The 55,549-nt window shown below is 70.8% G+C and carries 55 protein-coding genes and 5 tRNA genes (2 of these 60 running past the window's edge); 38 read left to right on the top strand and 22 right to left on the bottom strand.

What is annotated here, in order from left to right:
- Together ACWCQS_RS17735 and ACWCQS_RS17740 are read left to right on the top strand one after the other, a co-directional pair.
- Positions 1-172, top strand: partial view of a glycoside hydrolase family 3 protein gene (locus tag ACWCQS_RS17735; RefSeq protein WP_451005262.1) — the end only. It extends 2,846 nt beyond the left edge of the window; the window shows 172 of its 3,018 coding nt (coding positions 2,847-3,018); its start codon lies off the left edge, out of view; it ends in the stop codon at positions 170-172.
- Positions 173-219: 47 nt separating this feature from the next.
- Complete coding sequence (locus ACWCQS_RS17740; protein ID WP_451005263.1) at positions 220-1,587, top strand: hypothetical protein; 1,368 nt, start codon at positions 220-222, stop codon at positions 1,585-1,587.
- Between the two features lie 177 nt (positions 1,588-1,764).
- Here the strand turns inward: ACWCQS_RS17740 and ACWCQS_RS17745 are convergent, their stop codons facing one another.
- Complete coding sequence (locus tag ACWCQS_RS17745; protein WP_451005264.1) at positions 1,765-2,361, bottom strand: YceI family protein; 597 nt, start codon at positions 2,359-2,361, stop codon at positions 1,765-1,767.
- Positions 2,362-2,762: 401 nt separating this feature from the next.
- Here ACWCQS_RS17745 and ACWCQS_RS17750 point away from each other — a divergent pair, with 401 nt between their 5' ends.
- A complete protein-coding gene (locus tag ACWCQS_RS17750; protein WP_388628160.1) occupies positions 2,763-4,358 on the top strand; it encodes an acyl-CoA carboxylase subunit beta in 1,596 nt (531 codons plus the stop codon).
- 57 nt (positions 4,359-4,415) lie between these two features.
- Complete coding sequence (locus tag ACWCQS_RS17755) at positions 4,416-4,610, top strand: acyl-CoA carboxylase subunit epsilon (protein WP_451005265.1); 195 nt, start codon at positions 4,416-4,418, stop codon at positions 4,608-4,610.
- A gap of 123 nt (positions 4,611-4,733) precedes the next feature.
- Here ACWCQS_RS17755 and ACWCQS_RS17760 read toward each other — a convergent pair whose 3' ends face one another.
- From ACWCQS_RS17760 to ACWCQS_RS17795, 8 genes are all read right to left on the bottom strand, one after another.
- Positions 4,734-5,315 carry a GTP-binding protein gene (locus tag ACWCQS_RS17760; protein WP_031224757.1) on the bottom strand — a complete coding sequence of 194 codons (582 nt, stop codon included), beginning with the start codon at positions 5,313-5,315 and terminating at the stop codon, positions 4,734-4,736.
- Entirely contained in the window at positions 5,296-5,865 is a 570-nt protein-coding gene (locus tag ACWCQS_RS17765; protein WP_451005266.1) for a DUF742 domain-containing protein, read from the bottom strand. Before ACWCQS_RS17765 ends, ACWCQS_RS17760 begins: the two co-directional genes overlap by 20 nt.
- 94 nt (positions 5,866-5,959) lie before the next feature.
- On the bottom strand, positions 5,960-6,373 hold the full coding sequence (locus ACWCQS_RS17770; protein ID WP_004983065.1) for a roadblock/LC7 domain-containing protein: 414 nt from the start codon (positions 6,371-6,373) through the stop codon (positions 5,960-5,962).
- Positions 6,374-6,383: 10 nt separating this feature from the next.
- Positions 6,384-9,638 (bottom strand): nitrate- and nitrite sensing domain-containing protein, encoded by a 3,255-nt coding sequence (locus ACWCQS_RS17775; RefSeq protein ID WP_451005267.1) that lies wholly within the window; start codon positions 9,636-9,638, stop codon positions 6,384-6,386.
- A 391-nt stretch (positions 9,639-10,029) separates the two neighbouring features.
- A complete protein-coding gene (locus tag ACWCQS_RS17780; protein ID WP_184970470.1) occupies positions 10,030-10,605 on the bottom strand; it encodes a GTP-binding protein in 576 nt (191 codons plus the stop codon).
- On the bottom strand, positions 10,586-10,984 hold the full coding sequence (locus tag ACWCQS_RS17785) for a DUF742 domain-containing protein (RefSeq protein ID WP_030168425.1): 399 nt from the start codon (positions 10,982-10,984) through the stop codon (positions 10,586-10,588). The genes ACWCQS_RS17780 and ACWCQS_RS17785 overlap by 20 nt, the downstream gene beginning before the upstream one ends.
- Before the next feature lie 111 nt (positions 10,985-11,095).
- On the bottom strand, positions 11,096-11,509 hold the full coding sequence (locus tag ACWCQS_RS17790) for a roadblock/LC7 domain-containing protein (protein ID WP_023546525.1): 414 nt from the start codon (positions 11,507-11,509) through the stop codon (positions 11,096-11,098).
- Between the two features lie 9 nt (positions 11,510-11,518).
- A complete protein-coding gene (locus tag ACWCQS_RS17795) occupies positions 11,519-15,367 on the bottom strand; it encodes a nitrate- and nitrite sensing domain-containing protein (protein WP_451005268.1) in 3,849 nt (1,282 codons plus the stop codon).
- Positions 15,368-15,941: 574 nt separating this feature from the next.
- Here ACWCQS_RS17795 and ACWCQS_RS17800 point away from each other — a divergent pair.
- From ACWCQS_RS17800 to gltX, 3 genes are all read left to right on the top strand, one after another.
- A complete protein-coding gene (locus ACWCQS_RS17800) occupies positions 15,942-16,133 on the top strand; it encodes a hypothetical protein (protein WP_388628147.1) in 192 nt (63 codons plus the stop codon).
- Positions 16,134-16,323: 190 nt separating this feature from the next.
- Positions 16,324-17,109 carry a fumarylacetoacetate hydrolase family protein gene (locus ACWCQS_RS17805; protein ID WP_451005269.1) on the top strand — a complete coding sequence of 262 codons (786 nt, stop codon included), beginning with the start codon at positions 16,324-16,326 and terminating at the stop codon, positions 17,107-17,109.
- Positions 17,102-18,586 carry a glutamate--tRNA ligase gene (gene gltX / locus ACWCQS_RS17810; RefSeq protein ID WP_451005270.1) on the top strand — a complete coding sequence of 495 codons (1,485 nt, stop codon included), beginning with the start codon at positions 17,102-17,104 and terminating at the stop codon, positions 18,584-18,586. The genes ACWCQS_RS17805 and gltX overlap by 8 nt, the downstream gene beginning before the upstream one ends.
- Positions 18,587-18,646: 60 nt before the next feature.
- On the opposite strand, the gene ACWCQS_RS17815 is transcribed toward gltX, so the two are convergent.
- Entirely contained in the window at positions 18,647-18,931 is a 285-nt protein-coding gene (locus ACWCQS_RS17815) for a type II toxin-antitoxin system RelE family toxin (protein ID WP_451005271.1), read from the bottom strand.
- A gap of 41 nt (positions 18,932-18,972) precedes the next feature.
- On the opposite strand from ACWCQS_RS17815, the gene ACWCQS_RS17820 reads away from it, so the two are divergent.
- The 6 genes from ACWCQS_RS17820 (at position 18,973) to ACWCQS_RS17845 (ending at position 20,256) form a co-directional block, all read left to right on the top strand.
- Positions 18,973-19,704, top strand: a complete 732-nt coding sequence (locus tag ACWCQS_RS17820) for an HAD family hydrolase (RefSeq protein ID WP_451005272.1) — start codon at positions 18,973-18,975, stop codon at positions 19,702-19,704.
- 90 nt (positions 19,705-19,794) lie between these two features.
- Positions 19,795-19,866, top strand: a tRNA-Gln gene (locus tag ACWCQS_RS17825).
- 21 nt (positions 19,867-19,887) lie between these two features.
- Positions 19,888-19,960 (top strand) — tRNA-Glu (locus ACWCQS_RS17830).
- 29 nt (positions 19,961-19,989) lie between these two features.
- Positions 19,990-20,062, top strand: a tRNA-Glu gene (locus tag ACWCQS_RS17835).
- A 21-nt stretch (positions 20,063-20,083) separates the two neighbouring features.
- A tRNA-Gln gene (locus ACWCQS_RS17840) sits at positions 20,084-20,155 on the top strand.
- Positions 20,156-20,183: 28 nt separating this feature from the next.
- Positions 20,184-20,256: transfer RNA gene (locus ACWCQS_RS17845), tRNA-Glu, on the top strand.
- Positions 20,257-20,307: 51 nt separating this feature from the next.
- Here the strand turns inward: ACWCQS_RS17845 and ACWCQS_RS17850 are convergent.
- A complete protein-coding gene (locus tag ACWCQS_RS17850; RefSeq protein WP_451005273.1) occupies positions 20,308-20,952 on the bottom strand; it encodes a MerR family transcriptional regulator in 645 nt (214 codons plus the stop codon).
- A gap of 80 nt (positions 20,953-21,032) precedes the next feature.
- On the opposite strand from ACWCQS_RS17850, the gene ACWCQS_RS17855 reads away from it, so the two are divergent.
- On the top strand, positions 21,033-21,542 hold the full coding sequence (locus ACWCQS_RS17855; protein WP_451005274.1) for a DUF4188 domain-containing protein: 510 nt from the start codon (positions 21,033-21,035) through the stop codon (positions 21,540-21,542).
- Positions 21,543-21,630: 88 nt separating this feature from the next.
- On the opposite strand, the gene ndgR is transcribed toward ACWCQS_RS17855, so the two are convergent.
- Complete coding sequence (gene ndgR, locus ACWCQS_RS17860; RefSeq protein WP_009320373.1) at positions 21,631-22,347, bottom strand: IclR family transcriptional regulator NdgR; 717 nt, start codon at positions 22,345-22,347, stop codon at positions 21,631-21,633.
- Between the two features lie 208 nt (positions 22,348-22,555).
- On the opposite strand from ndgR, the gene leuC reads away from it, so the two are divergent.
- The 4 genes from leuC to ACWCQS_RS17880 all read left to right on the top strand — a co-directional run bounded on the left by leuC (position 22,556) and on the right by ACWCQS_RS17880 (position 25,858).
- Positions 22,556-23,980, top strand: coding sequence for a 3-isopropylmalate dehydratase large subunit (gene leuC / locus ACWCQS_RS17865; RefSeq protein WP_451005275.1), 1,425 nt, complete (start codon positions 22,556-22,558; stop codon positions 23,978-23,980).
- A 6-nt stretch (positions 23,981-23,986) separates the two neighbouring features.
- A complete protein-coding gene (leuD, locus tag ACWCQS_RS17870) occupies positions 23,987-24,580 on the top strand; it encodes a 3-isopropylmalate dehydratase small subunit (RefSeq protein ID WP_451005276.1) in 594 nt (197 codons plus the stop codon).
- Positions 24,581-24,843: 263 nt separating this feature from the next.
- On the top strand, positions 24,844-25,074 hold the full coding sequence (locus tag ACWCQS_RS17875; RefSeq protein ID WP_067130673.1) for an SCO5555 family protein: 231 nt from the start codon (positions 24,844-24,846) through the stop codon (positions 25,072-25,074).
- A 136-nt stretch (positions 25,075-25,210) separates the two neighbouring features.
- Entirely contained in the window at positions 25,211-25,858 is a 648-nt protein-coding gene (locus tag ACWCQS_RS17880) for an HU family DNA-binding protein (RefSeq protein WP_451005277.1), read from the top strand.
- Between the two features lie 70 nt (positions 25,859-25,928).
- On the opposite strand, the gene ACWCQS_RS17885 is transcribed toward ACWCQS_RS17880, so the two are convergent.
- Together ACWCQS_RS17885 and cofC are read right to left on the bottom strand one after the other, a co-directional pair.
- Complete coding sequence (locus ACWCQS_RS17885) at positions 25,929-26,132, bottom strand: hypothetical protein (protein WP_451005278.1); 204 nt, start codon at positions 26,130-26,132, stop codon at positions 25,929-25,931.
- Between the two features lie 84 nt (positions 26,133-26,216).
- Positions 26,217-26,855, bottom strand: coding sequence for a 2-phospho-L-lactate guanylyltransferase (gene cofC, locus ACWCQS_RS17890; RefSeq protein ID WP_451005279.1), 639 nt, complete (start codon positions 26,853-26,855; stop codon positions 26,217-26,219).
- 154 nt (positions 26,856-27,009) lie between these two features.
- Here cofC and ACWCQS_RS17895 point away from each other — a divergent pair, with 154 nt between their 5' ends.
- The 3 genes from ACWCQS_RS17895 to ACWCQS_RS17905 are packed head-to-tail and all read left to right on the top strand — an operon-like array spanning position 27,010 to position 30,013.
- Positions 27,010-27,789: a lysophospholipid acyltransferase family protein gene (locus ACWCQS_RS17895; protein WP_451005280.1), complete on the top strand. Its 780-nt coding sequence runs from the start codon at positions 27,010-27,012 to the stop codon at positions 27,787-27,789.
- A complete protein-coding gene (locus ACWCQS_RS17900; protein ID WP_451005281.1) occupies positions 27,786-28,796 on the top strand; it encodes an NAD(P)H-dependent glycerol-3-phosphate dehydrogenase in 1,011 nt (336 codons plus the stop codon). The genes ACWCQS_RS17895 and ACWCQS_RS17900 overlap by 4 nt, the downstream gene beginning before the upstream one ends.
- Positions 28,797-28,855: 59 nt before the next feature.
- Positions 28,856-30,013: a D-alanine--D-alanine ligase family protein gene (locus tag ACWCQS_RS17905; RefSeq protein ID WP_451005282.1), complete on the top strand. Its 1,158-nt coding sequence runs from the start codon at positions 28,856-28,858 to the stop codon at positions 30,011-30,013.
- A 12-nt stretch (positions 30,014-30,025) separates the two neighbouring features.
- Here ACWCQS_RS17905 and ACWCQS_RS17910 read toward each other — a convergent pair whose 3' ends face one another.
- Positions 30,026-30,547, bottom strand: a complete 522-nt coding sequence (locus ACWCQS_RS17910; RefSeq protein WP_451005283.1) for a DUF3515 domain-containing protein — start codon at positions 30,545-30,547, stop codon at positions 30,026-30,028.
- A 20-nt stretch (positions 30,548-30,567) separates the two neighbouring features.
- Positions 30,568-30,801 (bottom strand): Lrp/AsnC family transcriptional regulator, encoded by a 234-nt coding sequence (locus ACWCQS_RS17915; RefSeq protein ID WP_003997603.1) that lies wholly within the window; start codon positions 30,799-30,801, stop codon positions 30,568-30,570.
- Positions 30,802-31,046: 245 nt separating this feature from the next.
- Here ACWCQS_RS17915 and ACWCQS_RS17920 point away from each other — a divergent pair, with 245 nt between their 5' ends.
- Complete coding sequence (locus ACWCQS_RS17920) at positions 31,047-32,012, top strand: thiamine-phosphate kinase (RefSeq protein WP_330337600.1); 966 nt, start codon at positions 31,047-31,049, stop codon at positions 32,010-32,012.
- Positions 32,009-32,797 carry a bifunctional hydroxymethylpyrimidine kinase/phosphomethylpyrimidine kinase gene (thiD, locus tag ACWCQS_RS17925; protein WP_451005284.1) on the top strand — a complete coding sequence of 263 codons (789 nt, stop codon included), beginning with the start codon at positions 32,009-32,011 and terminating at the stop codon, positions 32,795-32,797. The genes ACWCQS_RS17920 and thiD overlap by 4 nt, the downstream gene beginning before the upstream one ends.
- A gap of 100 nt (positions 32,798-32,897) precedes the next feature.
- On the opposite strand, the gene rpmB is transcribed toward thiD, so the two are convergent.
- The gene (gene rpmB, locus ACWCQS_RS17930; RefSeq protein ID WP_003993230.1) at positions 32,898-33,083 is read right to left on the bottom strand and encodes a 50S ribosomal protein L28; all 186 of its coding nucleotides are present in this window, start codon (positions 33,081-33,083) and stop codon (positions 32,898-32,900) included.
- Between the two features lie 258 nt (positions 33,084-33,341).
- Between rpmB and ACWCQS_RS17935 the strand changes: the two genes are divergently transcribed.
- Positions 33,342-35,153, top strand: coding sequence for a DAK2 domain-containing protein (locus tag ACWCQS_RS17935; protein WP_451005285.1), 1,812 nt, complete (start codon positions 33,342-33,344; stop codon positions 35,151-35,153).
- A 7-nt stretch (positions 35,154-35,160) separates the two neighbouring features.
- Here the strand turns inward: ACWCQS_RS17935 and ACWCQS_RS17940 are convergent, their stop codons facing one another.
- Both ACWCQS_RS17940 and ACWCQS_RS17945 read right to left on the bottom strand, forming a co-directional pair.
- Positions 35,161-38,679: a hypothetical protein gene (locus ACWCQS_RS17940; protein ID WP_451005286.1), complete on the bottom strand. Its 3,519-nt coding sequence runs from the start codon at positions 38,677-38,679 to the stop codon at positions 35,161-35,163.
- Positions 38,676-40,514 carry an HSP90 family protein gene (locus tag ACWCQS_RS17945; RefSeq protein ID WP_451005347.1) on the bottom strand — a complete coding sequence of 613 codons (1,839 nt, stop codon included), beginning with the start codon at positions 40,512-40,514 and terminating at the stop codon, positions 38,676-38,678. Before ACWCQS_RS17945 ends, ACWCQS_RS17940 begins: the two co-directional genes overlap by 4 nt.
- 152 nt (positions 40,515-40,666) lie before the next feature.
- Between ACWCQS_RS17945 and recG the strand changes: the two genes are divergently transcribed.
- From recG to mutM, 8 genes are all read left to right on the top strand, one after another.
- The gene (recG, locus tag ACWCQS_RS17950) at positions 40,667-42,886 is read left to right on the top strand and encodes an ATP-dependent DNA helicase RecG (protein WP_451005287.1); all 2,220 of its coding nucleotides are present in this window, start codon (positions 40,667-40,669) and stop codon (positions 42,884-42,886) included.
- A gap of 109 nt (positions 42,887-42,995) precedes the next feature.
- On the top strand, positions 42,996-43,583 hold the full coding sequence (gene rsmD, locus ACWCQS_RS17955) for a 16S rRNA (guanine(966)-N(2))-methyltransferase RsmD (RefSeq protein WP_451005288.1): 588 nt from the start codon (positions 42,996-42,998) through the stop codon (positions 43,581-43,583).
- A 26-nt stretch (positions 43,584-43,609) separates the two neighbouring features.
- On the top strand, positions 43,610-44,089 hold the full coding sequence (coaD, locus tag ACWCQS_RS17960; protein ID WP_451005289.1) for a pantetheine-phosphate adenylyltransferase: 480 nt from the start codon (positions 43,610-43,612) through the stop codon (positions 44,087-44,089).
- A 66-nt stretch (positions 44,090-44,155) separates the two neighbouring features.
- Positions 44,156-45,220, top strand: a complete 1,065-nt coding sequence (locus ACWCQS_RS17965; protein ID WP_451005290.1) for an ATP synthase F0 subunit B — start codon at positions 44,156-44,158, stop codon at positions 45,218-45,220.
- Between the two features lie 158 nt (positions 45,221-45,378).
- Positions 45,379-46,023, top strand: coding sequence for a YceD family protein (locus ACWCQS_RS17970; protein ID WP_388628088.1), 645 nt, complete (start codon positions 45,379-45,381; stop codon positions 46,021-46,023).
- Positions 46,024-46,025: 2 nt separating this feature from the next.
- A complete protein-coding gene (gene rpmF, locus ACWCQS_RS17975; protein ID WP_003951102.1) occupies positions 46,026-46,199 on the top strand; it encodes a 50S ribosomal protein L32 in 174 nt (57 codons plus the stop codon).
- A 7-nt stretch (positions 46,200-46,206) separates the two neighbouring features.
- A complete protein-coding gene (rnc, locus tag ACWCQS_RS17980; protein ID WP_451005291.1) occupies positions 46,207-47,115 on the top strand; it encodes a ribonuclease III in 909 nt (302 codons plus the stop codon).
- An 83-nt stretch (positions 47,116-47,198) separates the two neighbouring features.
- Entirely contained in the window at positions 47,199-48,059 is an 861-nt protein-coding gene (gene mutM, locus ACWCQS_RS17985) for a bifunctional DNA-formamidopyrimidine glycosylase/DNA-(apurinic or apyrimidinic site) lyase (RefSeq protein ID WP_451005292.1), read from the top strand.
- On the opposite strand, the gene ACWCQS_RS17990 is transcribed toward mutM, so the two are convergent.
- Positions 48,032-48,433 (bottom strand): winged helix-turn-helix transcriptional regulator, encoded by a 402-nt coding sequence (locus ACWCQS_RS17990; RefSeq protein ID WP_451005293.1) that lies wholly within the window; start codon positions 48,431-48,433, stop codon positions 48,032-48,034. The two genes, mutM and ACWCQS_RS17990, sit on opposite strands and share 28 nt — an antisense overlap.
- A 108-nt stretch (positions 48,434-48,541) precedes the next feature.
- Between ACWCQS_RS17990 and ACWCQS_RS17995 the strand changes: the two genes are divergently transcribed.
- The gene (locus ACWCQS_RS17995; RefSeq protein WP_451005294.1) at positions 48,542-49,123 is read left to right on the top strand and encodes a flavodoxin family protein; all 582 of its coding nucleotides are present in this window, start codon (positions 48,542-48,544) and stop codon (positions 49,121-49,123) included.
- Between the two features lie 4 nt (positions 49,124-49,127).
- On the opposite strand, the gene ACWCQS_RS18000 is transcribed toward ACWCQS_RS17995, so the two are convergent.
- On the bottom strand, positions 49,128-49,511 hold the full coding sequence (locus ACWCQS_RS18000) for a hypothetical protein (protein ID WP_451005295.1): 384 nt from the start codon (positions 49,509-49,511) through the stop codon (positions 49,128-49,130).
- A gap of 181 nt (positions 49,512-49,692) precedes the next feature.
- Here ACWCQS_RS18000 and ACWCQS_RS18005 point away from each other — a divergent pair, with 181 nt between their 5' ends.
- Together ACWCQS_RS18005 and ACWCQS_RS18010 are read left to right on the top strand one after the other, a co-directional pair.
- Positions 49,693-50,100, top strand: a complete 408-nt coding sequence (locus ACWCQS_RS18005) for an SseB family protein (RefSeq protein ID WP_451005296.1) — start codon at positions 49,693-49,695, stop codon at positions 50,098-50,100.
- Positions 50,101-50,138: 38 nt separating this feature from the next.
- On the top strand, positions 50,139-50,306 hold the full coding sequence (locus tag ACWCQS_RS18010; RefSeq protein ID WP_451005297.1) for a hypothetical protein: 168 nt from the start codon (positions 50,139-50,141) through the stop codon (positions 50,304-50,306).
- A 35-nt stretch (positions 50,307-50,341) separates the two neighbouring features.
- Here ACWCQS_RS18010 and ACWCQS_RS18015 read toward each other — a convergent pair whose 3' ends face one another.
- Positions 50,342-51,424: a CAP domain-containing protein gene (locus ACWCQS_RS18015; protein ID WP_451005348.1), complete on the bottom strand. Its 1,083-nt coding sequence runs from the start codon at positions 51,422-51,424 to the stop codon at positions 50,342-50,344.
- Between the two features lie 576 nt (positions 51,425-52,000).
- Here ACWCQS_RS18015 and ACWCQS_RS18020 point away from each other — a divergent pair.
- From ACWCQS_RS18020 to ACWCQS_RS18030, 3 genes are all read left to right on the top strand, one after another.
- Entirely contained in the window at positions 52,001-52,282 is a 282-nt protein-coding gene (locus tag ACWCQS_RS18020) for an acylphosphatase (RefSeq protein WP_450980388.1), read from the top strand.
- A 381-nt stretch (positions 52,283-52,663) separates the two neighbouring features.
- Entirely contained in the window at positions 52,664-52,867 is a 204-nt protein-coding gene (locus ACWCQS_RS18025; protein ID WP_023546484.1) for a hypothetical protein, read from the top strand.
- Positions 52,868-53,110: 243 nt separating this feature from the next.
- Positions 53,111-55,549, top strand: the 5' portion of a protein-coding gene (locus tag ACWCQS_RS18030; protein ID WP_451005298.1) for an AAA family ATPase. The gene runs 1,209 nt beyond the window's last position; 2,439 of the gene's 3,648 nt are visible here — the first part of the coding sequence; it begins with the start codon at positions 53,111-53,113; the stop codon falls past the right edge of the window.

Below are 55,549 nucleotides of genomic sequence, written 5' to 3' on the forward strand. Positions count from 1 at the left end.
GGCCGGGCGCGAACTGGTGACCAAGGCACGGCTGCTCGTCCAGCAGAAGGCGGGCGAGCGGATGACACAGGCGGTGGCGGGGCCCTTCGCCGACGCCGACCACCTGCTGCTGACCGGCCGGTACGGAAAGGCGGTGGAGAAGCTGGTCGAGGCATACCGGGCCGCCGGGTAGGCATGCCCCTATGCCCGGCTACGGGAGGCTTCGGGTAGTTTCGAAGGATGAAGGCCGTCCTGCGGACCCGAAGCCTCCCAGCCCTGCTGCTGGCCGCCCTCGCCCTGGTCGTCGCGACCGTGTTCGCCCCCGGAGCTAGCGCGGACACGAGCATCTCCGCCGTCGCCCAGGCCCTCCGCAAGAGCCCCGTCTACGTCGACCCGGCCGCCTCGGCGCAGTTGCCGAGGGCCGATGCCGACGCGCTCGCGAAACGCATCAAGGACGCGAACAAACCCCTGTTCATCGCGGTGCTCCCGGCGGGCTACCCGACCGCGAACCTCTTCTCCGACCTGCGCGCGGCCACCGGCATCACCGGCCTGTACGGCATCCGCCTCGGCGACCGCTTCGACGCCCGCGCCGACTCCTCCGTGATGTCGGCGACGGCCCGGCGGAACCTGGTCACGAGCGTCCAGGGCGAGCCGGCGGGGGCCCAGCTCAGCGACTTCACCGACCGCGCCCTGGCCAACATGGGAGGCCACGCCCCGAAGACCTGGGGCGGCTCGGGCGGGGGATCCTCCGGTACGGCCCTGATCGCGGTGGCCGCGGTGCTGCTGGCGGGCGGCGCCGGCGCCTACGCACTGGTGCGCCGGAGCCGCCGGCGGCGCGCCGAGGAGCAGCGGGCCGCCCTGGACCGCCTCCGGGTGGTCGTGGACGAGGACATCACCGCCTTCGGCGAGGAACTGGACCGCCTCGACTTCCAGCCGGCCGAGCCGGGCGCCGACGACGCGATGCGCGCCGACTACGAACACGCCCTGGACGCCTACGAGACCGCCAAGCAGCGCATGGCCGCCGCGAGTCGCCCGGAGGACGTCCGCACGGTCACCGAAGCGCTGGAGGACGGCCGCTTCTCCCTGGCCCGGCTGGCCGCCCGCCGCGAGGGCCGGCCCCTGCCCGAGCGCCGCCCGCCCTGCTTCTTCGACCCGCGGCACGGTCCCTCGGTGAGCGACGCCACCTGGACTCCGCCCGGCGGCGCCCCGCGCCAGGTCCCCGTCTGCGCGGCCGACGCCACCCGGCTGGCCGACGGCCGCGACCCGGTCATCCGCGAGGTCGACACGGACTACGGCCGCCGCCCCTACTGGGACGCGGGCCCCGCCTACGGCCCCTGGGCGGGCGGCTACTTCGGCGGCGGCATCCTGCCCGGCCTGCTCGTCGGCACCCTCCTCGGCAGCATGATGGCCACCCCCTCGTACGCGGCCGACTACGGCACCGGGTACGGCGACTTCGGCCCCGGCGGTGACTTCGGGGGCGACTACCAGGGCGGCGACGTCTCCGGCACGGACTTCGACGCCGAGGACTTCGGCGGCGGGTTCGGGGACGGCGGAGACTTCGGCGGGGGAGGGGGCGACGGCGGGGGCGACTTCGGCGGGGGGTTCTGAAGACCCGGGTGAGCGACTGCGGCTGCGGGCATCACCGGCAGGGCGTCGGTGGCGGCGACGTTCCTTGTCCTCGCCGTCACCCTTCATGGCGCCATGCCCGCAGGACACGCGAGCGCCCGCCTCCCGTTTCCGGGGAGCGGGCGCGCTCGGGGTGGTGCCGGCCGGACCGCCGTAGGCTCAGGCCTGCTTGATCGCCGAGATGTCGAAGTTCAGCTTGATCTTGTCGGAGACGAGCATCCCGCCGGTCTCCAGCGCCGCGTTCCAGGTGAGGCCCCACTCGGAGCGCAGGATCTCCGCCTTGCCCTCGAAGCCCACGCGCTCGTTGCCGAACGGGTCCTTCGCGACGCCGTTGAACTCGAGGTCGATGGTGATCGGCCTGGTCACGCCGAGGAGGGAGAGGTCGCCGGTGATGCGGTAGTCGTCGCCGCCCAGCGACTCCGCCTTGGTGGAGCGGAAGGTCATGACCGGGAACTCGTCGATCTTGAAGAAGTCGGACGACTTCAGGTGACCGTCGCGGTCGGCGTTGCCGGTCTCGACGCTCTCCACCTTGACGTCGAGCGCGGCGGTGGAGTTGCTGGGGTCGGCCCCGTCCAGGTGCAGGGTGCCGGAGAAGTCCTGGAAGGAGCCCTTGACATTGGTGACCATCGCGTGGCGCGCCACGAAACCGATCGTGGTGTGCGCCGGGTCGATGGTGTAGTCGCCGGTCAGTGCGGTCAGGTCGGCGCCGGCGGCAGGGGCCTGCGGGGTGTTCTCTTTGCGGCTGAAGATGCCCATGTCGTTCTCCTGGAGGTTTCTGTTTAACGTTCAACGAACCCAACGGATTCGACCGTAGACCTATTCCGTCCGGTTTTCAACATCATCCGCAGAGTGACTTCGCGATAACCTCTGGTGATCACATGCTCCTGGAGTCGACCGGTACGGTAGGGGCGTCGAGGGCCCTTCGGCGGTCCGCCGTCCGAGGCTCCATGTCACCCCGGCGATGGCATGCGGCAGCCACGAATGTGAGGTGGCTCTCAGGTGACGTCTTTGTGACTCCCCTACAACCCCGACGCCCTGTGAGCAGTTGGAACGGCTGCACGCGGTCATGGTTCTGTTCACTGGTACCAGGAAAACGGTCCGGAGACTGTACGGAGTCAACGGCCCGCTTTCCTTGGTGTCCTTCGTAAGGTCGCTACATGACCGTTTTGGAAGAGACGACGGGTGAGCCGACCGGCGAGCCGACGGACGCACGCGGACGGGTCGCCGAGCTGCACGACATTCGTGCCCAGGCCGTGGCCGGCCCCAGCGAGAAGGCGACCGAGGCGCAGCACGCCAAGGGCAAGCTGACGGCGCGGGAGCGGATCGAGCTGCTCCTGGACCCGGGGTCCTTCCAGGAGGTCGAGCAGCTGCGCCGGCACCGGGCGACCGGTTTCGGCCTTGAGGCGAAGAAGCCGTACACCGACGGTGTCATCACCGGCTGGGGCACGGTGGAGGGCCGTACGGTCTTCGTCTACGCGCATGACTTCCGGATCTTCGGCGGCGCGCTGGGCGAGGCCCACGCCACCAAGATCCACAAGATCATGGACATGGCCATCGCGGCCGGTGCCCCGCTGGTCTCGCTGAACGACGGCGCCGGCGCCCGTATCCAGGAGGGCGTCAGCGCCCTCGCCGGGTACGGCGGCATCTTCCAGCGCAACACCAAGGCGTCGGGTGTCATCCCGCAGATCTCGGTGATGCTCGGCCCGTGCGCGGGCGGCGCGGCCTACTCACCGGCCCTGACCGACTTCGTCTTCATGGTCCGCGAGACCTCCCAGATGTTCATCACGGGCCCGGACGTGGTCAAGGCGGTCACCGGCGAGGAGATCACCCAGAACGGCCTGGGCGGCGCCGACGTCCACGCCGAGACCTCCGGCGTCTGCCACTTCGCGTACGACGACGAGGAGACCTGCATCGCCGAGGTGCGGTACCTCCTCTCGCTCCTCCCGCAGAACAACCGGGAGAACCCGCCCCGGGTGGAGTCGTCCGACCCCGTCGACCGCCGCAGCGACGTCCTGCTCGACCTGGTCCCGGCCGACGGCAACCGGCCGTACGACATGGCCAAGGTCATCGAGGAGATCGTCGACGACGGCGACTACCTGGAGGTCCACGAGCGCTGGGCGCGGAACATCATCTGCGCGCTGGGCCGCCTGGACGGCCAGGTCGTCGGCATCATCGCCAACCAGCCGCAGGTCCTCGCCGGCGTCCTGGACATCGAGGCGAGTGAAAAAGCTGCGCGCTTTGTCCAGATGTGTGACGCTTTCAATATCCCGATCGTCACCTTCCTGGACGTGCCGGGGTTCCTCCCCGGTGTCGACCAGGAGCACGGCGGAATCATCCGCCACGGCGCGAAGCTGCTGTACGCCTACTGCAACGCGACCGTGCCGAGGATTTCGCTGATCCTGCGCAAGGCGTACGGAGGTGCCTACATCGTCATGGACTCCCAGTCGATCGGCGCCGACCTCACCTACGCCTGGCCGACCAACGAGATCGCCGTCATGGGCGCGGAAGGCGCCGCGAACGTCATCTTCCGTCGCCAGATCGCCGGCGCGGAAGACCCCGAGGCCATGCGCCAGAAGATGGTCAAGGAGTACAAGGCCGAGCTGATGCACCCGTACTACGCGGCCGAACGCGGCCTCGTGGACGACGTCATCGACCCCGCCGAGACCCGTGAGGTCCTGGTCAAGTCCCTGGCCATGCTGCAGTCCAAGCACGCCGACCTGCCCTCCCGCAAGCACGGCAACCCCCCGCAGTAACCGAGCGGACCCGCCGCGGCAACCCCGCGGACCTCTCTCTCACGGAGACTGACACCCATGAGCACTCCTGACATCCGCGTCGAGAAGGGCCACGCCGAGCCCGAGGAAGTCGCCGCCATCACGGCCGTCCTCCTGGCCCGCGCCGCCGCCCAGCCGACGCCTTCGGTCCACACCCACCGACGCGCCAAGGCCGGCTGGCGCCGCCTGGAACGCGAGGGCGGCTTCCGGGCGCCGCACAGCTGGCACGGCTAGAACGCGCCGCTCCACCGGTTCTTGAAGGGCCCCTCCGCAGCGGAGGGGCCCTTCCCGCTGTCTACGCACCAACGGAAGAACCCCGCGCCCTCAAGGGGCGCGGGGTTCTTCATGAACGATCGCCTACCGCAGGCGGGCCATCAGAGCGTGCTCCACCAGAGTGATGAGCGTCGACTTGGCGTCGGCCCTGTGGCGGGCGTCGGTCGTGATGATCGGGGTGTCGGGGCCGATCTGGAGGGCCTCGCGGACCTCGTCGGGGTTGTACGGCTGGTTGCCGTCGAAGCCGTTCAGCGCGATGACGAACGGCAGGCCGCTGTTCTCGAAGTAGTCGACGGCCGGGAAGCAGTCGGCGAGGCGCCGGGTGTCCACGAGCACCACCGCGCCGATCGCACCGCGTACCAGGTCGTCCCACATGAACCAGAAGCGGTCCTGGCCCGGGGTGCCGAACAGGTACAGGATCAGGTCCTGGTCCAGGGTGATGCGGCCGAAGTCCATGGCGACGGTGGTCGTCGTCTTGTCTCCGGTGTGGGTGAGGTCGTCGATGCCGGCCGAAGCGGACGTCATGACGGCCTCTGTGCGCAGCGGGTTGATCTCCGAGACGGCGCCGACGAACGTGGTCTTGCCCACGCCGAAGCCGCCCGCCACCACGATCTTCGCGGAGGTGGTGGAGCGGGAAGGACCGCCGCTAGAGCTTGCGAAGTCCACTGAGCACCCTTTCGAGCAGTGTCACGTCTGGCTGGCCACCGGCGTTCTCGTCGCCGCCGGGCTGATGGATGGCGACCAGGCCCGCCTCCGCCAAGTCGGCGACGAGGATCCTGGCCACGCCGAGGGGGATTGTCAGGAGCGCGGAGATTTCGGCTACCGACTTGATCTCACGGCAGAGGTTGCAGATCCGCTGATGCTCGGGCAGTTGGCCCTGCATCTGGTGCGGAGCGGCGGTGGTGTGCACCAGTGCCTCGATGGCGAGCTGGTAGCGCGGGCGGGTCCGGCCGCCGGTCATGGCGTACGGACGCACCAAGGGGTTGTTCGATGCCGTCGCGGGCGCCGGCTCGGGGCGGCGCTGCGGTTGCACCGGCTGGATCCGCGGGGCCGGCGGCTGGTCGTACGGCGACGGGCCGGGGCCCTGCGGCGCGTACGGCTGCCGATGGCTCGGGGAGGAGGGGAAGTTGTACGGGTTCGCCGAACCGCCGTCCTGGCCCTGGGCAGGGCCGTACGACCAGTTTCCCGAATGCGAACCGCCTGGGGGTGTTGCCACTTTCTCCTCCTCCGACTGCGCCGGGCACCCATCCGTGTGGAGCCGCGTCCCGAAACCTTACGGCCCCGGGACGCGTATACGCACCGTTGGTCTGTTAGTTGAGAAGGCTTCCCTGGAGCTCTGCACGCAGATCCGGGGTGAGGACCGTGCCCGCACGGTCCACCAGAAGGGCCATCTCGTACCCGATGAGACCGATGTCCGCTTCCGGGTGGGCCAGTACGGCGAGCGACGAGCCGTCGGAGATGGACATGATGAAGAGGAATCCCCGCTCCATCTCCACAACCGTCTGATTCACACTGCCCCCCTCGAAGATCCGGGAGGCGCCTGCCGTCAGAGACGTCAGACCGGAGGCGACGGCCGCGAGCTGGTCGGCGCGGTCGCGGGGGAAGCCTTCGGACATCGCCAGAAGGAGTCCGTCGGCGGAGACCACCACCGTGTGGGACACCCCCGGGGTGTTGTCCACGAAGTTGGTGATCAACCAGTTCAGGTTCTGTGCCGCCTGGCTCATCGGGCTCACACTAACGCTCCTGGTTGTAGGTGCTGTCAGGACCGAAGCCCTGGCCGTTCGTTTCACTGCCTGCGTTGCGTCCGCGCTGGACGCCTCGACGCAGGTTGCTCAGCCTGCCCCGGACGTCCTCCGGGGCGCGGGAGACCTGTGGGCCCCCCTGGGGGGTGGTTTCGGCGGCACCCGAGACCAGATTGGCCTTGGGCACCCGCCGCGGCAGGCCGGAAGCGGTGACCCCGCCTGCCTTGGGCTTCCGGAGCTGCGCCGCCTGCTGCCAGCGCTCGTCGTTCTGCGAGCGCCAGCCGCTGTCGCCGTTCGACCCCGGAGCGTTGCCCGGCGCCGGAGCCGGCGCTTCCTGCTGCACGCGCGCCGTGCCCGCGCCGGCCGAGCCGTTGGAACCGCTCGCGGCGGATCCGCGGCGGGGCAGCCCGGCGTCGGTCAGCTCGTGGGCGGCGGGAGAGGCCGGTCCCGGACGGTCGAAGCCTACGCGGTTCCGCTCACTCGCGTCAGCGGCCTGCGAGGATTCCGTTTCCGGAGCGTAATGGGCGGGATAGCCGTTCTGGTAGCCGTCCTGCTGCGGTTGCTGCGGCCAGTCGTCCTGGTACGACGGGCTCGCGGCCGGCTCCGGGTACGCGGGCTCCGGGTAACCGCCGTTCGTGGAGAAGGCGTCGGGCCGCGACTGCTCGCCGTTCGGCGCGTAGTACTGCTCGTCGTACGGCTTGTCGTACGACGTCGAGTGCGACGCCGAGGGCGACTCCGCGTAGGTCTCCTGGTACGGCTCCCGGTACGCGGCCTGCTGCTCCTCGTACGCGGGCTCCTCGTACGGGGACTGCTGCTCCGGGTAGCCCGGCTGCCCGTTCAGCAGCGGGTCCTCGTACGCCGGGGTCTCGGCGGCCTCCTGCTGCGGCACGCCCGGCTGCTGGCCGTGCGACTGCGCCTCCAGGGCCGCCCGGCGCTCCTCGCGCATCAGGGAGCGGCCGACCGGGTCCAGTTCGCGGATGTCGTCGGGGACGTCCGAGTACCGGCTGTCGTCGAAGCCCAGTTCCGCGGCGGTGCGCAGGGGCTGCGCGTGGTTGAAGTTCTCACCCTGGAACTGCTGCTCCGGGATGATCTGCGAGACGGTGAACTCCTCGCGGTCCAGCGGGGCCTCGCCGCCACCGCCGTGCGTGATCGCGTCCGGCAGCATGACCAGCGAGGTCGTACCGGCCTGCTCGCCCGAGGGGCGCAGCTGGACCCGGATGCCGTGCCGGTCGGACAGCCGGCCCACCACGAACAGGCCCATGCGCTGGGAGATCGCGGCGTCCACAGTCGGCGGGTTGGCCAGCTTGTGGTTGATGTCCGCGAAGTCCTCGGCGGTCAGGCCGATGCCCTTGTCGTGGATCTCGATCATGACGCGGCCGTCGGGCAGACGGGTCGCGGTGACGCGCACCTTGGTCTGCGGGGAGGAGAACGTGGTGGCGTTCTCCAGCAGCTCGGCCAGCAGGTGCACGAGGTCGGTGACCGCGCGGCCGTGGATCTCGGCCTCGGGGACGCCGGACAGCTCGATGCGCTCGTACTGCTCCACCTCGGAGGAGGCGGCGCGCAGCACGTCGATCAGCGGGACCGGCTGGTCCCAGCGGCGGCCGGGCTCCTCGCCGGCGAGGACCAGGAGGTTCTCGCCGTTGCGGCGCATACGGGTGGCCAGGTGGTCCAGCTTGAAGAGGTTCTCCAGCTGGTCCGGGTCGGCCTCGTTGTTCTCCAGGTCGGTGATCAGGGTCAACTGGCCCTCGATCAGCGACTGGTTGCGGCGCGAGAGGTTGGTGAAGATCGCGTTGATGTTGCCCCGCAGCAGGGCCTGCTCGGAGGCCAGCCGGACGGCCTCGCGGTGGACCTGGTCGAAGGCGCGGGCGACCTCGCCGATCTCGTCCTTGGTGGTGATCGGGATCGGGGCGACCCGGGTGTCGACCCGGCCGGGGTCGGTGCGCGAGAGCTGGTCGACCAGCATCGGCAGCCGCTGCTCGGCGATGCCGAAGGCGGCGTTGCGCAGCTGGCGCATCGAGCGGCTCATCTGGCGGGCCACGGCGCCGGCCAGGATGAAGGCCAGCAGCAGGGCGACCACGACGACGGCACCGGTGATGATCGCGGAGGTCTTGGCGTTGTCGGCGATGTCCGAGGCCTCGTTCACCGCCTTGTCGGCCATGTCCGACTCGATCTGGCGGTAGGCGTCGAACTTGAGGGTGTTGACCGCCCACCAGTTCTCGTAGGTGACGCCACCGAGAGCGAGCTGCTGACGCGTGGCCGGGCTCGTGGAGTCGAGCGTGGCGAGGGCCGTGACCATCTTCTGCGGGGTGGACGGGGGCGGCACGTAGTTCGGGTCGGCGGCCTTGGCCTGCTGGGCCATCGCGGCGGCCTTGGTCTGGATGTCCCTCTTCTCGGCGTCCAGCCTGTCCGCGTCGGCCTGGGTGCCACCGCCGATGTACTCCTCGACGGCGATGCCCTCCAGGTAGGCGTAGGAGGAGAGGGCGACGCGCTGGGTGGCCAGGTTGGGGGCGTCCGGACCCGGCTTGACCAGCATGTGCATGCCGATCGAGCGCTCCAGCGACAGCGCCGCCTTGGTGAGCGACATCGCGTAGACGGTACGGCCGTAGGAGGTGATGTTGCCGGTGCCCAGGCCCAGCTCGTTGGCGAACTCCATCAACGGGTGGGCGACCCTGACGTAGCCCTCCTCGGTCTGCACGCCGTTGAACTTGGAGGTGTACGCGCCGGCGCGCAGCGTCTGCAGGAAGGGCTCGGCCTCGCGGAACAGCTTGAGCCGGCGCTCCAGGCCGGACTGGTGCGGCATGTTCTGCGCGGCCTGGTCGAAGGCGTCGGCGGCCTGGTCGGTGGCGTTGCGGGCCGCCGTGATGGTCGCCTTGTCCTTGGCGGTCGCCAGCTTGCCCTTCAGCAGCGGGGCCGCGGTGATGTCGCGCTCGTTCTCGAGCGCGTTGGCGTACGACAGCGAGGCGCGCACCAGGCGGGCGGTGTTCTCGGCATCGCGGGCCTGCTGCCAGGTGTCGATCGACGTCTTCACCTGGAAGCCGCCCATGACGAGCCCCACCGCCACGGGTATCAGCAGGATCGCGTTCAGTCTGGTCGGCACGCGCCAGTTGCGCGGGGAGAACCGGCCGCCGCTCGGCGCGGGAGCGGCAGCCGGCTCCGCACCGGTCACAGGGGTGGGCGCCGCAGCGCGCGGCGGCGGGGTGAAGTTGCCCCGCGCCGACGGCTCGGGACCGTTCTTGCTTCGCCTCACTCGACCAACAACCTCTCGGCGGTCGGCACCTACGTCGTGCCGCAGTCTCTCAGAGCCCGGTTCGTCATCGACTAGTGAGTACGTCTTTGACTATTGGGCAGTTCAGGCATTCCAGCACGTGGACCAGTGCTCTTCCAAACAGCGGAAACCCGTTCGTGATGCTCTTGTAAGGCCCAGATAAAACGGTCATAAAGAGCGAGCCCCGGCAAAAGGCGGGGCGATTGTGAGCACAGCGGTACTGCGCGAACGCGTCGCGTGGCGACGCCGGGGGATTCCTCTGCCGAACTGTTATGAACACCGGAGCCGACCGTGTCAAAGGCCACAGTCGGCTCCGGCTTTCTTTACGACAACTGCCGTATGTGACGTCGTACTTGAGTACGGACGCCGGTGCTTACTTGAGCCGTGCCATGAGAGCGTGCTCGACCAGGGTGATCAGCGCACTCTTGGCGTCCGCCCGGTGCCGGGCGTCGGTCGTGATGATCGGGGTGTCCGGACCGATCTGCAGCGCTTCCCGCACTTCCTCGGGGGCGTAGGGCTGTTGGCCGTCGAAGCCGTTGAGGGCGACGACGAACGGCAGGCCGCTGTTCTCGAAGTAGTCGACGGCCGGGAAGCAGTCGGCGAGGCGCCGGGTGTCCACGAGCACCACCGCGCCGATCGCACCGCGTACCAGGTCGTCCCACATGAACCAGAAGCGGTCCTGGCCCGGGGTGCCGAACAGGTACAGGATCAGGTCCTGGTCCAGGGTGATGCGGCCGAAGTCCATGGCGACGGTGGTCGTCGTCTTGTCTCCGGTGTGGGTGAGGTCGTCGATGCCGGCCGAAGCGGACGTCATGACGGCCTCTGTGCGCAGCGGGTTGATCTCCGAGACGGCGCCGACGAACGTGGTCTTGCCCACGCCGAAGCCGCCCGCCACCACGATCTTCGCGGAGGTGGTGGCCCGGCCCGCGTCAGAGCTTGCGAAGTCCACTGAGCACCCTTTCGAGCAGCGTCACGTCCGGTGCGCCGCCGTTGTTCTCGTCGCCACCCGGCTGGTGAATGGCGACCAGGCCGGCCTCGGCGAGATCGGCCACCAGAATCCGGGCCACCCCGAGCGGCATGGTCAGCAGCGCGGAGACCTCCGCGACCGACTTGACCTCCCGGCACAGGTGGCAGATGCGCTGGTGCTCCGGGAGCAGTCCCATGAGCGCTGCCGGGTCGGCCGTGGTGCTGATCAGCGCCTCGATCGCGAGCTGATACCGCGGCCGGGTCCGGCCACCGGTCATCGCATACGGCCGTACCAGTGGCTGGTCGCCCTCGTCACCGTACGGTTCCGCGTACGGATCGTGATGGGCGGTGGGCGGGGTCATGAATCCTCCGGGCGGGACAGCAAGTCGGTCAGTCAAGCCGTCGTACGGGGCCGGTGGGGGGATTGTGGCGGCCGGACGGTGTTTTCGTGAGGTGGATGGTGCCGGGGGCGGTCAGTGAAGCAGACTGCCTTGGAGTTCGGCGCGCAGGTCCGGGGTGAGTACCGCCCCTGCGCGGTCGACGAGCAGTGCCATCTCGTAGCCGACGAGACCGATGTCGCACTCGGGGTGGGCCAGGACCGCGAGGGACGACCCGTCCGAGACGGACATCAGGAAGAGGAACCCGCGTTCCATCTCGACGACCGTCTGCGCCACGGTGCCCCCCTCGAAGATCCGGGAGGCCCCGGCCGTGAGGGAGGTCAGCCCGGACGCGACGGCCGCCAGCTGGTCGGCGCGGTCCCGCGGGAAGCCTTCGGACATCGCCAGCAGAAGGCCGTCGGCGGAGACCACCACCGTGTGCGACACCCCGGGGGTGTTGTCCACGAAGTTGGTGATCAACCAGTTCAGGTTCTGTGCCGCCTGGCTCATCGGACTCAACTAACGCTCCTGCTGGTGAGTGGGGCTCGGGTAGCTGCCGGTCTGGCCGCTGCCGGCCTGACGGCCCTGAGCGATGCCCCGACGGAGATTGGTCAGCCGTCCGCGTACGTCATCGGGCGCACGCGAGACCTGCGGACCGGCTTGGTGCTGTTGCTGCTGAGCCGTGCCCGGGACGAGGTTCGCCCGGGGCACCCGGCGCGGCAGGCCGGAGGTGGTGATACCGCCCGCCGCTGGCTGCCGGACGCGCTCGGCCTGGCGGACGATCTCGTCGTTCGGCGAGGTGCGCCAGGAGCCGGTGGTGGAGCCGTTGCCGTTCGCGCCCGTGGGCCGCTGCGGCGCCGGGGCGGGCGCCGGCTGCTGCGGCGCGGACTCCTGCTGCTGCGAACCGCCGTGGAACCAGTTGGTCTCCAGCGTGTCGTACAGCGGGGTACGGCCGTCGACCGGGCCGCTGGCCGGCGGCAGGGCCTCCGGCTCACGGTGCACCGGACGCTGCTGCTGCGGGGCCTGCGGACGCGGGGCGCCGAAGTCGTCCCGGCCGGCCGGCTGCGGGCGCTCGAACTGACCGGTGTGGGCCGGGTCCTGGCGTCCGGGCAGGGCGTGCCGCCCGGTGGAGCTGCCGTCGTAGCCGCCGTCGAAGCCCTGCGGAGCCGCGAACTGGCCGGTGTTCCGGCCCGAGTTCAGCCCGGGGTCGGCCTGCTGCGGCGCCGGCGTGCCGAAGACGTCGGACCGGACGAACTGGCCGGTGCCCTGCTGGTCGCCGGTGCCGTCGAACCGGCCGGGCAGCTGCGCGGCGTCGGGCCGGGCGAACTGGCCGGTCTGCTGCGGGCTGTCCGGACGCGCGAACTGGCCGGTCTGGTGCGGGTTTTCGGGGCGGGCGAACTGGCCCGTCTGCTGCGGGTTCTCCGGGCGCGGGAACTGGCCGGTGTGCTGGGGCCCGCCCAGGCCGTTCAGCGCCGGGCGCGGGAACTCGCCCGTGGCGGCCGGGCCCTGTGCGTCGATCCGGGGCATCTCCGCCGTCGAGCCCGGACCCTGCCGGTCGTCGACGCGCGGCATGCGCGCGGAGTGTGCCGGGTCCTGCTCGTCGTGGCCGCGCGGGGCGTCCAGCGAGGCACGCGACGGGGCCTGGGTGTCGCCCCAGTCCGGGGTGCGCGGCTGCTGGTCACCGCCGGGCAGCTCGGCCCGCGGGCCGCCGCGCGGCGGCAGCTGGGGCTGGCGGCCCTGGTCGGAGCCGACGCCGGGCCGCTGCTGGCCACGGCCGCCGAAGGCGTCACTGCCGAAGGCGTCCTGCTGCGGGGCACCGGGCGCCTGACCGCCGAAGCCGCCCGCACCCGCACCCGCGGGCACCGACCGGCCCTGCGGGCCACCGAGACCGGGACCGCCGGGAGCGCCGAGGCCGCCCTGGGGACCGCGCGCACCGCCCGGCGCACCGGGACGGCCGCCCTGGCCGGTGCCGGGCAGCGCGGCCCGGGGACCCTGGCCGGCGCCGACCTGGCCGCGCGGAGCGGGACCCGCACCGAGCAGACCGCCACCGGACGGGGCGCCGCCGAGGGCACCGCCGCCCGCGTTGCCGGCCTGGCGCCGGGCCGCGGCCGCACCGGCCGCGGCCTGCGCGGCGGCGGGACCACCGGTCGCGCCGGGCGCGCCCGGCTTGCCCGGAGCGGGCTTCTTGCCGCCCTGGGCCACGTCCACGGGCAGCATGACCAGCGCGGTCGTACCACCGGAGTCGGACGGGCGCAGCTGGATGCGGATGCCGTGCCGCTGGGACAGCCGGCCGACCACGAAGAGGCCCATGCGGCGGGAGACGGAGACGTCCACGGTGGGCGGCGAGGCGAGCCGCTCGTTGATCGCCGCGAGGTCCTCGGGGGAGAGGCCGATACCGGTGTCGTGGATCTCGATCAGCACCCGGCCGTCGGGCAGCGCGTGACCGGTGACCTTGACCTTGGTCTGCGGCGAGGAGAACGAGGTGGCGTTCTCCAGCAGCTCGGCGAGCAGGTGCACGAGGTCGTTGACCACGCGGCCGGCGACCTCGGTGGTCGGCACGGAGGCCAACTCGATGCGCTCGTACTGCTCCACCTCGGACGCGGCGGCGCGGAGCACGTCGACCAGCGGGACCGGGCGGGTCCAGCGGCGACCGGGCTCCTCACCGGCGAGGACGAGGAGGTTCTCACCGTTACGGCGCATACGCGTCGCGAGGTGGTCGAGCTTGAACAGCGAGGACAGCTGGTCCGGGTCGGCCTCGCGGGACTCCAGTTCGGAGATCAGCGACAGCTGGCGCTGGATCAGACCCTGGGAGCGGCGCGAGAGGTTGGTGAACATCGCGTTGACGTTGCCCCGCAGCAGGGCCTGCTCGGCGGCGAGGCGGACCGCCTCGCGGTGCACGTCGTCGAAGGCCGCGGCCACCTGGCCGATCTCGTCCCGGGAGTGCACACCGACCGACTCCACGGAGGTGTCGACGTCCTGCGGGTCGGACTCCGACAGCTGCTTGACCAGCTCGGGCAGGCGGTCCTGGGCGACCTTGGTCGCGGTCTCCTGCAGCCGGCGCAGCGAGCGGATCATGGACCGGGCCACGATGAACGCGCCGACCAGCGACACACCGAGCACGAGCAGGATCAGCGCACCGGAGATGATGGCGTCCTGCTGGGTGGCGCTCTTCAGCTCGCGGGCCTTCTGCTCCATCTCCTCGAGCAGCGTGTGCTCGATCTTCTTCATCTGCTCGATCTTGGTCGAGCTGTCGTCCACCCAGTCCTTGTACGAGCGGGCGTTCACGCTCTGCAGGCCGTCGGGGGAGTCGAAGACGCGCTTGGCGTAGGTGTCCGCGGACTCGATCGTCGGGTTGCCCTCGTCGATCGGCTTGAGGAGTTCCTCGGCGTTGTTGTTCGCGTAGATCTTCCGGAAGATCGAGATCTCGGAGTTCTCGCTCTGGTACGCCGACTGGCCGTAGAGGCGGTCGTTCGGCGACAGGTCGCCCTTGGTCGACGTGGTCGCGGGCAGTGCGGCGGCGATCGTGGCGCGCTGCACGGAGGCGTACTCCTTGGCGGTGGAGAAGGCCGCCAGGGCGCGGGTGCGCGAGATCATCTCCGGGTTGCTGGACGCCTGGGCCATGTCCTGGGACAGGTCGATCAGCTGGGTGATCAGCCGGTGGTAGGACTCGATCGTCTGGGTCGAGTTGCCCTTCGACCCGTAGGCGCCCTTGCGGATCTTGGCCAGCTGGTCGAGCTGGTTGAAGATGCCGACGAGGTTGTCGCGAACGCCCTGGAGGTTGCCGTTCTTGCTGGCGGCGTCGATCTCCTGGGTGGAGTTCTCGAAGTTCGCGAGCGCTCGGTCGGTCTTGTCCCGGTAGCCCTTGACGGTGTAGTCGCCCGCGCTCAGGCCGTGCGCCAGGGGACCGGCGGACTGGTCGCGCTCGTCCTGGAGCGCCTGGGCCAGCTCGGTCGCCTGCTTGGTCATGTCCGTCAGCAGCTTCATGTTGTCGAGCTGCTGGATGTCGGTGATGTTCTGGTCGATGCGCAGCGCGCCCAGCGAGGTCGCGGCGACCACGGGCAGCGCGAGCAGCGAGACCAGGCGCGTGGAGATGCGCCAGTTGCGCAGCGCCATGCGGGAGCCGGGGCCGGTGGGGCCCTGGGCGGGCTTGATGGCCGGCGCGGGGGCCGCGCCGGAGTTGCCGGTCCCGGTGGCCGGCGACGTGGCCGACACGCCGGGGCGTCCGCCGCGCTCACCGCCGTCCGCGGACGGGGCCGGGCCCGGGTTCTGGGCGTGCTGGGGCGAGGAGCTGCCCTTCATGGGGCCAGTCCTGTCGTGCGACTCCGGCTCCGCCGAAGCGCTGCCATCCCTCTTGAAACGTCCCTGCACTAGCGTCGCAACCTCTGGACCAGGCGCCCCTCCGCGCGAACGGCGGGACACGGTGTCGGCGTTTTTGGGAAGCGCCTTGAATACGCCCCCCGGTGGTCTTGGGTGACCGGCGCTGGTTTCCCCCTGTCTCGCCCGCCACTCGGCGCTCCTTCGCGCCCCCTGTGCGCCGGCTCGATCCCCGCAGCGGTCCGTGGAATTCCAGCACAGTGCCGGATCTCCAACAAGGGCCGTGTCCCTAGCTGTGACCTCCGTGACGGGCTGTGAGTGCCGCGTCACCAGCAGTGGAAGCTTATCCGGGTCATATCGGGCGTAACTCTGCGAGTTGCCGCCGGGTGCCACGTGTCTGAGTCGCCATGATCAGGAGCGGAATGATGGCTTCAGGGAGCCAATGTCCGTTTCGCTGGGCCGTGTTGACCATGAGATTTGACCGAATTGTTCGCGAGGTCGTGAGCAAACTCACACGCGCCTGGTCGGCAGTTGGTGCCTTCGCCGGGGAATCGGATGTTTAGCCTGGCGCTTTACAAGAGGGACGACTCTGCCAACCCACCCGACCAGAGGGCACAGGATCACAACGGTGAAGACGACGATGATGTTCCACAAGATCGCCAACCCGCGACGCACCACCCTGGCGCATCTGAAGGACGCCGGCGAACTGCAGATCCCCGAGCAGCCGGAGCACTCCCTCGACCTTCCCGTCCAGACGGCCAACCCCCGGCGCACGGTGCTGGTGGACGTCCCCGTCGGCGCGACGGCGACCGCAGAGTAGCCGACAGGCGCCTTTGCGATCATCCTGAACACACCGGCGGCCGCGCTCCCGCGGCCGTCGGCGCACCGTGCGGCCCTCCCGGGACACCCGGCGACAGGGCCGTGCCGCTTTTCCGGCCGAGCTCCGGCGGTCCCACCGGTTAACCTGGGGCGTCAGTACGCCGGTTCTCAGTAAGGGGCGCAAGGATCCCGTGCGCATCGCCAGGTTCTCCATCGACGGGAACGTAGCCTTCGGCGCGGTCGAGGGCGACAAGCAGGACGAACTCGTCCTTGACATCATCAAGGGCATCCCGTTCGCGGACCACGAGCTGTCCGGTACGAAGGTGCCGCTGAGCAAGGTCAGGCTGCTCCCGCCGGTGCTCCCCAACAAGGTCGTGGCGTTCGGCCGCAACTACGCCGAGCACGCGCGCGAGCTGGGCAACGAGGTGCCGGACACCCCCTTCGCCTTCTTCAAGCCGTCCACCTCGGTGATCGGCTCCGGCGACGACATCCAGTACCCCTCCTTCTCCGAGGAACTGCACCACGAGGCCGAGCTGGCCGTCGTCATCGGCCGAATGTGCCGCGAGGTGCCGCGCGACCGCGTCAAGGACGTGATCTTCGGCTACACCTGCGCCAACGACGTCACCGCCCGCGACGTGCAGCGCCGCGAGAAGCAGTGGGCCCGGGCCAAGGGCTTCGACACCTCCTGCCCGCTCGGCCCCTGGGTGGAGACCGGCCTGGACCTCGACCGCGCGAACGACCTCACCATCCAGCTCACCGTCAACGGCGAACAGCGCCAGCTGGGCCGTACGAGCGAGATGATCCACCCCATCGAGGACCTGGTCGTCAACATCTCCGAGGCCATGACCCTGCTCCCCGGCGACGTCATCCTCACCGGCACCCCCGCGGGGGTCGGCCCCCTGAACGTCGGCGACGAGGTCGCCGTCTCCATCGAAGGCATCGGCACTCTCACCAACAAGGTTGTCAAGCGTGGCTAGCGCACCCGGCTCCCCCGTACGCGTCCGTTTCTGTCCCTCGCCCACCGGTAACCCGCACGTGGGCCTGGTCCGCACCGCCCTGTTCAACTGGGCGTTCGCCCGGCACCACCAGGGCACCCTGGTCTTCCGCATCGAGGACACCGACGCCGCCCGAGACTCCGAGGAGTCCTACAACCAGCTGCTCGACGCGATGCGCTGGCTCGGCTTCGACTGGGACGAGGGCCCCGAGGTCGGCGGCCCGCACGCGCCGTACCGGCAGTCGCAGCGCATGGACATCTACGCGGACGTGGCCCGGAAGCTGCTGGACGGCGGCTACGCCTACCACTGCTACTGCTCCCAGGAGGAGCTGGACACCCGCCGCGAGGCGGCTCGCGCCGCGGGCAAGCCGTCGGGTTACGACGGCCACTGCCGCGACCTGACCGCCGAGCAGGTCGAGGAGTACGAGGCCCAGGGCCGCACCCCCATCGTCCGCTTCCGGATGCCCGACGAGACGATCACCTTCACCGACCTGGTCCGCGGCGAGCTGACCTTCACCCCGGAGAACGTGCCGGACTACGGCATCGTCCGCGCGAACGGCGCCCCGCTGTACACGCTGGTGAACCCGGTCGACGACGCCCTGATGGACATCACGCACGTCCTGCGCGGTGAGGACCTGCTCTCCTCCACCCCCCGCCAGATCGCCCTCTACAAGGCGCTGACGGAGCTGGGCATCGCCAAGCAGACCCCGCAGTTCGGCCACCTGCCGTACGTGATGGGCGAGGGCAACAAGAAGCTCTCCAAGCGCGACCCGCAGTCGTCCCTGAACCTCTACCGCGAGCGGGGCTTCCTGCCCGAGGGCCTGCTCAACTACCTGTCCCTGCTGGGCTGGTCGCTCTCCGCGGACCAGGACATCTTCACGATCCCCGAGATGGTCGCCGCCTTCGACATCTCCGACGTGAACCCCAACCCGGCGCGCTTCGACCTGAAGAAGTGCGAGGCGATCAACGGCGACCACATCCGCATGCTGGACGTGAAGGAGTTCACCGAGCGCTGCCGCCCCTGGCTGAAGGCCCCGTTCGCCCCCTGGGCGCCCGAGGACTTCGACGAGGCCAAGTGGCAGGCGATCGCCCCGCACGCCCAGACCCGCCTGAAGGTGCTGTCGGAGATCACCGACAACGTCGACTTCCTCTTCCTGCCGGAGCCGGTCGAGGACGAGGCCTCCTGGACCAAGGCGATGAAGGAGGACAGCGACGCCCTGCTCCGCACGGCCCGGGAGAAGCTGGCGTCGGCCGACTGGACCTCCCCCGAGTCCCTGAAGGAGGCCGTCCTGGCCGCCGGCGAGGTGTACGGCCTCAAGCTCGGCAAGGCCCAGGCCCCGGTCCGCGTCGCCGTCACCGGCCGCACCGTCGGCCTGCCGCTCTTCGAGTCCCTGGAGGTCCTGGGCAGGGAGAAGACGCTGGCCCGGATCGACGCGGCGCTGGTGAAGCTGAGCGCGTAGCCGACCGAGGCGTCAGGGGCGGCACCCGGTGTGTTCCGGGTGCCGCCCCTGTTGCGTCGGTCACCGGTCGTCGGCTTCGTCGATCAGATAGGCGCTCTCGTCGAAGATCTCCAGCACGACGACGACCATGATCGCGCCGGCCACCATGTACTCCAGCATGACACCCGGGGCCACATATGCCTTGCGCAGATGCTCGTCAGGGCCCAGTTGCGCGGTCGATGTCTTCCGGAACGGGTCACGGGCCAGAATCCGTACGGCCCTGTCCAACTGCGCTCGACGCTGTGCCGGCAGGGCGTCGAACGTCGCACGGGCCTCGACGGTGAACTGGACGCGGTACTCGCTCATGCGGGCCAGTGTGCCAGCCGTTCGGCGGTACCGTCGGTGACATGACGATCAGAGCCGTGGTCTGGGACGTGGACGACACCCTGTTCGACTACACGAGCGCCGACCGGGAGGGCATGCGGGCGCATCTGGCGGCGGAAGGGCTGCTCGCCGGGTACGACGGCCCCGAGCGGGCTCTCGCCAGGTGGCGGGAGATCACCGACCGGCAGTGGGCGCGGTTCTCGGCGGGGGAGGCCACCTTCGAGGGGCAGCGGCGCGACCGCGTACGGATCTTCCTGGACGTGGACCTGACCGACGACGAGGCCGACGCCTGGTTCCAGCGGTACATCGGGCACTACGAGGCCGCCTGGAGCGTCTTCCCGGACGTCCTGCCCGCCCTGGAGGCCCTCTCCGCCAGCCACCGGCACGCGGTGCTGTCCAACTCCAGCATCACGGTCCAGGAGCACAAGCTGCGCACCCTCGGCCTGCTCGACCGCTTCGAGGTCGTGCTGTGCGCCGCCGAGCTGGGCGTCTCCAAGCCGGAGGCCGCCGCCTTCCTTGCGGCCTGCGAGGCGCTGGGGCTGCCTCCGCACGAGGTGGCGTACGTCGGCGACCACCCGGAGATCGACGGGCGGGGCGCCGCCGAGGCCGGGCTGCTGTCCGTGTGGATCGATCGCGGGACGGGTTCCGCACCGGCCGCCGGGGAGGCCGTCTGCCGTCGGATCTCGACCCTCGCCGAACTCCCCGCGCTCGTCCGCGCGGATACCCGTTTTGGAGCCCCGTCCACCTTCAGGTAATGTTCTTCCTGCGCCGAGGGGAGCGGGCCGAAAGGCCGGAGCCCCGAGGAGCAAGCTAGAACGAGGACCCCGCAGGGGCTTGAGTTCCAGTGGCCTATGGTGTAATTGGCAGCACGACTGATTCTGGTTCAGTTAGTCTTGGTTCGAGTCCAGGTAGGCCAGCTCGCAGAGCTTATCTGCAAAGCCCCCGTTGTGTAGCGGCCTAGCACGCTGCCCTCTCAAGGCAGTAGCGCCGGTTCGAATCCGGTCGGGGGTACTGATCCTGAGCCTGTCGGGATCGCTAGGGCCCCCGTTGTGTAGCGGCCTAGCACGCCGCCCTCTCAAGGCGGTAGCGCCGGTTCGAATCCGGTCGGGGGTACTGACTGGTCTAAACCATCATTGGTCTATGGTGTAATTGGCAGCACGACTGATTCTGGTTCAGTTAGTCTTGGTTCGAGTCCAGGTAGACCAGCTCGGACCTGCGGAAACGCAGAGTCCACGCCCCCGTTGTGTAGCGGCCTAGCACGCCGCCCTCTCAAGGCGGTAGCGCCGGTTCGAATCCGGTCGGGGGTACGCACAGGGAAGGCCCTTCACTTCGGTGGGGGGCCTTCGCCGTATCCGGCCCTACTCGAAGCCGTACCGCCGGCCCGATTCCTCCTCCTGGGCCAGTCGGCGCAGGGCCAGCAGCATCGGCTCGGTCAGCACCGCGCCGAGCACCGCCGTCTCCACCTTCTCCGCCTCCGACGGGTGCGTCTCCACGAAGTCCAGGTCGAGTTTGGCCACCTCGTGCATCAACTTGGCGTAGGACGCGAGCAGTTCGTGCCCCCAGTCGTAGCCGAGTCGGCGGAACGCGGCCACCGCCACCACCAGGGAGCGGTACGCGGGGGAGATCGTCGTCAGCAGCTTCGCGTTCGACCAGCCCAACTGGTCCAGCAGCTCGTCCGTCTCCCGGTGCGCGGCCCGCACAAAGTCGTCCTCCTCGTCCGGCTCCGGCACCTGCGGCAGCGCCCACAGGGCCGCGCCCAGCCGGATCGAGCGGCTCAGGGAATCGTCGTCGACGTTCCGCAGCACCTCCCGGACCGTGGCCACCGGGAGCCCGCCGACCTGGATCATCGCGCGCACCAGCCGCAGCCGGCGCAGGTGCTCCTCGCCGTACTCGGCCGTGGTCGTGTTGAGCTGGCGGCCCGGCGGCAACAGGCCTTCGCGCAGGTAGTACTTGATCGTCGCGGTGGACACACCGCTGCGTCTGCTCAGTTCGGCGAGCCGCATGTCTTGCGCCCCTTCTTGGATAACGGCACTATCCAAGCATTGCGACTTGGATAGCGCTGCTCACCAAGGAGGGGGAAGTCATGGTGTCCCGTACGACCGCCGACGCGAAGGGCGAGGTCGTCGTCCTGCTGATCGGCATGCGCATCAACCGCTTCTGGGCGGTGCACCTGTGGCTGCCGGTGATGCTGGGGATGCTCCGCATGCTGCGGGAGCTGGAGAGGGACCCCGCGCGGGGACTGCGCGCCAAGGTGCTGCTGACGGCATCTCCGCGGACGTACTACGTCGTGCAGTACTGGGAGTCCAAGGACAAGCTGTACGCCTACGCGACCGCGCCGGACGCGTTCCACCACCGGGCGTGGGCCGCACTCAACCGCAAGGAGCGCAGCGGCAAGCTGCGCGGGCAGGTCGGGATCTGGCACGAGGCGTATGTCGTGCCGGAGGGCTCGTACGAGGCGATCTACGGGGACATGCCGGCCTTCGGCCTCGCGGCCGCGCACGGCCAGATCCCGCTGGAGAAGCGGGGCCGGTACGCCAAGGACCGGTTCGCCCACCGGACGCAGCAGGCGCCGGAGGCCGAGAAGACCGGCTGACCGGCGGGATCGGGGGAGCGAGGAGGGCCTGCCGCGGCGTTGAGGCGGGCCCTCATCGGTGTTCCCGAACATTCCCGGGCCGCCGGGCTCAGCCCGAGCGGCGCAGGGCCTCCGAGAGACGGGCGGCGGCGTCGATGACCGCCTGGGCGTGCATACGGCCAGGGTGGCGCGTCAGGCGCTCGATCGGGCCGGAGACGGACACCGCGGCCACCACGCGGTTGGACGGGCCGCGCACCGGCGCGGAGACGGACGCGACGCCCGGCTCGCGCTCGCCGATGGACTGGGCCCAGCCGCGCCGCCGTACGCCCGACAGGGCCGTCGCCGTGAAGCGGGCGCCCTGCAGACCGCGGTGCAGCCGCTCGGGCTCCTCCCATGCCATCAGGATCTGGGCCGAGGAGCCGGCCTTCATCGTGAGCGTGGAACCGACCGGGACGGTGTCCCGAAGGCCGGACAGGCGTTCCGCCGCGGCCACACAGATCCGCATGTCACCCTGGCGCCGGTAGAGCTGTGCACTCTCGCCGGTGACATCACGGAGGTGGGTGAGCACGGGGCCCGCCGTCGCGAGCAGGCGGTCCTCGCCGGCCGCCGCCGCCAGCTCCGCGAGACGCGGGCCGAGAATGAAACGGCCCTGCATGTCGCGTGCCACCATGCGGTGGTGTTCCAAGGCCACGGCCAGGCGGTGAGCCGTGGGTCGTGCCAGTCCGGTCGCGCCGACCAGACCCGCGAGGGTGGCCGGACCGGACTCCAGAGCGCTCAGGACGAGGGCCGCCTTGTCCAGAACGCCGACGCCGCTACTGTTGTCCATGCAACGATACTCGCGTCTCACTCTGTGAAACGCAAGTTCAATTTTCCGTGGAACGCGCCACTCTGGAATCACACAGCGGCCCGCAGACCAACGGGCCCGGCGGTGGACGCCCGGAATCACGACTTCATGGGGCCCGCACACGGGCAGCCACCGCATCCCCAAGATCTCTAGTTGGGCCGGTGCACGCTTGCCGGCCGGAGGGAAAGCGATGGGTAGGACACTCGCGGAGAAGGTCTGGGACGACCATGTCGTCCGGCGCGCCGAGGGCGAGCCCGACCTCCTCTTCATCGATCTGCACCTGCTGCACGAGGTGACCAGCCCGCAGGCCTTCGACGGGCTGCGCAAGAACGGCCGTCAGGTGCGCCGACTCGACCTCACCATCGCCACCGAGGACCACAACACCCCGACCCTCGACATCGACAAGCCCATCGCCGACCCGGTCTCCCGCGCCCAGCTGGAGACGCTGCGCAAGAACTGCGCCGAGTTCGGGGTGCGGCTGCACCCGCTGGGCGACGTCGAGCAGGGCGTCGTACACGTCGTGGGTCCGCAGCTGGGGCTGACCCAGCCGGGCACCACCGTGGTCTGCGGTGACTCCCACACCTCCACGCACGGCGCGTTCGGCGCCCTGGCGTTCGGCATCGGCACCTCGCAGGTCGAGCACGTGCTGGCCACCCAGACGCTGCCGCTGGCACGGCCCAAGACCATGGCCATCACCGTCGAGGGCGAGCTGCCCGAGGGCGTCACCGCCAAGGACCTGATCCTGGCGATCATCGCGAAGATCGGCACGGGCGGCGGCCAGGGGTACATCCTGGAGTACCGCGGCTCCGCCATCGAGAAGCTCTCGATGGAGGCCCGGATGACCATCTGCAACATGTCGATCGAGGCCGGCGCCCGCGCGGGCATGATCGCCCCCGACGAGACCACCTTCGAGTACCTCAAGGGCCGCCCGCACGCCCCCGAGGGCGCCGACTGGGACGCCGCGGTCGAGTACTGGAAGACCCTGAGGACGGACGAGGACGCGGTCTTCGACGCCGAGGTCGTCATCAACGCCGACGAACTGTCGCCGTTCGTCACCTGGGGCACCAACCCCGGCCAGGGCGCGCCGCTTTCGGCGTCCGTCCCCGACCCGGCTTCGTACGAAGACGCTTCGGAGCGCCTCGCCGCCGAAAAGGCCCTGGAATACATGGGGTTGGAGGCCGGCCAGCCGCTGCGCTCCATCAAGGTGGACACCGTCTTCGTAGGCTCCTGCACCAACGGCCGCATCGAGGACCTGCGCGCCGCCGCGGACCTGCTGCGGGGCCGCAAAGTCGCCGACGGCGTACGGATGCTGGTCGTCCCGGGCTCCGCGCGCGTGGGTCTGCAGGCCGTCTCCGAGGGCCTGGACGTGGTCTTCAAGGAGGCCGGTGCCGAATGGCGGCACGCGGGCTGCTCGATGTGCCTCGGCATGAACCCCGACCAGCTGGCCCCGGGCGAGCGCTCCGCCTCCACCTCCAACCGCAACTTCGAGGGCCGGCAGGGCAAGGGCGGCCGTACGCACCTGGTGTCGCCGCAGGTCGCGGCCGCGACCGCCGTCCTGGGCCACCTGGCCTCGCCCGCCGACCTGTCCGACACCTCTGTGCCCGCTGGAGTCTGATCAGTCATGGAAGCCTTCACCACCCACACCGGCCGGGCCGTCCCGCTGCGCCGCAGCAACGTCGACACCGACCAGATCATCCCTGCTCACTGGCTCAAGAAGGTCACGCGGGACGGGTTCGAGGACGGGCTGTTCGAGGCCTGGCGCAAGGACCCCGAGTTCATCCTCAACCGCCCCGAGCGGCAGGGCGCGACCGTCCTGGTCGCCGGCCCCGACTTCGGCACCGGCTCCTCCCGCGAGCACGCCGTCTGGGCGCTGCAGAACTACGGCTTCAAGGCCGTGATCTCCTCCCGCTTCGCGGACATCTTCCGGGGCAACTCGCTGAAGAACGGCCTGCTCACGGTCGTCCTGGAACAGAAGATCGTGGACGCGCTGTGGGAGCTCACGGAGCAGGACCCCACTGCTGAGGTCACTGTGGACCTTGAGGCTCGTGAGGTTCGTGCGGAGGGCATCACCGCCTCCTTCGAGCTGGACGAGAACTCCCGCTGGCGGCTGCTGAACGGCCTGGACGACATCTCCATCACGCTGCGGAACGAGGCCGACATCGCCGCGTACGAGGCCAAGCGGCCGTCGTACAAGCCGCGGACGCTCGAGGCCTGAGCCAGACCCCGGCCGGGTCGCGTTTCGGCCACACCAACACCCCGTCTGTACCCCCGATCGCCCCGATTGGGGGTACAGCCGTGTCTGGACCCGAACAGCCCCGTGAGCTTCTGGCTTCGTGCTCAACTTGCCACGTTACGAAGGTCGTTGCCTGGGTACGTGAGGGCTGGGACCGCGCCCTCCGCAAGTGCCTGGATGGCCAATCGAGGCGGCAGTTGCCCCCTGCGCAGGCGACAACTCGCCCCAGATGGCACAATCTGTGCATGGAACACGACGGCCAACTCCAGCTCTATACGGCGGTCGCGAACCAACTGAAGGAAGCGCACGCAAGGGTGCGCGCACTGCAAGTCCCGGAGGGCGTACGGATGGCGCTGACCCGGAAGCTGCTGGTCATTACGGCCGCGGCCAAGCACGATCTCGCCGCTGCGGCAAGGCGGCTCGAGCGGTTCAACGCGGACCTCGACGAGGGTCGGATCCCCGACGAGGACCACTGAACAGCCCGAGATCACCGAGTCCGTTGCGGCACAAGGGTGATTAGCCCGTTTCGTGTTTGATTTGCGGTATATATCTGCCTAACGTGCGAAAAAGCTTGAACACTTTCGTTCTGGCGATGTCTCCGAAGGGGAAGACGTGAACAAGGCGCAGCTCGTAGAAGCGATTGCCGACAAGTTGGGTGGCCGCCAGCAGGCCGCCGAGGCTGTCGATCATGTCCTGGACGCCATCGTCCGCGCGGTCGTCGCGGGCGAGCGGGTCTCGGTCACCGGCTTCGGGTCCTTCGAGAAGGTGGACCGCCCCGCCCGTTACGCCCGCAACCCTCAGACGGGCGAGCGGGTTCGGGTCAAGAAGACCTCTGTGCCGCGGTTCCGCGCCGGTCAGGGCTTCAAGGACCTGGTGAGCGGCTCGAAGAAGCTGCCGCGCGGTGGCGAGGTGTCGGTCAAGAAGGCGCCCAAGGGCAGCCTGACCGGCGGCGCCGCTGCGACGGTCAAGAAGGCCGCCGCGAAGAAGACCACCAAGGCGGCCGCGAAGAAGGTCACGGCCAAGAAGGCGGCGCCCGCGAAGAAGGCGGCCGTCGCGAAGAAGACCACGGCGAAGAAGGCGCCCGCCAAGAAGACCACGGCGGCCGCCAAGACCACCGCGGCGAAGAAGGCCACCGCCAAGAAGGCGGCGGCCAAGAAGGCCCCGGCGAAGAAGGTCACCGCGAAGAAGGCCCCGGCCAAGAAGTCGACGGCCCGCAAGACCACCGCCAAGAAGGCCACCGCCCGCAAGGCCACGTCGTAAGGACGCCAGGCACTCACGCGCCGGGCCGGACTCCCCTGGGGAGCCCGGCCCGCGGCGTGTGTAAGGGCAGTTACAGGGTTTGAAGGGTTACGAGGGTGATGCGCAGCGCGTCGTCCTGCCCCTCGGTCTCGATCCGCACCCGCTGGCCGGGGCGCAGGAGCAACAGGCCGCCCGCGTCGAACGCGGCGGTGTCGAACGGCACGGGGGTGCCGTCGTCGAGGAGCACCTGTCCGCTGCGGGTTTCGGGGTCGTAGGTGTATGCGGTGGCCTGCATGACGGCCAGCCTAATGTTCGCCGTCGCGGGATGCGCCGCGGGGCTGCGCCCCGAACTTCTGCTCAGCCCCGGCGCCGGGTGCCCTCAGGACCCCGGGATCAGCAACCCCGCCGAGACCGCGGCCGTGTACGGCCCCACCCCCAGCGCCAGCGCCGCCCGCAGATCGTTCCCGGTGTCCACGTCCTGTCGTACCGAATCCACCCCCGCCAGCTGGATTTCCGTCGCTCCGGACGCGCGATGACGGGCACGGGAATCCACGCCGAACTCCGGCTGCAATTCCCGCTCCGGCCCCGCGGTCAGCAAAGTCGTGCCCAGCGCGGCCGCATCCGCGAGAAACGCCCGGGAAAACTCCGCCGCCGCGCCCAGGACAACGGACAGTTCCGCCGGGCGCAGCGCGGGCAGATCGGCGTTGAGGGCCGCGACCGGTGTGCGCGGGCGCATCTCCCGTACGACGGCCGCGCCGTGCGCCAGCGCGGCGTTCAGGCCGCCGGCCGGCGTGTCCGGCACGATCCGCGCGCCCAGCGCGGCCAGCTCGCGTGCCGCCCGCTCGTCGTCCGTGACGACCGCCACATCGGCCACGGCCGGACAGGACAGCGCCGCGGCCACCGTGTCCTGCGCGAACGCGAGCGCCAACCCCGGGCGCACCCCGTCGCCCGCGGTGTCCGAGAGCCTGCTCTTGGCCCGCGACAGGGGCTTCAGGGGGATGACCAAGGTCCACTGCACCGGCGTACCGTCCCTCTCTCGTCACGATCATTGTCCCCCGCGCCATCTGGCGCCGTCGGTGGCGGGGCGTACGGTGTTCTCGACAGACCGGCGGCACGGGGCGACAATCGTGCGGCCCCCGCCGGGGTGGCAGCCCCTAGAGGAAGGTGTCCTTGTGCCCCGCCGCAGAATCGGCTTCTGGTACCGCTTCGCCGCGGTGATCTGCAAACCGCCGCTGGTGGTTCTGATCAAGCGGGACTGGCGTGGAATGGAGCACATTCCGGCCGAGGGCGGATTTATCACCGTGGTGAACCACAATTCCCACGTGGACCCCTTCGCGTACGCGCACTATCAGTACAACACCGGACGGGTTCCGCGATTCCTCGCGAAGAGCGGACTTTTCAAGAAGGGATTCGTCGGCGCCGCCATGCGCGGCACCGGGCAGATCCCCGTCTACCGCGAGTCCACGGACGCGCTCAGCGCCTTCCGGGCCGCGATCGACGCCGTGGAGCGCGGCGAGTGCGTCGCCTTCTACCCCGAGGGCACCCTCACCCGCGACCCGAACGGCTGGCCCATGACCGGCAAGACCGGTGCCGCCCGCGTCGCCCTGCAGACGAAGTGCCCGGTCGTCCCCGTCGCCCAGTGGGGCGCCAACGAACTGCTGCCGCCGTACGCCAAGAAGCCCAACCTCTTCCCGCGCAAGACCCATCACGTGCTCGCGGGCCCGCCCGTGGACCTCTCGCGCTTCTACGACAAGGAGATGACCCCGGACCTGCTGAAGGAGGCCACCGAGGTCATCATGGCGGCCATCACCCGCCTCCTGGAGGAGATCCGCGGCGAGAAGGCGCCCGAGAGGCCCTACGACCCGCGCCGCGAGCGGATCGAACAGCGGCGCCGCACCGAGGCACAGACGGCGGAGACCAAGGGCAAGGAACCGGAGGGGCAGGGCAAGTGAGCAAGGCGGTCAAGACGGCGGTCATGGGCACCGGCTCGTGGGGCACCGCCTTCGGCATGGTCCTCGCCGACGCGGGCTGCGAAGTCACCCTGTGGGCCCGCCGTCCCGAACTGGCCGAGGCCGTCAACTCCACGCGGACCAACCCCGACTACCTGCCGGGCGTCGAACTCCCGGAGAGCCTGCGTGCCACCTCGGACCCGGCCGAGGCCCTGCGCGACGCGGACTTCACCGTCCTCGCCGTGCCCTCCCAGACCCTGCGCGCCAACCTCGCCGAGTGGACCCCGCTGCTCGCCCCGGACACCGTGCTCGTCTCCCTGATGAAGGGCGTCGAACTCGGCTCGACCATGCGGATGAGCGAGGTCATCGACGACGTCGCCAAGGTCGGCTCCGACCGCATCGCTGTTGTCACCGGGCCCAACCTGGCCCGTGAGATCGCCGCCCGCATGCCCGCCGCGGCCGTCGTCGCCTGCACCGACGTGGCCGTCGCCCAGCGCCTCCAGGCCGCCTGCCACACGCCGTACTTCCGGCCGTACACGGAAACCGACGTGGTGGGCTGTGAACTGGGCGGTGCCGTGAAGAACGTCATCGGGCTCGCCGTCGGCATCGCGGACGGCATGGGGCTCGGCGACAACGCCAAGGGCTCGCTCATCACCCGGGGCCTCGCCGAGACCGCGCGGCTCGGTGTCGTGCTCGGCGCCGACCCGCTGACCTTCTCCGGACTCGCGGGCCTCGGCGACCTGGTGGCGACCTGCTCCTCGCCGCTGTCCCGCAACCACACCTTCGGCACCAACCTGGGCAAGGGCATGACCCTGCAGGAGACCATCGCGGTCACCAAGCAGACCGCCGAGGGCGTCAAGTCCTGCGAGTCCGTGCTGGATCTGGCCCGCCGGCACGGCGTCGACATGCCCATCACCGAGACGGTCGTCGCCATCGTCCACGAGGGCAAGTCACCGGTGGTCGCCGTCAAGGAGCTGATGTCGCGCAGCGCGAAGCCGGAACGACGCTGAGCGAACCCCCTGAGTCGACGCTGTATCCGGGCTCTACCAACGGGTACTCTCAACGCGATATGAGCACCGAGAACCTCCCCCAGAGCCCTGAGCAGCAGCCCCGCAAGCCGCGCGTGGCCGTCGTGTTCGGCGGCCGCAGCTCCGAACACGGGATCTCCGTGGTCACTGCGGGCGCCGTCCTCAAGGCCATCGACCGGACGAAGTACGACGTCCTGCCGATCGGCATCACCCAGGACGGCCGCTGGGCGCTGACCGCCGACGAGCCGGAGCGCATGGCGATCACCGACCGTCGTACCCCCAACGTCGAGGAACTGGCGGAGTCGCACGAGGGCGGCGTGGTGCTCCCCGTCGACCCCGCGAGCCGCGAGGTCGTCTACAGCGAGCCCGGCTCGGTGCCCAAGGCCCTCGGCGAGGTCGACGTCGTCTTCCCGGTGCTGCACGGCCCGTACGGCGAGGACGGCACCCTGCAGGGCCTCCTGGAGCTGTCCGGGGTGCCCTACGTGGGCGCCGGGGTGCTCGCCTCGGCCGTCGGCCAGGACAAGGAGTACATGAAGCGGATCTTCACCTCCTACGGGCTCAAGGTCGGCCCGTACGTGGTGATCCGGCCGCGCGAGTGGGAGCGGGACGAGTCCGCCGCCCGCAAGAAGATCGTCGACTTCGCCGGCGAGCACGGCTGGCCGCTGTTCGTGAAGCCCGCGCGCGCGGGCTCGTCCATCGGCATCACCAAGGTCGACGACCTGTCCGGGCTGGACGAGGCGATCGCCACCGCGCAGGCCCACGACCCGAAGATCCTCGTCGAGGCCGCCGTACGCGGCCGGGAGATCGAGTGCGGCGTCCTGGAGTTCGAGGACGGCCCGCGCGCCTCCGTCCCGGCCGAGATCCCGCCGCCGGACACGCACGCGTACTACGACTTCGAGGCCAAGTACATCGACTCCACGCCCGGTATCGTCCCCGCGCCGCTCACCGAGGAGCAGACCGCCGAGGTGCGGCGGCTCGCGGTCGAGGCGTTCGAGGCGGTCTCCTGCGAGGGTCTGGTCCGCGCGGACTTCTTCCTCACCGAGGACGGCGAGTTCGTGATCAACGAGGTCAACACCCTGCCCGGCTTCACGCCGATCTCGATGTACCCGCAGATGTGGCAGGCCAGCGGCGTCAGCTACCCCGAGCTGATCGACCGCCTGGTGCAGGCGGCGCTGCGCCGCTCGACCGGACTGCGCTGAGCGGCCCGCGAGTCACCCGCGCATGGAGGCGATCCCCTTGGGGATCGCCTTCTTCACGGCCGCCGCGATGTCGGTGAGCACGGCCGTGCCCTCCTCCTGCGCGGACATCCCCTTGGGCAGGGTGATCTGCACATAGGCCACGCGGCCCGCCGTGGTGAACCGCCAGGTGCCGTCGCCCTGCTTCTCCATCAGCCAGTCGACGCCGTTCACGCCGCCCGCGATGGCGTCGGGGTCACCGCCCTCGGCCACCTTGGGGTCGATCATCTTCGGCGGCCGTACGACACCGCAGCGCAGTATGATCGCCGGGTTTCCCCAGCCCGCCGTGTAGGCGGACCGGGGTTCGGGGTCGTTGCGGCTTCGCCCGTCGAGCTTCTGCGGCAGCACCCGGTGCAGATTCCGGCACGCCGGCGCCGTTTTCGCGTCGGGGCTGGGAACCGCCACGGTCGCGCTGTCGTCTGCCGAGGAGCAGCCCGCGACCGCCAGCAGCAGCGCGGGCGCGAGCAGGCCGAGGGGCCGGTGAGCGAAGAACTTCACCGGCCAAGCGTAGACGGGGGCTACAGGTGCACGACCGGACAGGTCAGGGTGCGGGTGATGCCGTCCACTTGCTGGACCTTGGCGACCACCATACGACCGAGATCGTCGACCGTGTCGGCCTGGGCGCGCACGATGACGTCGTACGGTCCCGTCACGTCCTCGGCCTGGATCACGCCAGGGATCTTGCTGATCGTCTCGGCGACGGTCGACGCCTTGCCGACCTCCGTCTGGATCAGGATGTACGCCTGTACCACGGAACCTCCAGGGCGGCCACGAGGATCATGTGGGGAAAAGGAACGCCACGGTATCGCGTCGCCGCTCCCCGCGGGGAGACCTGCGGGAACCGGGCTTGCGCGCCAGGGTGCAGGCACTACGGAAGTTGACGGTCGCACGACCGCTGCGACGGTCATCCTGACCGTATCGACAGTCACCTCGACCGTATCGGGGACACTGATGACGCGCGACTGGGCACGGCAAGGCAGAGAAGGGGAGCAAGGCAATGAAGGGCACTGTTGGTGAGCTCGGTGAGTTCGGGCTCATCAGGGAGCTCACCTCCCGTCTCACCACCACCCCCGCGGTCCGGATCGGCCCCGGCGACGACGCCGCGGTGGTCGCCGCGCCCGACCGCCGGGTGGTGGCGAGCACCGACATCCTGCTGGAGGGGCGGCACTTCCGCCGCGACTGGTCCACGGCCTACGACGTCGGCCGCAAGGCGGCGGCGCAGAACCTCGCCGACATCGCCGCGATGGGCGCCGTACCGACCGCCCTGCTGCTCGGCCTGGTCGTCCCGGCCGAACTCCCGGTGACCTGGCCGAGCGAGCTGATGGACGGCCTGCGCGACGAGTGCCAGGTCGCGGGTGCCTCCGTGGTCGGCGGTGACGTCGTACGCGGCGACACGATCATGGTGTCGATCACCGCGCTCGGCGATCTGCGCAACCAGGAGCCCGTCACGCGGGCCGGCGCCCAGCCCGGCGACCTGGTGGCCGTCACGGGCTGGCTGGGCTGGTCCGCGGCCGGTTACGCGGTCCTCTCCCGCGGTTTCCGCTCCCCGCGCGCCTTCGTGGAGGCCCACCGGCGCCCCGAGCCGCCGTATCACGCGGGTCCGGCCGCCGCCGGGCTCGGCGCGACCGCGATGTGCGACGTGAGCGACGGGCTGATCGCCGACCTCGGGCACATCGCCGAGGCGAGCAAGGTCCGCATCGACATCCGCTCGGGCGCGATCGACATCCCGAGCCAGATGAACGACATCGGGCAGGCCGTCGGCGTCGATCCGCTGCAGTGGGTGCTGACCGGGGGAGAGGACCACGCGATCGTCGCGACCTTCCCGCCGGACACCAAGCTCCCGGCCCGCTGGAAGGTCATCGGCGAGGTCCTCAACCCCTCCGCGCTGCCGCAGGTGACCGTCGACGGAGCGCCCTGGACCAGCAAGGGCGGCTGGGACCACTTCGGGGACATCGAGTCATGAGCCTTCCGAGGGTGCTCACGGTGGCCGGCTCCGACTCCGGGGGCGGGGCCGGCATCCAGGCCGACCTGAAGACGATGCTGGCGCTCGGCGTGCACGGGATGAGCGTGATCACGGCCGTGACCGCGCAGAACTCGCTGGGCGTCCAGGGCGCCTGGGAGCTGCCCGTGGCGGCCGTGCGGGCCCAGTACCGCAGCGTCGTGGACGACATCGGCGTCCAGGCCGTGAAGACCGGCATGCTGGCCTCGGCGGAACTGGTCGAGGCGGTCGCCGAGTTGATCTCCGGTACGGACGCGCCGGCCGTGGTCGACCCGGTGGGCGTCTCCAAGCACGGCGATCCGCTGCTCGCCGCGTCCGCGCTGGATTCGGTACGGACGAAGCTGCTCCCGGTGGCGACCGTGGCCACCCCGAATCTGGACGAGGTGGCCCAACTCACGGGGGTGCGGGTCCAGTCCGAGGACGATCTGCGCCGGGCCGCGGACGCCGTGCTGGCGTACGGTCCGCGGTGGGTGCTGATCAAGGGCGGGCATCTGGCGGGCGAGGCCGTGGACCTGCTCACGGACGGTGCCGACGAGTACCGGCTGCGTGCGCCCCGCCACGACAACCGGCACACGCACGGCACGGGCTGCACACTGGCGTCCGCCGTCGCGTCGGGGCTGGCGAAGGGGCTATGCGTGCCGGAGGCGGTCACGGCGGCCAAGGAGTACGTCACGGGCGCGATCGCCGCCGGGTTCGCGCTGGGGGCGGGGATCGGGCCGGTGGATCACGGCTGGCGCTTCCGTGCCTGATGTGCTGTCGGGTCTCGGGTACGGCAAAAAGCCGGCCCACCCTCGGGTGGACCGGCTCAGTGCAGCGGACCAGGCAGTGGCCGCGCGCTCAGCTGTAGCGTCAGCGCGAGACCTTGCCGGCCTTGATGCACGAGGTGCAAGCGTTCACGCGCTTCGGCGTCCCGCCGACCACGGTACGCACACGCTGGATGTTCGGGTTCCAGCGGCGGGACGTACGGCGGTGCGAGTGCGAGATGTTGTTGCCGAAGCCCGGCCCCTTGCCGCAGACGTCGCAGTTGGCAGCCACGGGTCACTCCAAAGACTTCAGATGCACTTACGGTTAATCCCGGCAGGCCGGGATCGAGATCCTAAGACCTGAGATCTTGAGTGGCGTTGCCAGGGGAACGGCCCGATCGGATCGGGCAACCGGAGCAGCATACAACGGCTGCGCCCGTAGAACGAAACTACCATGGCAGATCAGGACCCCGCTCCCGGCCCTGTTCCGGTGGACACCGCTTCGGGGTCTACGCTGCGTCCCACGTCCAGCCAGTTCAGGGAGGCGCAGGTGGCGCAGGTGCCGCAGACATTCCTCGATGCTCTCGCGGTGCGCACCTGGTGCGGTCTGGCGCTCGGAGCGCTCGGGCGCGCGCGCGAGGAGATCGACGCGATCAACGTCTATCCGGTGGCCGACGGCGACACCGGAACCAATCTCTACCTCACTCTGGAATCGGCGGCCACCGCCGTGGAGGCGGTGTTCGCCGGGTACGAGACGGGTACTGATGAGCCCTCTCTGGCGGACGCCGTGCACGCCATGGCCCACGGGGCGCTCATCGGGGCCCGGGGCAACTCCGGGACGATCCTGGCGCAGCTGCTGCGCGGCATGGCGCAGGTGCTGGCCCAGGGCGGTGAGGCGGCACACGTCGACGGCGCGGGGCTGCGGCTGGCGTTGCGGCGGGCCGCCGACTCCGCCCGGCAGGCCGTGGCCCACCCCGTCGAGGGCACGGTGCTGACCGTCGCCTCGGCCGCAGCCGAGGCCGCTGAGGCCGCCGAGGAGGCCGACGGTGACTGCGGCACGGTCGCGCGGGCGGCCTACGAGGGTGCGCGTACGGCCCTTGCGGCCACTCCGCGCCAGCTGCCCGTGCTCGGCCGGGCCGGGGTGGTCGACGCGGGCGGACGCGGGCTCGTGGCGGTGCTGGGGGCGCTGGTGGAGGCGTTCACGGGGGAGGCGGTACGGGAGGTGCCGGCCGCGCGGGAGAGCCTCGCCGCGGTACGGGACACCGCGGAGGCACCGGACGCCGTTTCCGGCGGGCACGCGCGCGTGGACGGGGTCTGCGGTGCTGCGGGCGCCCGTGCGGATGCCGATCCGCACGCGCGCGCGGGCGCCCGTGCCGCTGCGGGAGCGCACGCCCGCGTGGCCGTGCCCGACACCGGCCTGTGCGCCGAGGGCGAGACGGGCGGGCCCGCCTACGAGGTGATCTATCTCCTGGAGGCCGGCGACACGGCCGTGGCCCGGCTGAGGGAACGCCTCGACGCGCTCGGCGACTCCCTGGTCGTGGTCGGCGGCGACGGACTGTGGAACGTCCATGTGCACGTCGACGACGCGGGCGCCGCCGTGGAGGCGGGCGTCGAGGCCGGGCGGCCGTACCGGATCAGGATCACCCACTTCGGGCTGGGGGACGTGCACACCGGCGGCGAGCGGCCGCCACGCGAGCGTGCCCAGCGTGCCGTCGTCGCCGTCGTGCCGGGCGAGGGCCTGGCCGGGCTGTACACCGAGGCGGGCGCCACGACCGTCCTCGCGCGCCCCGGGGAACCGCTCGCCAGCGGGGAGCTGGTGCAGGCGCTGCGGCGGGCCCACGCGCGCGAGGTCGTCCTGCTGCCCAACGACGCCGAGCTGCGCCACACGGCCGCCGCGGCCGCCGAGCAGGCCCGCACCGAGGGCATCCGGGTGGCCCTGATCCCGACCCGCTCGGCGGTCCAGGGCATCGCCGCGCTCGCCGTGCACGAGCCGGGGCGCCGGTTCGACGAGGACGTGGTCCAGATGACCGCGGCGGCGGGCGCCACCCGGTACGCCGAGGTCGTCGTCGCCGAACGCCAGTCCTGGACGACGGCCGGCATCTGCCAGGCCGGGGACGTGCTCGGGCTGATCGACGGCGACGTGGCGGTGATCGGCCCCGACGTCATCGCCACCGCCCGGACCGTCCTCGACCGCATGCTCCAGGCCGGCGGCGAACTGGTCACCCTCGTCGTCGGCGACGGAGCCCCCGAGACCGTCGCCGAGCAGTTGGAGGCCCGCGTACGGGAGTCCTACCTCGCCGTGGACACGGTCGTGTACCAGGGCGGCCGGCAGGGGGCCCTGCTGCTCATCGGCGTGGAGTGAGCCGGGTTCACGACTGCTGCTCCAGCATCCGGGCGGCCTCCGCCCGGCGCGCCCGGGCGGTCTCGTCCCCGTCGTCGGCGCCCTGGTAGGCCGCGAGCACGGCACGCGCGCGTGCCGCCGCCTCGGCGGGCCGGCCGAGGTCCGCCGTCAGCCGCCCGGCGGCGAGTTGGGCACCGGTACGGTCGTGCAGCGCGTCCGGGCCGAGCGTGGTGAACAGGTCGGCCGCGCGGTCCAGCTGGATCAGCGCCGCCTCGAACACGGCCTGGATCGCGCCGTCTTCGGCTTCCTCGGCCCGCTCCGCTGCCTCGGTCGCCGAGCGGGCCAGCAGTTCGCCGAACTGCCGGTGGGTATGGGCGAGTTCGTCGGTGAGCTGTTCCATGGACACCGGGTCGGCCGCGGCCCGACGCGCCCGCTCGCACGTGCGCACCGCCTCCGCCATCAGCTCCCGCGCGCCCTCCGCGCCGCCCTTCCCGCGCAGCGCCAGCCAGCCGCGGGCGCGCAGTGAGCGGACGAGGAAGGCCGGGTTGCCCAGTGCCCGCCACAGCTCGCCCGCTCGCGCGTAGGCCTGGTCGGCCTCGTCCAGCAGGCCGGCCTTGCTCAGCGACTCGGCGGCGAGGTGGGCGAGCGTGGCGTGGTCCTGCTGCTCGGGCCAGTGCCGGGCGGTCTCGGCGGCCCGCAGCCGGTGTTCCGCCGCCGCCCGGTGATCCCCCAGCTCGCCCAGGCAGTCGCCGAGCCACCACTGCGCCTGTACGACGGCCCCGTCCCCGTGCGTCTCGGCGGACAGGTCGGCCAGCGCCGACTCCAGCACCTCGGCGGCCTCGGCGCACCGTCCCCGCCGCAGCAGGAACCCGCCCAGCTGCTGCCGCGCCCAGGCGCCCAGCGTGCCGCTCTCGCCCGCCTCATCGGCCCAGTGCGCGGCCTCCAGCGCATGTTCGGTGGCCTCGACGACCTCACTCCGGGCGCCGACGACCTCGGCGAGCTGCAGATGCAGCTGGGCCCGGCCGACCGGCTCCAGGTACGGCCCGCCGTGCTCCAGGGCGGCCCGGAGCGCCCGCTCCGCCGCGCCCGGCTCACCGGCCTGATGGGCCAGCGCGGCGACCTGTACCTCGTACTCCACGGCGAACCACGGCAGCCCGGCGCTCACATACGCGTCGGCCGCCCGCCGGAACAACTCCGCGGCCCGCCCGCCGTCCCCGCGCACCCCGGCCAGCTCGGCGAGCATGCCCCGCGCCTCAGCGGCCCGGGCGGCCAGCCGCACATCATCCCCGGTCCGCCCCTCGACGAGCGCCAGCACCTCACGCACGGCCCGCTCGACCTGCGCGATCACATCCCCTGCCCGCCCAGCCACCGTCCCACCGAAGGCGGCCCCTCCGGGCTCCGATTGCCGGGGGATCACCCCGTCCGGCACCAGACCCTCGGTCTTGGGCTCGTCGGAAGCCGACGCGTCGGGGACCGGTGCCTCCGGCAACGCGTCCCAGGGCGCGGGGCCGTTGGCGTCCGAGCCGTCCGGTCCCGGGAGTCTGGTCTCCGGCTGGTCGGAGGCTGACGTGTCGGGGACGGGCACCTCGGGCATTGCGTCCCGGGGCGCGGGGCCGTTGGCGTCCGAGCCGTCCGGTCCCGGGAGTCTGGTCTCCGGCTGGTCGGAGGCTGACGTGTCGGGGACGGGCACCTCGGGCATTGCGTCCCGGGGCGCGGGGCCGTTGGCGTCCGAGCCGTCCGGTCCCGGGAGTCTGGTCCCCGGCTGGTCGGAGGCTGACGTGTCGGGGACGGGCACCTCGGGCATTGCGTCCCAGGGCGCGAGACCGTCCGTGTCCGGCCCGTCCGGTCCCGGGAATTCGGGCCCAGGCTGGTCCGAGGCCGACGTGTCGGGGACGCGTCTGTCGGTCGACGCGCCCTCGGGCGCGGGGCCGCCCGGTACCGGGGCCTCCAGGACCGGCGCACCCTCGTGTACCCGTCGCATGAGGATCCGCGCCCGGCTCATCAGGACCGACGCCGTCTGCCGTATGCCGGTGGCCTCCTCGGCGTAGAGGGCGAGGGCCTCGTCGTACAGACCGGTGACCACGTCCAGGGCCGCCTGTGCGTCGCCGGTCAGGGCGCGGACGTACGCTCCACGCGCGCGTGCCGCCAGGGCCTCGCCGGGGTCGCCCGCCTCGGCGTACAGGGCCGCCGCCTGCTCGAACAGCTCGATGCCCTCGGGGCCGCGGGCCATCGCCTCGTGCTCGGCCAGCTCCGCGCGGTCGCGCGGCTCCAGCTCCGTCCCGTGCGCGGCCCGCCGGACCGCGGCCCAGGCCTCCAGGGCGTGCGGCTGCAGGGTCTCCGACAGCCGGCGTGCCTCGGCGAGCAGGGCCGCCAGGTCGGGCTCGCCGTGCACCTGCGTGGGTGGGGGCGCGGCGACCGGCGCCGGCGCCGTGCGCACCGTGCGCACGCCCAGCGGCAGGCGCTCCACCAGCGGCCGCTGAGCCATACGCGCGCGTGCCCGGTCGCCGATGTTCGACGTGCCGTTGCGCCGGTCGAACCGCTCGGCCAGCTCCAGCGTCTCCACGCGCGCGTGGGCGGCGAGTTCCTGTGCCGTCCAGGTCCGCCCGGCCGGACCCGGCACCCGCTGTCCGCCGAGGCCCAGCTCGGTCAGCCGGTCCATCACCAGCGTCACCACGGCCAGGAAGTCCAGCCGGCTGCGCGGATGCCCCGTGTCGGTGAAGTACGCCGGCCGCTCGGCGAGCAGCTCCAGAGCGCGTGCCTCGTTGCCGGTCAGTGCGCAGAACTCCACATGGTCGGCGTACGCGGCGCGCATCGACTCCATCGGGCGCACCAGACGAAAGCCCCGCAGATGGTTCGCGCGGGCCTCGTCGACGCGCCCCAGGCGCAGCAGCGGGGCCAGCGAGGAGGCCAGCACGGTGTGCGGTTCGTGCGCGCAGGCGAACTCGCCTTCCAGCACCGGACGCCACAGCTCCAGGGCCTGAGCGTCCCTGCCGCGCTGGACCTGCCACTCGCCCTGCCCGTGCAGCTCGCACGCGTGGCAGTCGGCCATCGTGTCCCGGTCCGCGGCGAGCCACGCGGCGTACGCCCGCTCCGCGCGCGCCAGGTCCCCGATGTGCGCCGCCACACTGAACTCCGCGCCGCGCACGGCACGTTCGGAGTGCCCGGCGAGCCGGTAGCGGTGCTCCATCTCGGCGAGCCACTTCTCGATCGAGGCGAGCGGGACGTGCGGCTGGTCCAGCATGCCCGCCGACATCCACTTGAAGACCCAGTGCAGCGAGTGCGCCTCGTACGCGTCGAAGTCCTCGGGCCGTTCGTCCCACATGCGCAGCAGCCGCGCGAACGGGACGAACATCTTGTCCTTCTCGGAGCTGTAGTTGTAGACCTTCAGCTGGTGCCCGAGCGCCTCGATGACGGCCAGCGGGATGCCGAGGCCCTCCGCCTCGGCCAGCAGCCGCTCCGCGCGCGCGTTGCGGGCCGGGCCCTCCGGCTGCTCGGAGTTCTCCGCCATCGCCCGGCGCAGCGCGTCGAAGTCCGCGATCTCGCTCATCGCCCGTCGCCCTCCCCATGGGTCGCCCACTCCAGCAGGCCGATGAACGCCCGGTTCAGCAGCGCCGAGTCGGTCGGCCGGAGCGGGCGCTGCGCCATCAGCAGGGCCTGCCCGTACAGCGACTCCGTGGCGGTGCCGATCAGTTCCGGGTCCTTCAGCGAACCGATGCGCCGCACCAGCGGGTTGAGATGGTTGAGCACCAGACGCGCGCGTGGTGCGCTGCCGCGCAGCGAGCCGAGGATGCCCGCCCACAGGTCGTCGGCCTGCTCCTCGGCCGCCGCGCGGGCCTGCTCGTGCCGCGCGGAACGGTCGTCCAGATGCAGCGCGGGCACGGACAGCGGATGGAAGGCCCGCAGGACGACGTCACAGCCCAACGGGTCCAGCTTCGCCCGCGCCGCCGCCAGGAAGCCGGACAGGGCCAGCTCCTCGCCCGGGTCGACCGCGTCCAGGTGCGCGGTCACGGTGTCCGCGTCCAGCTCGGCGACCACCGTCCCCGGCCGCACCGACGGCAGCGCCTCGACCAGGTCGCCGTCGTACGTGTAGCCGCCGTTGACCACGCCGACGCCCTGCGCGGAGGCGATCGGCGCGACCTGCCGGTACTCCTCGACGGTCCGCGTGAAGTGCACCACCGGGTGCCGCTGGGCGAACTCCTCCAGCGACAGCTGCCCGTCGGTCGTCTCGAACGGCAGCCAGGGCAGCATCGTGCGCAGCATGTCCCGGTCGTGCCGGGCGAGCGACTTCACCCCCAGGTGATGCACGGCGAGGAAGGCCGTCAGCCGCTCCGGATCACCGGCGGCAAGCCCCGTGAGCCACGAGCGAATCCTCTCCCCGAGCGCCTCCCGCACCGCGGCCAGCGTCTCGTCCTCGTACAGCGACTCCCGCGAGGCCGTCGGCCGCAGACTGTCGGTGTCCAGCACACAGCGCACGAAGAACGCCCAGTCGGGCAGCAGCTGTTCGGCCCGCTCGGTCAGCAGCATGCCCTTCAGATGCACCCGGTGGGTCGCCCGCTGGGCGGGGCTCACGGCCGCCGGCAGTACGTACGCCACCCCGCGGATCCCGGCCAGCGGCACGTCCAGGTCGATCGAGTCCAGCGGGGTGAACCCGAACAGCTCGTGACAGTGCCGGGCCAGCGCCACCCTTCTGCTCGCAGGGCTCGGATACGGCCGGTCCCAGGGCGCGGGCAGCTCCGTCACCGGCTCCTCGCCCACCCGGACGTCGTACGGCAGCAGCGCGCCGAAGTCGCGGGCCAGGGCCAGCACCCGCTCCGGCGCCAGCCACTCGGCCGCCCCGGGCCGCGCGGTCAGGTGGACGGTCGTACCGGGCTCGGGCCGCGCGGAGTCGGGCAGGGTCCGCACGGTGTACGAGCCGTCGTCGCGCGCCGTCCACTCCACCGGTGGTGCGCCGGGCGTACGGGCGCTGCGACTGACCACCCGGATCCGCTCGGCGACCACGAAGCACGCGAGCAGGCCGATGCCGAACTGGCCGAGGAAGTCCGAACGGGCCTCCTGCAGGCCCTCGGCCCGTTTGGAGCTGCGCCCGATGGTGGCGAGCAGATCGTGCACGTCCGCCTCGGTGAGCCCGATCCCGCTGTCCTCCACGCGCAGGCCGCCGCCGTCGGCGTGCAGCCGCACCTGGGCCGGGGCGCCGGGCTCTTCGCCCCGCCGTGCCGTGATGGCGTCGACGGCGTTCTGCAGCAGCTCGCGCAGATAGACCTTGGGGCTGGAATAGAGGTGATGGGAGAGCAGGTCCACCAGACCGCGCAGGTCGACCTGGAACATGTGAGGAGGGTGAGGTGACTGGGATGCCTGGGCTGACTGTGAGGTCTGGGAGTCCATCGTCACTGCGCCGGAGGGGAGTGCGTGCGGCGCGGGGTCGGGCGGTCCCGGCGGGGCGGTGACCGCGAAGGATGGCCGGAGCGCGCCATCCTAGGGCCGGAACAGTCCAGCTGACCAGGGGTTTCGCGGCATTGTCAGTGCCGTGGTGTGCAATGGATCTCGTGCCCGCACTGCAAGAACCACTGAAGCAGCCACTGAAGTCGGTGCTCGGCCCCGCCACCGCGAAGGTGATGGCCGAGCACCTCGGCCTGCACACCGTCGGCGACCTCCTCCACCACTACCCGCGCAGATACGAGGAGCGCGGCCAGCTCACCCAACTCGCCGAGCTGCCCATGGACGAGCACGTCACGGTGGTCGCCCAGGTCGCCGACGCCCGCCTGCACACCTTCGCCTCCGCCAAGGCCCCCCGCGGCAAGGGTCAGCGCCTGGAGGTCACGATCACCGACGGCAGCGGCCGGCTCCAGCTGGTCTTCTTCGGCAACGGCGTCCACAAGCCCCACAAGGAGCTGCTGCCGGGCACACGCGCGATGTTCGCCGGCAAGGTCTCGGTCTTCAACCGCCGCCTCCAACTCGCCCACCCGGCATACGAGTTGCTGCGCGGCGACAGCGAGGAGACCGTGGAGAGCTGGGCCGGCGCCCTGATCCCCATCTACCCGGCCACCGCCAAACTGGAGTCCTGGAAGATCGGCAAGGCGGTTCAGACGGTGCTGCCCACCGCGCAGGAAGCGCTGGACCCGCTTCCCCCCTCCCTCCGCGAGGGCCGTGGCCTGGTCCCGCTCCCCGAGGCCCTGCTCAAGATCCACCGCCCGCACACCAAGGCCGACATCGCCGACGCCCGCGCCCGCCTGAAGTGGGACGAGGCCTTCGTCCTCCAGGTCGCCCTGGCCCGCCGCCGCTACGCGGACACCCAGCTCCCCGCCGTCCCGCGCACTCCCAGGCCCGACGGCCTCCTCACGGCCTTCGACGACCGCCTGCCCTTCACCCTGACCGAGGGCCAGCAGAAGGTCTCCAAGGAGATCTTCGACGACCTCGCCACGGAACACCCGATGCACCGGCTGCTGCAAGGAGAGGTCGGCTCGGGAAAGACGCTGGTGGCCCTGCGCGCCATGCTCGCCGTGGTCGACGCGGGCGGTCAGGCGGCCATGCTCGCGCCCACCGAGGTGCTCGCCCAGCAGCACCACCGTTCGGTCACCGAGATGATGGGCGAGCTGGCCGAGGGAGGCATGCTGGGCGGCACCGAGCACGCCACCAAGGTCGTCCTGCTCACCGGCTCCATGGGCGCCGCCGCCCGCCGCCAGGCCCTGCTCGACCTGGTCACCGGCGAGGCCGGCATCGTCATCGGCACGCACGCCCTGATCGAGGACAAGGTCCAGTTCCACGACCTCGGCCTGGTCGTGGTGGACGAGCAGCACCGCTTCGGCGTCGAGCAGCGCGACGCCCTGCGCGGCAAGGGCAAGCAGCCCCCGCACCTGCTGGTGATGACGGCCACCCCGATCCCGCGCACGGTCGCCATGACGGTCTTCGGCGACCTGGAGACTTCCGTCCTCGACCAGCTCCCCGCCGGCCGCTCCCCGATCGCCAGCCATGTGGTCCCGGCCGCCGACAAGCCCCACTTCCTCTCCCGCGCCTGGGAGCGGGTCCGCGAGGAGGTGGCGAACGGTCACCAGGCGTACGTCGTCTGCCCCCGCATCGGCGACGAGGAGGACGACCCCAAGAAGGCCGGCAAGAAGAAGTCCCCCGAGGACGAGGCGGAGAAGCGCCCGCCGCTCGCGGTCCTGGACGTCGCCGACCAGCTTGGCCGCGGCCCCCTCCAGGGCCTGAAGGTGGAGGTCCTCCACGGCCGTATGCACCCGGACGACAAGGACGCGGTGATGCGCCGCTTCGCGGCCGGCGAGACGGACGTCCTGGTCGCCACCACGGTCATCGAGGTCGGGGTGAACGTCCCCAACGCCACGGTGATGGTCATCATGGACGCCGACCGCTTCGGCGTCTCCCAGCTCCACCAGCTCCGCGGCCGCGTCGGCCGGGGCTCCGCCCCCGGCCTGTGCCTCCTGGTCACCGAGATGCCCGAGGCCAGCGCGGCCCGCCAGCGGCTGAACGCCGTCGCCGCCACCCTCGACGGCTTCGAGCTCTCCCGCATCGACCTCGAACAGCGCCGCGAGGGCGACGTCCTCGGCCAGGCCCAGTCCGGCGCCCGCTCCTCCTTGCGCGTCCTCGCGGTCATCGAGGACGAGGAGGTCATCGCGGAGGCGAGGCAGGAGGCGACGGCCCTGGTGACGACGGATCCGGAGCTGGAGCGCCTTCCGGGCCTGCGCACGGCTCTGGACGCCCTGCTGGACGAGGAGAGGGAGCAGTACTTGGAGAAGGGCTGAGGTGGACCTACCTCAAGGGGCGCGGGGCCGTGCTCCGTATGCGGCTACCGCCGCGCGGGCGCAAGCAGCCACAATGAACCGTAAAGCCGCCCACGAAGAAGGACCCCACATGACCCGCGTGATCGCCGGCCGGGCCGGCGGACGGCGCCTCTCGGTACCCCCTGGCACCGGAACCCGGCCCACCTCCGACCGCGCACGCGAGGGCCTCTTCTCCACCTGGCAGTCCCTCCTCGGCGGCCCCCTGGACGGTGAACGAGTCCTCGACCTCTACGCCGGCTCAGGCGCCGTGGGTCTGGAGGCCCTCTCCCGCGGCGCGAGCCACACGCTCCTCGTGGAAGCGGACGCCCGCGCAGCCAGGATCGTCCGGGAGAACGCGAAGAACCTCGGCCTCCCCGGCGCCGAAGTGCGAGCGGGCAAAGCGGAACAAGTCATCAGAACCGCACCCCCCGCCGAGCCGTACGACCTCGTCTTCCTCGACCCCCCGTACGTTGTCACAGATCACGATCTTCGAGAGATTCTGCTCACACTCCACTCGGAAGGCTGGCTCGCTGAGCAAGCGCTCGTCACCGTGGAGCGCAGCACCAGAGGTGGCCCATTCCAGTGGCCGGACGGCTTCGAGGCGATCAGGTCCCGTCGCTACGGCGAGGGAACGTTTTGGTACGGTCGCGCCGCCTCTACGTGCGAAGACGCACGATGACCGGACCGGAGAGCGAGGGATCACAAGTGCGCCGCGCCGTCTGTCCCGGGTCGTTCGACCCGATCACCAACGGACACCTCGACATCATTGCCCGAGCCTCCCGTCTGTACGACGAGGTCTACGTCGCGGTGATGATCAACAAGTCCAAGAAGGGCCTGTTCGAGATCGAGGAGCGAATCGAGCTGATCCGCGAGGTCACCGCCGACTACGCCAACGTCCGGGTCGAAGCCTTCCACGGCCTGCTCGTCGACTTCTGCAAGCAGCGCGACATCCCCGCCATCGTCAAGGGCCTGCGTGCCGTCAGCGACTTCGACTACGAGCTGCAGATGGCCCAGATGAACATCGGCCTCACCGGCGTGGAAACGCTGTTCGTGCCCACCAACCCCACCTACAGCTTCCTCTCCTCCTCCCTGGTCAAGGAGGTCGCGGCCTGGGGCGGCGACGTCTCCCACCTGGTGCCCGCCCCGGTGCTGGACGCCCTGAACAAGCGCCTGCGCAAGGTTTGATGGGACCGATGGGACTACAGTCGTCCCGTCCGTCTCCATCCCGGCTGTAGAGAGTGGCGAGCACAGGTGGACGTGCAGAAGAAGCTCGACGAGATCGTCTCCACGGTCTCCGGCGCCCGGTCCATGCCCATGTCGGCGTCCTGCGTGATCAACCGCGCCGACCTGCTCGCGATGCTGGAAGAGGTGCGCCAGGCCCTGCCCGGCTCCCTCGCACAGGCTCAGGAGCTGATCGGCGACCGTGACCAGATGGTCGAGCAGGCCCGTCAGGAAGCCGAGCTGATCATCTCCAACGCGCACGCCGAGCGCGGCTCGCTGATCTCCGACACCGAGATCGCCCGCCGCTCCCAGGCCGAGGCCGATCGGATCCTCGCCGAGGCCCGCAAGGAGGCCGAGGAGATCCGCGCCGAGGCCGACGACTACGTCGACTCCAAGCTCGCCAACTTCGAGGTCGTCCTCACCAAGACCCTCGGCTCGGTGGGCCGGGGCCGCGAGAAGCTCCTCGGCACCGGGCCCGGCCTGGACGAGAACGGCTACGAGGACGAGGACGCCCCCGAGCGCAGCCACGACCCGGAGACCCTGCGCCACAACGCCGACCAGTACGTCGACGCCAAGCTGGGTGCCTTCGAGGCGGTGCTCGCCAAGACCCTGGAGGCCGTCGGCCGCGGCCGGCAGAAGCTGCACGGCCGGATCGCCACGGACGACCTCGGCGCCCTCGCCGACGACACCACGACCTTCCAGCACTCCAGCGACGCCGACTACCTCGCCGACCTCGCCGCCCTCGCCGAGCAGGACACCCCGGCCGAGCGCCCGGACCGCCAGCAGCAGCCGCAGCAGCAGCCGTCGTACGACCCGCAGCCCGCGTACGCGTCGTACGAGCAGCAGCAGCCCGACCCCTACGGCGGCTTCCCGCAGCAGCCCGCCTACGGCCAGCAGGACCCTTACGGCTACCAGCAGGCCGACCCGTATGCCTATCAGGGCTACGACCAGCAGCAGGGCGCCTACGACCCCCAGCAGGCCCACCAGCAACAGCAGCCCCAGCAGGGCTACGCCCTCGACGAGACCAGCCTCTTCGACACGAGCATGATCAGCGCGGAGCAGCTGAGGGCGTACGAGCAGGGCCGGGGACTGTAGGCGCGGAACACCGCCGCGCGACCGCCCGCCACCACCGGATTGGGCCGAGAGCGAAAGGTCCAGTATCCTGGCTCTTCGGTCGCGTGTACGTCCGCGATCACCGCTGCCCTCGACATCGACGGGCGGCGGCCCTCCGAGCTCGAAGATCGAAAGCAGGAATGGCCTCCAACGCCCGCCTCGACCACCGCAACCCCCTCGTGTTCGACACGCACGAGCTGGGTCGGCGTCCTGGCGCGCTGCAGCGCCTGACCCGCACGATCGACGCTCCCGCCGATCTCGGCATCCAGGGGGTCATCGGAGTGCCGGAAGGCGCCCCGGTGGAGCTCGAACTCCGCCTTGAGTCGGTCATGGAAGGGGTGCTCGTCACAGGCACCGCCCGTGCACAGGCCGAGGGGGAGTGCGTAAGGTGTCTGGAGCCGGTCGGGCTGGAGCTCGAAGCGGACTTCCAGGAACTGTTCTCGTACCCTGACGCCGACGACCGGGGCCGTGTGATCGCGGAACCGGGCGACGACGCCGAGGACGACGAGGACAGGTACTTCCTCGAGGACGGACTGTTCGACCTCGAACCTCTGCTGCGCGATGCGGTGGTGCTCGCACTGCCGATGCAGCCGGTGTGCCAGGAAGACTGCCCGGGCCTGTGCTCCGAGTGCGGAGCGCGGCTCGCGGACGACCCGGACCACCACCACGACGCCGTCGACATCCGTTGGGCGGCATTGCAGGGACTCGCCGGTTCACTCGAAGACGGCGAGAAGGACGAGATGAGCGGCGCCGAAGCGGGCGTCGACGAGAAGCAGGAGAAGTAGCCGTGGCTGTTCCGAAGCGGAAGATGTCGCGCAGCAACACGCGCCACCGCCGGTCGCAGTGGAAGGCTGCGGTCCCCACCCTGGTTGCGTGCGAGCGCTGCCACGAGCCCAAGCAGCAGCACATCGCGTGCCCGTCTTGCGGCACCTACAACAAGCGCCAGGTCCTCGAAGTCTGAGCGGCTGGTGAGAGGCACTGTGTCCAGTCCCAAGAAGGCGGAAGACGCCAAGGCGGACGCACCCGCCAAGAAGAAGGCGGACAATCAGGCCTCGTCCCACACGCTTCTGGAAGGGCGGCTCGGCTACCAGGTCGAGTCCGCCCTTCTGGTGCGCGCGCTGACCCACCGTTCCTACGCGTACGAGAACGGCGGTCTGCCGACGAACGAGCGGCTGGAGTTCCTCGGTGACTCCGTCCTCGGCCTCGTCGTCACGGACACGCTGTACCGCACCCACCCCGACCTGCCCGAAGGCCAGCTGGCCAAGTTGCGGGCCGCGGTGGTCAACTCGCGTGCGCTGGCGGAGGTCGGTCGTGGCCTCGACCTGGGCTCCTTCATCCGGCTCGGCCGGGGTGAAGAGGGCACGGGCGGCCGGGACAAGGCGTCCATCCTCGCCGACACCCTGGAAGCGGTGATCGGTGCGGTCTATCTCGATCAGGGCCTCGACTCGGCGTCCGAGCTGGTGCACCGGCTCTTCGACCCGCTGATCGAGAAGTCCTCGAACCTCGGTGCCGGCCTGGACTGGAAGACCTCCCTCCAGGAGCTGACCGCGACCGAAGGACTCGGCGTGCCCGAGTACCTGGTCACGGAGACCGGCCCCGACCACGAGAAGACCTTCACTGCTGCCGCCCGCGTCGGAGGCGTCTCGTACGGCACCGGCACCGGCCGCAGCAAGAAGGAGGCGGAGCAGCAGGCCGCCGAGTCCGCCTGGCGGGCCATCAAGGCCGCCGCGGACGAGCGCGCCAAGGCGGCCAGGGAAGCGGCCGCCGCGGACGCCGAGGCGGTCAAGGCGGCCAAGGAGGCCGTCGCCAAGCACGGCGATCCGGCTGCCGAGGAAGCCGCCGCCAAGGACGGCGACCCGTCGTCCGCTCCCGCCTGACCCACAGCAGTACCGAGCGCCCGCCCCGCCGTTGCCGACGGGGCGGGCGCTCCGCTCGTCCACCGCTCTGTACGGGGGTCCCGATGCCCGAGTTGCCCGAGGTCGAGGTCGTCCGGCGCGGTCTCGCGCGCTGGGTCGCCCACCGCACCGTCGCCGAGACCGAGGTGCTGCACCCGCGCGCCGTACGCCGGCACCTGGCGGGGCCCGACGACTTCACGCACCGGCTCAAGGGCCACCACATCGGCACGCCCAGCCGCCGCGGCAAGTACCTGTGGCTGCCGCTGGAGGAGACCAACCAGTCCGTCCTCGCCCACCTCGGCATGAGCGGTCAGCTGCTGGTGCAGCCGCACGAGGCGCCGGACGAGAAGCACCTGCGCATCCGGATCCGGTTCGCCGACTCCCTCGGCACGGAACTCCGGTTCGTCGACCAACGCACCTTCGGCGGGCTGTCGTTGCACGACAACACCCCCGACGGCTTGCCCGACGTCATCGCGCACATCGCCCGCGACCCTCTCGACGAGCTGTTCGACGACGAGGCCTTCCACCTGGCGCTGCGCCGCAAGCGGACCACCATCAAGCGGGCCCTGCTGGACCAGTCGCTGATCAGCGGGGTGGGCAACATCTACGCGGATGAGGCGCTGTGGCGCGCCCGCATCCACTACGAGCGCCCGACGGCGAACTTCACCCGTCCGGTCACCACCGAACTCCTCGGCCACATCCGGGACGTGATGAACGCCGCCCTCGCCGTCGGCGGCACCAGCTTCGACAGCCTGTACGTCAACGTCAACGGCGAGTCCGGCTACTTCGACCGGTCCCTGGACGCGTACGGCCGTGAGGGCGAACCCTGCAAGCGGTGCGGCACCCCGATCCGCCGCCGTCCCTGGATGAACCGCTCCAGTTACTTCTGCCCGAAGTGTCAGAGGGCGCCGCGCGTGCCGTCGTAACGCGCGCGTGCCGCGAGGACGTCGTCCATGGCGTCCTCCACGCAGTGGATGAGCGCCAGCAGTCGCCCGGCCACCTGACGGCCCAGGGCGGTCAGTTCGTAGTCCACGCGCGGCGGGTTGGTCGGCTGCGCCTCGCGGTGCACCAGGCCGTCGCGCTCCAGCGCGTGCAGCGTCTGGGACAGCATCTTCTCGCTCACCCCGTCCACGCGACGGCGCAGTTCGTTGAAGCGCAGCGAGCCCTCATACAGCGCGCCGAGCGTGAGCGCGCCCCAGCGTCCCGTGACGTGCTCCAGCGTGCCGCGCGAGGGGCAGGCCTTGGCGAACACGTTGTACGGGAGGTCCTGCGCCTCGGTGCGCTCCTGCGTGGTGTCCATCCCCCAAGCGTACTCGAACACAGCGCTAACTGGGAGCTTGCACTAACCATCAGTTAGTGCTTTCCTTTCACCAGTGCCAGTGACCTGCCCATCCCAGGAGAACGCATCGTGACCACCCCTGTCGTTTCCATCGCCTACCACTCCGGCTACGGCCACACCGCCGTCCTCGCGGAGGCCGTCCGCGCCGGTGCCGCCGAGGCGGGCGCCGAGGTGCACCTGATCAAGGTGGACGAGATCACCGACCAGCAGTGGGAGACGCTGGACCGCTCCGACGCGATCGTCTTCGGCTCGCCCACCTACATGGGCACCGCCTCCGGCGCCTTCCACGTCTTCGCCGAGGCCACCTCCAAGCGCTGGTTCGGCCAGGACTGGAAGGACAAGCTGGCCGCCGGCTTCACCAACTCCGGTTCCAAGAGCGGCGACAAGCTGCACACCCTGCAGTTCTTCCAGATCCTCGCCGCGCAGCACGGGATGAACTGGATCAACCTCGGCCTGCACCCCGGCTGGAACAACAGCGCGGGCTCCGAGCACGACCTCAACCGCCTCGGTGTCTTCACGGGCGCGGCGGCCCAGACCAACGTGGACGAGGGCCCGGACGCCGTGCACAAGTCCGACATCGCCACGGCCGAGCACCTCGGGCGCCGCGTCGCCGAGGCGGCGCGGGTGTTCACGCGGGGGCGCGCGGCCTGAGGGCTCAGCGACGGTTCAGGGTCTTCCGGGCGGTGACCTCGCGGAACAGTTCGGCGAGCCTGTGCAGCTGCTGCTGTCGTGCTCGCTCGGCCTTGCGCCTCGCTTGTCGTGCGTCAGCGATGTACATCGATGTGCAGCCAACGCCGGCGGCGAACCAGAGTGAGGCGTGGACGAAGGCGTGTTGGTATACGCGGTGGATGCCGATGACATAGGCGCCGAGACATATCAAACGCTCAGACCATCGGCTCATCGCCTCGGCGTTCCGCTTGAACCACCGTTCCTGCGTGGCGTTGCGCCTGCTCAACTCGCCCACCTTGACCTGCGGGATTCTCAGTACCCGAAGAAGTGAAGGGCCGGGTCTCTGACCTGCGGCCGTGTAGTCGATCAACGCTGCGACCTGCGACTTGGCTGTCGGTGGTGGTCAGCGTTGGTCGTCGTTGTGTGCCCTTTGACGGCCCCGAGACGGCCCCAGGACGGCGCTCGTGCGCGGACTCACCGCATGATCGGTCCGATCGCGGGTATACGACCGTAATCCCGGGGGCGGTTCTATGCAAAAAGGGTGCGGCGCTATGACTGAGATCCCGGCAGAGGTCTTCGAGTTGGTGGCGCGGAAGGCTCTGCAAGACCTGTCCACCGAGGTGGACCCACGGGCGCTGGAAGCGCTGGCCGGCTGTGACGTGCTGATTCCTGCGATCGGCGGGATCCGATACACGCGTGACCGCAGTGAACTTGTGCGGCTTGTGCTGCCGGTGATCGAAAGCGTCGACGACGCCCCCGCGGTCATGGTCTTCACCTCGGAGGAACGGCTGCTCAGGGCCTTTCCCCAGGTGCCCTGCTACAGGCCGGTCACCCTGCGGGACCTGGCCTCTCGCTGGCCGAGCGATGAGGTGGTGCTGGTGATCGACGCCGGGGACGAAGACGAGCTGACACTGTCCGCGCACAACGCGCGGTGGCTGCTCGGCCGCTGCCTCGTGTGACCGTCACGCAACCAGTGAGACTCCGCGGAGGTACCGAGATGAGTGCCGGAGAACGGGCCAAGGCAAAGGCCGAACAGGTCGTCGGAAAGGCCGTGCGGAAGGCGGCCCACGCGGTGCACAAAGAAACCCTCGCAGCAAAAGGCGCCGCTCTCGAAGCACGGGGCAAGATGCGGGGCGCGAAAGAACGGACCAAGGGCTCCCACTGACTTCCTCGGAAGATCGCGTATGACCTGCGGGATTCTCAGTACCCGAAGTCCTGTGTCCACCAAGGCCCGCCCGAGCCGAAGTGGACGCCGACGCCCAGGGTCCTGAAGTCGCAGTTCAGGATGTTGGCGCGGTGGCCGGGGCTGTTCATCCAGGCCTCCATGACGGCCGCCGCGTCGGCCTGACCGCGGGCTATGTTCTCGCCGCCGAGGTCGGTGATCCCCGCCGCCGCGGCCCGGTCCCACGGCGTCTTGCCGTCCGGGTCGGTGTGGTCGAAGAAGTCCCGCGCCGCCATGTCGTCGCTGAAGGACTCGGCCAGCTTCGTCAGTGAGGACTGCGCCGCCAGCGGGCTGCACCCGACCTTCGCCCGCTCCTGGTTGACGAGCTTCAGCACCTCCGCCTCGGCGGCGTCCGCCGTGGACACTGCCACCGGTGGGGCACTCGTCTTCGGTGCCTTGGGCGTCTTCGGCGCCTTGGACGCGGTACGCGACGGGGTGCTCTTCGGCTTGCCGGCCGGCGTCGCCCGCGGCGTCGGCTTCCCGGTCGCCGTCTGTGACGGGGTGGGCGCGGGCGAGGCGGACGCCGTCGCCGGGTTCGACGTGGCGGCGGAGGCGGACGGGCTCGTGGACGCCGAGCCCCCGGAGTTCGGGCCGGCGCCGCCCTCGGAGTCGGCGGCGCTGCCCGAGGTACCGCCCTGCTCGGCGGCCGTGTTGCTCGGTGTGTCCGCCGCCTGTATGCGCTCGCCGCCGGTGGTGTGCGTGGCGCCGCCGAGCCGGTAGTTCTGCAGCCCCGGCACCACGCCGGTGGCCACCGCGGCCGTACCGAGAGCCACGGCCGCGGACACCCCGAGCAGACCCGAGCGCACCGGCCTCGCGGCCTTCTTCCGGCGCCGGTGGCGGGAGGAGGGGCCGCCGGCCGGCGTGAAGCCACCGTCCCCGAAGCCGCCCGGACCGCCGCCCTGCGCCGCGAACAGATAGGCATGCGCCCTGGCGGTCGCGTCGGCATAGTCCAGCGGCCGCAGACCGGTCGCCGGGGTGTAGGCCTCCGGGTTGAGATACGGCGCGATGCCCCGGGGGGCCTCTGCGCGCCGGCCGATGTCCGTCTGCTCGCGACGCAGGATCCGCCCCGGGCGCTCGCGGCGGAGGATCTCACCCGGGTACGGGTCGTGCCGGACGATCTCACCTGTGTACGGGTCGTGCCGGACGATCTCAGCTATGTACGAGTCCTGCCGGGCGCCACCTGCGTACGAGTCCAGCCAGGCCTCACTTGTGTACGAGTCCTGCCGGACGATCCCCGTGTACGACTCCTGCCGGGCGCCATCCGTGTACGAGTCCAGCCAGGTTTCACCTGCGTACGAGTCCAGCCAGGTCTCACCCGCATACGAGTCCTGCCACGGCTCACCGGTGATCGAGTCCTGCGGGGCGCCGGTCCCGGTGCGGGAGTGCCGGGTGTGGGTGACGTCCGTGGCCCGGCCCGTGGCGGCGCGGCCGGCGGCGGAGCGACGGTGGCGTCCCATGTCCCTGCCCTCTTCCTCGTCCTCGCGGTCGACCGGCGCCTGCGCGGCGAGTGACTCCTCATGGCCAACCAAACTCATTCGATCGAGTGAGTTTCATATGAGATGCATCGGGCGGGACGGTACCGCATGCCGTCGGCGGCGGATGTGAACCGAGCGACATCGGCCGGTTAGGTTGCATGCATGAGCGAGGATGTGCGACTGATCGCCTGGGTGCGTGGACGCGTGCAAGGTGTGGGTTTCCGCTGGTTCACGCGTGCCAAGGCGCTGGAGATCGGGGGCCTGAGTGGTTTTGCTCTCAATTTGGCCGACGGTCGGGTCCAGGTCGTCGCGGAGGGGTCGCGCGAGGGCTGCGAGGGGTTGCTGGACTGGCTCCAGGGCGACGACACGCCCGGACACGTGGACGGAGTCACCGAGATCTGGGACACACCCCGCGGCGGCTACGACGGCTTCGCCATCCGCTGAACCGGTTCTGTAAAGGCGCGCAGGCAGGCGCACAGGGAGCTGCCGGGGGCACATGCGCCCAGCAGAAACGACCTGGTGGTTGCCAAGAACGGCCCGGCATGGCAGGCTCCGCAGCAAACGCTGATCGCCACGCCCTGAGGGCCCCGGATGACTCGCTGCGCCGCCGCTTTTCCGGCCGCGCGCCCCGGTTTGCCCGCCAATACAGGGCGTGATCGTGTTGACCGTCAAACTTTTTGGTGAGACGCTGAAAGCCCCGCGCACCTTAGCTGTTTGGCATGGAGCAACAGCAGAGCAACACCCGGATGTGCCAAGCACCGCGGGTGCAATCCCTCACGACCCACACCGCATCGGTCGGTCACTCATTGTGGAGGACCATCCATCATGGCAAAGGCGCTTCTCGGTTACGTCGGCGGCTCCGACCCTCGACTCCTCGCCGAGATGCGACGGCTGCAGCAGCGTGTCCAGGACCTGGAGTCCGAGCTCGTAAGGATCCAGGCGGAGAACGACGCGCTGACGGCTGCCGCCTCTCAGGACAGGATCATGGAGAGCATCGACGCACACCAGGCGGAGCCTGCGCTCACCTGATCACTGCATCGCTCCACGACAGCAGTCGCAGCGATCGGGCTGCCGTATCAACCGCTCAGTTGATCGGACGACCGCAACCCGGCCGTCAGAGTTGCAAGGGACGCTTCGGCGTCCCTTCTTTCTTGCCCCGCGCATCCTTTCACTGTCTTTAACGTACGGTGTGCCCTGCATGTTCAATGGTGAAACCGTGGGGTTGCGAGTGTTCGTGGAGTGAGATAGCGGCGCCCGGTAGAGTCCAGCGGCGTGCACCTCAAGGCCCTGACCCTCCGCGGGTTCAAGTCGTTCGCCTCGGCGACCACGCTCCGGTTCGAGCCGGGGATCACGTGTGTCGTCGGCCCGAACGGCTCGGGCAAGTCCAATGTCGTGGACGCGCTCAGCTGGGTCATGGGCGAACAGGGCGCCAAGTCGCTGCGCGGCGGCAAGATGGAGGACGTCATCTTCGCCGGCACCACCGGCCGCCCGCCGCTGGGCCGCGCCGAGGTGTCCCTGACCATCGACAACTCCGACGGCGCGCTGCCCATCGAGTACGCCGAGGTCACCATCACGCGGATCATGTTCCGCAACGGCGGCAGCGAGTACCAGATCAACGGCGACACCTGCCGCCTCCTGGACATCCAGGAACTCCTGTCCGACTCGGGCATCGGCCGCGAGATGCACGTCATCGTCGGCCAGGGTCAGCTCGACTCCGTCCTGCACGCCGACCCGATGGGCCGCCGCGCCTTCATCGAGGAGGCGGCCGGCGTCCTCAAGCACCGCAAGCGCAAGGAGAAGGCGCTGCGCAAGCTGGACGCGATGCAGGCCAACCTCGCGCGCGTGCAGGACCTGACCGACGAACTTCGCCGCCAGCTCAAGCCCCTGGGCCGCCAGGCGGCGGTCGCCCGCCGGGCCGCCGTCATCCAGGCGGACCTGCGCGACGCCCGCCTGCGCCTGCTGGCCGACGACCTCGTACGCCTCCGCGAGGCGCTGAAGGCCGAGATCGCGGACGAGGCGGCCCTGAAGGAACGCAAGGAGGCCGCCGAGCAGGACCTGAAGAAGGCCCTGCACCGCGAGGGCCTCCTGGAGGACGAGGTACGCCAGCTCACGCCCCGCCTGCAGCGCGCCCAGCAGACCTGGTACGAACTGTCCCAGCTGGCCGAACGCGTCCGCGGCACGATCTCGCTGGCCGACGCACGCGTGAAGAGCGCGACGTCCGCGCCCCCGGACGAGCGGCGCGGCCGCGACCCCGAGGACCTGGAGCGCGAGGCCGCCCGGATCCGTGAGCAGGAGGCCGAGCTGGAGGCGGCCCTGGACGCGGCCCAGCACGCCCTCGACGACACGGTCGCCCACCGCGCCGAACTGGAACGGGAGCTGGCCTTCGAGGAACGCCGGCTGAAGGACGTCGCCCGCGCCATCGCCGACCGCCGCGAGGGCCTGGCCCGCCTGTCCGGCCAGGTCAACGCGGCCCGCTCCCGCGCGGCCTCCGCCCAGGCCGAGATCGACCGCCTGGCCACGGCCCGCGACGAGGCACAGGAACGCGCGATGCGTGCCCAGGAGGAGTACGAGGCCCTGCAGGCCGAGGTCGACGGCCTCGACGCCGACGACGCGGACCTGGCCGAACAGCACGAGGCGGCCAAACGGCAGCTCACCGAGGCCGAAGCCGCCCTGAGCGCGGCCCGCGAGGCCCTCACCACCACCGAACGCACCCGCGCCGCGACCCAGGCCCGCCACGAGGCGCTGGCCCTGGGCCTGCGCCGCAAGGACGGCACCGGCATACTCCTCGGCGCCCGAGACCGCCTCACCGGAGTCCTGGGCCCCGCGGCGGAACTCCTCACGGTCACCCCCGGCTACGAGATCCCCCTGGCAGCGGCCTTCGGCGCGGCAGCGGACGCGATCGCCGTATCGACCCCGGCGGCGGCGGCCGACGCGATCCGAATGCTCCGCAAGCAGGACGGCGGCCGGGCGGCACTGCTGCTGGCGGGACCCATGGAGCCGGCCTCAGGAGACGCACCCCAAGGGGGCACGGGGCAGCATCGACATGCGGCTCCGCCGCAGGGCGGGACCGGCCACGACGAAGCCGCAGCCGCCGAACCGCCGACCGTGGCACCCCCGGGTGGGCGCCTCGCCGCAGACTTGGTCCGCGGCCCCGCCGACCTCATGCCCGCCGTCCACCGCCTCCTGCGAGGAATCGTCGTCGTCGGCACCCTGGAGGACGCCGAGGACGTCATCGGCACCCACCCGGAGCTGACCGCCGTCACCGCAGAAGGGGACCTCCTCGGCGCCCACTTCGCCCACGGCGGCTCCGCCGGCGCACCCAGCCTGCTGGAGGTGCAGGCCTCCGTGGACCAGGCCGCGGCCGAGCTGGCCGAGCTGGCGGTGCGCTGCGAGGCGCTGGCCCAGGAGCAGCGAACGGCGGCTGAACGGCGTGCCGAGGCCGCCGCCCTCGTGGAAGAGCTCGCTGAGCGGCGCCGGGCGGCGGACCGGGAGAAGTCGGCCGTCGCCCAGCAGCTCGGCCGGCTCGCCGGACAGGCGCGGGGTGCCGCAGGCGAGGCCGAGCGGTCGGCCGCGGCCGCCGCACGCGCGCAGGAGGCGCTGGAGAAGGCCGTACAGGAGGCCGAGGAGCTGGCCGAGCGGCTGGCGGTCGCCGAGGAGATGCCGGTCGAGGAGGAGCCGGACACCTCCGTACGCGACCGGCTCGCCGCCGAC

The organism is Streptomyces sp. NPDC002076, assembly GCF_053593835.1.

What these genes read in the sequence shown, in the direction of transcription:
- ACWCQS_RS17740 (WP_451005263.1), top strand. Translation starts at nt 220, where the DNA reads ATGAAGGCCGTCCTGCGGACCCGAAGCCTCCCAGCCCTGCTGCTGGCC.
- ACWCQS_RS17745 (WP_451005264.1), bottom strand. Translation starts at nt 2,361, where the DNA reads ATGGGCATCTTCAGCCGCAAAGAGAACACCCCGCAGGCCCCTGCCGCC.
- ACWCQS_RS17750 (WP_388628160.1), top strand. Translation starts at nt 2,763, where the DNA reads ATGACCGTTTTGGAAGAGACGACGGGTGAGCCGACCGGCGAGCCGACG.
- ACWCQS_RS17755 (WP_451005265.1), top strand. Translation starts at nt 4,416, where the DNA reads ATGAGCACTCCTGACATCCGCGTCGAGAAGGGCCACGCCGAGCCCGAG.
- ACWCQS_RS17770 (WP_004983065.1), bottom strand. Translation starts at nt 6,373, where the DNA reads ATGAGCCAGGCGGCACAGAACCTGAACTGGTTGATCACCAACTTCGTG.
- ACWCQS_RS17785 (WP_030168425.1), bottom strand. Translation starts at nt 10,984, where the DNA reads ATGACCCCGCCCACCGCCCATCACGATCCGTACGCGGAACCGTACGGT.
- ACWCQS_RS17790 (WP_023546525.1), bottom strand. Translation starts at nt 11,509, where the DNA reads ATGAGCCAGGCGGCACAGAACCTGAACTGGTTGATCACCAACTTCGTG.
- ACWCQS_RS17815 (WP_451005271.1), bottom strand. Translation starts at nt 18,931, where the DNA reads ATGAGCGAGTACCGCGTCCAGTTCACCGTCGAGGCCCGTGCGACGTTC.
- ACWCQS_RS17820 (WP_451005272.1), top strand. Translation starts at nt 18,973, where the DNA reads ATGACGATCAGAGCCGTGGTCTGGGACGTGGACGACACCCTGTTCGAC.
- ACWCQS_RS17850 (WP_451005273.1), bottom strand. Translation starts at nt 20,952, where the DNA reads ATGCGGCTCGCCGAACTGAGCAGACGCAGCGGTGTGTCCACCGCGACG.
- ACWCQS_RS17855 (WP_451005274.1), top strand. Translation starts at nt 21,033, where the DNA reads ATGGTGTCCCGTACGACCGCCGACGCGAAGGGCGAGGTCGTCGTCCTG.
- ndgR (WP_009320373.1), bottom strand. Translation starts at nt 22,347, where the DNA reads ATGGACAACAGTAGCGGCGTCGGCGTTCTGGACAAGGCGGCCCTCGTC.
- leuC (WP_451005275.1), top strand. Translation starts at nt 22,556, where the DNA reads ATGGGTAGGACACTCGCGGAGAAGGTCTGGGACGACCATGTCGTCCGG.
- leuD (WP_451005276.1), top strand. Translation starts at nt 23,987, where the DNA reads ATGGAAGCCTTCACCACCCACACCGGCCGGGCCGTCCCGCTGCGCCGC.
- ACWCQS_RS17875 (WP_067130673.1), top strand. Translation starts at nt 24,844, where the DNA reads ATGGAACACGACGGCCAACTCCAGCTCTATACGGCGGTCGCGAACCAA.
- ACWCQS_RS17885 (WP_451005278.1), bottom strand. Translation starts at nt 26,132, where the DNA reads ATGCAGGCCACCGCATACACCTACGACCCCGAAACCCGCAGCGGACAG.
- ACWCQS_RS17905 (WP_451005282.1), top strand. Translation starts at nt 28,856, where the DNA reads ATGAGCACCGAGAACCTCCCCCAGAGCCCTGAGCAGCAGCCCCGCAAG.
- ACWCQS_RS17920 (WP_330337600.1), top strand. Translation starts at nt 31,047, where the DNA reads ATGAAGGGCACTGTTGGTGAGCTCGGTGAGTTCGGGCTCATCAGGGAG.
- thiD (WP_451005284.1), top strand. Translation starts at nt 32,009, where the DNA reads ATGAGCCTTCCGAGGGTGCTCACGGTGGCCGGCTCCGACTCCGGGGGC.
- ACWCQS_RS17940 (WP_451005286.1), bottom strand. Translation starts at nt 38,679, where the DNA reads ATGAGCGAGATCGCGGACTTCGACGCGCTGCGCCGGGCGATGGCGGAG.
- ACWCQS_RS17945 (WP_451005347.1), bottom strand. Translation starts at nt 40,514, where the DNA reads ATGGACTCCCAGACCTCACAGTCAGCCCAGGCATCCCAGTCACCTCAC.
- recG (WP_451005287.1), top strand. Translation starts at nt 40,667, where the DNA reads ATGGATCTCGTGCCCGCACTGCAAGAACCACTGAAGCAGCCACTGAAG.
- rsmD (WP_451005288.1), top strand. Translation starts at nt 42,996, where the DNA reads ATGACCCGCGTGATCGCCGGCCGGGCCGGCGGACGGCGCCTCTCGGTA.
- ACWCQS_RS17970 (WP_388628088.1), top strand. Translation starts at nt 45,379, where the DNA reads ATGGCCTCCAACGCCCGCCTCGACCACCGCAACCCCCTCGTGTTCGAC.
- mutM (WP_451005292.1), top strand. Translation starts at nt 47,199, where the DNA reads ATGCCCGAGTTGCCCGAGGTCGAGGTCGTCCGGCGCGGTCTCGCGCGC.
- ACWCQS_RS17990 (WP_451005293.1), bottom strand. Translation starts at nt 48,433, where the DNA reads ATGGACACCACGCAGGAGCGCACCGAGGCGCAGGACCTCCCGTACAAC.
- ACWCQS_RS18005 (WP_451005296.1), top strand. Translation starts at nt 49,693, where the DNA reads ATGACTGAGATCCCGGCAGAGGTCTTCGAGTTGGTGGCGCGGAAGGCT.
- ACWCQS_RS18010 (WP_451005297.1), top strand. Translation starts at nt 50,139, where the DNA reads ATGAGTGCCGGAGAACGGGCCAAGGCAAAGGCCGAACAGGTCGTCGGA.
- ACWCQS_RS18020 (WP_450980388.1), top strand. Translation starts at nt 52,001, where the DNA reads ATGAGCGAGGATGTGCGACTGATCGCCTGGGTGCGTGGACGCGTGCAA.
- ACWCQS_RS18025 (WP_023546484.1), top strand. Translation starts at nt 52,664, where the DNA reads ATGGCAAAGGCGCTTCTCGGTTACGTCGGCGGCTCCGACCCTCGACTC.